The organism is Pseudoalteromonas sp. SR44-8 (assembly GCF_014163635.1).
GTDB classification, from domain to species: Bacteria; Pseudomonadota; Gammaproteobacteria; order Enterobacterales; family Alteromonadaceae; genus Pseudoalteromonas; species Pseudoalteromonas rhizosphaerae.
Genome location: NZ_JACJDS010000038.1, coordinates 1 through 50,132 on the forward strand (window position 1 = coordinate 1; position 50,132 = coordinate 50,132).

Here is a 50,132-nt window from a genome sequence, read left to right on the forward strand (position 1 = left end):
AAAAAAATTTAACCACAGAGTTCAGCAAGAAGTAAATAAAAGTCCAAAAATTTTTACTCTGTGCAGCGCGAAGCGTCTTTGTGTTCTCTGTGGTGAATAAATAGATAAGTTGTTCCTGTAAGCTCGCAGATAAATAATTCATTTAATCTTACATTTAATTGTAACTTGATAAGCAAAGGGGCAAAACAACTTGCCCCCTGATGACTAAAATTATACGTCAACACCACCTAGCACCTTGTCTAGTTGCATTTCTGTCAAAACACGATCTTGGATAGGTTGTTTAGCTGCGTTTATTTCATCTACACCCCAAACTAAACCAACTGCTGTGCGTGTTGGGCGTTTACCTTTAGGCATGTCTGCTAGCGCTAAATAGGCATCTACCACCATTTGTGGATTAGGCGCTTGATCGCTCTGCATAAATTTACCGAATTCCTCGAACATTGCAGTAGGAATGTTTGCCAATTCACCGTAGCTGTCCAGTATGTCTGTGCGTGATGGTTGTTGTCCTGATGCACTTAGACCTGTAGGGAATGGCCCTGGTTGTACGATGGCGACATCGATGCCGAATGGTGCTACTTCGTAGCGTAAACCTTGGAGGTAGCCTTCTAAAGCATGTTTTGTCGCTGCGTAAGTAGAGAAATACGGCGCTGAAATTTGGCCAACCATTGATGAGGTGTTGATGATCAGGCCAGACTTAGCTTCACGCATCGCAGGCAAAACTGCCAGAATAGTACGCATAGCGCCATAGTAGTTGGTTTCCATCTGCTCGCGAGCTTGATCAATGCTAAATGCTTCTGTAATGCCAAGATACATTACGCCAGCATTGTTTAGTAACACATCAATTTTTCCCGCTTTATCTAGCACACTCGCAATGGCGGTTTTGACAGAATCGTCGTTAGTAACATCCATATCAACAACTTGAATAGAATCGCTATACGCTTCTAATTCGGCTTTAACTGCAGCGTTTTTGCCTTCAGGGCCGCGCATAGTAGCGAACACTAGATAGCCTTTATCAGCAAAATCTTTTACTGACTTTTGACCAAATCCACTGCTGCTACCTGTGATAACGATGCTTTTTTGTGTTTCGTTCATTATTCTTTCCTATTTGCTTTGCCTAATTAAATACCAGCCGGTACAATAAACCGTAAAGAACAGCCTGTCAAATTAAAATACCGAGTGGTACAAAATGATTTCAAATACAGTTAAGCCCGTTAGAGGGCGTCCAAAGACCTTAGACCGCGATCATGTTTTAGATGTGGCAATGGATTCTTACTGGAAAGACAATATAGGTAATTTATCCCTTAATGAAATTTGCAGAAGATCGGGTGTATCTAAACCTGGTCTTTACCGTGAATTTTCTAATGAAGATGGCTTGATGAAAGCTGTCCTGATTAGGTATCAGGAGCAAGTGTTAGAGCCTGTGCAGCAGATGCTAAATAGTGACGTTCCATTTAAAGAGGCTCTTGATAACCTTATATCGTTTGCCACTTCAGTTAGTTGTCATAATGAATCTCCAAATGGCTGTCTTTTTATAAAAATGCGCGAATCACGAGTACATTTGGGAAAAGAAACACAAGCGCAAATAGATTTTCTTGAAAAGCAGGGATTAGTTTTCTTCAGGAAATGGGTAGAGCGTTCAAAGACTAAAGGAGAGTTTTCTGTGAACATGTCATCGGAATTTGCTGCTACTTATATTGACGCGCAGCTAAGCAATGCATCGACACAGCTAGCTCGAGGTGTGGCCCCTGAAACGGTGAAAAAGATATTATTAGTCGCTTTTTCTGTGCTGGAATGACTACGCCAGCTTGTTCAGTTTTAAGACATTTTTTCAACAAAGGTTGAAAAGAGAACTTTATGACTCAAATCAGCACAATAATTCGCATCAGTATGTATATTTATTTTGGTTAGTGTCGAATTTGATATTCAGAGCAAAGCTCGGTTGAACTCATAGTGCTCTAACGAAGTTCGACTGTGAGCAATAATTGGCTATTGATAATAGCTAATTAAGTAGTCAAACGTTGTTTGCTAACATATTCAAGGATATGAGCGACGCGCGTATATTGTTCCACTTAGCTCTACTTAAAGATTTTAGAAAACTTAATGATAGTAATACCTTAGCTAATTTGTTAAAACTGTGTAAAGTATACATATGAGTGTGGTCTGAGCAGAAATATCCGCCCTTCGCGCACAATAAAATGTTATGTGCTTCGGAGCACTGGCATCTTTAATTGACGAATGACGAAAGGGATTTAAATGTTAGAAAGAATACATAGAATAAAAGGTATAGGGCTTTTACATGATGCTGATGCAAGAGCTCATGGACTAAAGAAAGCCAGCTTTATCTATGCAGATAATGGACGAGGTAAATCAACACTAGCTTCATTATTCCGTTCTTGTTCGACGAATAAACCTGAACTCCTCGTAAACCGCCGAACTATTGATGGTAATAACGAACCAGAAGCAATTCTTCAATTTTCTAATGGGCAGCGTTCTACCTTTCAAAATGGTAGTTGGGATGTTGAGCGCCCAGAGCTTTTAGTATTTGATGCCGATTTCGTTGAACAAAATGTATATGCAGGAGGACAAGTTACAGCCGACCAACGGAAAAACTTATTGCAATTTGCACTTGGCGAAAATGCTGTTGTGGCGCAACAAGAATATGATCTCGCAGATAATAATGCGAGAACAGCAGCCAATTCTATACGAGAAACAAGTAATCAATTAGAAGTGCTGCATAGAGGTTTGACGCAAACTCAATTTCAAAGAATCGCCGAAGTTGTAGATGCAGATGATCAAATATCCGCTCTTAACGGCAAAATCGTTGAAGCCCAAAATATAGGACTTATTCAAGCTAAGGCATTGCCTCAGCAGTTAGCATTGCCGACACTTAATGTGGATGATATTTTTGATATTTTGGGTATATCCCTCGAAAATATTGATCTAGCAGCAGAGCAGCAAGTTAAAGAACACTTAAATTCTCACAACAAAAATCGTTTAGAGAAATGGATAAGTGATGGGCATGCATACGGTGAAGAAGGTAATTGCTTGTATTGCAACCAACCTCTCGATGGTGTCGAATTAATACAAGCATATCGCAGTTATTTTAATCAAGATTATAATCAGCTTAAGTCGGATGTTTCTCGGTTGACAGCCCTCATTAACGCGAGCTGCTCTAATGAGATCATTGCCAGATTAAAGTCACGGTTTGAAACTGCCAGTGCAGTCATTGATGGTTGGCAGGAGCATGTTGAAGTAATACCTCCAACATTCGATGAAAATTCCGCAAGAGATGCTCTTTCTAATATTGAAACTCTGTTAAACGCTTTGAGAGAGAGCAAAGAAGTTAATTTGCTCGACGCTGTTGGCTCTGAAGAGAATAAAAACGAAGTTGCTAGAAACTGGCAGGAGGTTATAGAGGTTGTTGTTGCATGTAACAATTCAATTTCAAATGCTACAGCTGTTATAACAAACTACAAAAACAGTTTGGCAGCTCTAAGTATTGAGAATTTGCAAAACCAAATTCGTGATTTAGAGTGGGCTAAAATACGTTACAGGCAAGATGTTGTAGATTTATTTTCACAGCTCGCCTTGGAAAAAATTCAGGACGAAACTGCAAAATCTGAAAAACAAACAAAAAAAGATGCTTTGAATCAAATCATGCAGGCAACTCTAGAAAGCTATAAAGATCGTATTAATGAGCTTTTGCGCGGTTTTGGTGCTCAATTTCTGATTCCGAATATTGATTTTAATTATCGGGGTGGATTGAGAAGTGATTATGTATTGCAAATGCGCGGTGCGAACATTGCTTTAAGTGGTGGTGTGCCAGATTTTAAGAGTTCTCTGAGTGAGGGTGATAAACGCACATTAGCTTTTGCTTTCTTTATAGCCTCTGCTGAATCTGATCCTGATTTAGCCAACAAGGTTATTGTAATAGATGACCCAATGTGTAGCTTAGATCTTAATAGAAAGCAGCAAACACGTACTGTTTTGAAGAGGTTGCATGACAGCTGCAAGCAAATAATTGTTCTTGCACATGATGTTCATTTTCTTCGTAATCTTCGTGATGATGTATTGCGAACAGGAAACCCTAACGAAATTAAATGTTTAAAGTTAAAATCAGTCATTAATCGCTATAGCGACTTTGATGTAATAAACCTTGATCAAGAATGTGAAAGTGCATATTTCAAATGCCACCGCATGCTTGATGAATATTTAGTTGGGAATGCTCAAAGCAGTATGGAAATAGCTAGATCAATTCGGCCTATGCTTGAAGGGTATCTACATAGACGTTTTCCCAACTTGATAAATGGCGGCCTTTTGTTTGGGCAAGTTATTGACTTGATAAGTAATGCGCAACCACCAAGTCCTTTAGTTAATGCTCAAAACATTACTAACGAACTAAATGAGATAAATCGTTACGCCGGACAGTTTCATCACGATACTAATCCAGCGGCAGACCAAGTTCAAATTACAAATGGTGAGCTTTTAAGCTTTGTAGAAAGGTCGCTAGCTGTTATTTATGCTGGATAATCACATTAGTCATCAGCACATAATCGAGTAGCCGGAGGCCTCTTACCTCCAGCCCCTACACCACCCATCATGCGCTTTTTATTAGCTGGAAGTGCAATGGGCGGTCCATATCCAGCAATGAATATTGATCCAAATATCTCTCAATGACACTCAACCTTGTGAAGCTAAGTAGTCATTGCCTAGTGCAATGGTAATCCCCAGCCGCGTAAATACTTCGTGGGTCTAGAATCTGTATTCCTCTAAAGCGCAGCGTCTCTTAACCTCTTTGTGAATAATTCAATTAAAGATCTTTTGCACAAAGAGCAGAGAAAGAGAAGTAAATGAGGATTAACTTGAAGGCTAATATTAGCATACGTGAAACACGATGCACATTAAGAAGAGTAAACCCTTCCCCCTCAAATCAGCCACTCAAACACCTGTAATACCTTCCAAAATGCCAATTAGAATAGTACCAAATCCTCTTTTTATATTTTACGTGAAATAGAAGTAACTGATTGAACCAAAAGAGGAACTCAGTTATGGTTAAACAATCAATAAATTAAAAACGAGTTATGCTACAAAGCTCGTTAGCTGGCAAAAGGAAATTGATAGTTTTGTGGATAGAAAAAAGCTTAATTGAAGGGAAATATGTAGCTCTAGAGCCCCTTGCTTTAGAGCACGTTTCATCACTGATTGAAGCAGTCAAGGATGGCGAGCACTGGAAATTATGGTTCGCTAACGTACCAACCCCTGACACAATGCACCAATATGTTAATGATGCAATTAAACAGATGCTTCTAGGCAATATAGCTTATGCTGTACGCGTTAAAGCTACTAATCAGATAGTTGGTACAACTCGCTTTTATAATGTTGATGAGCCGAATAGACGGGCTTTAATTGGTTATACTTGGTACTCAAATACAGCTAGGGGGACTAAGAACAAAGGGGTCAAATCTTGTCTTCAGACATCAAAACAACCAGTAAATATCTGTAAAGCTAAAGTTTAGCTTTTTAAATAATCTTGATGTGATTTGTCCAATAACATTGTTACGTCGTTTTACGGAACTTACGAGCCATAATGCCCGTTAGTTTAATTAACTGTTTACAAAAGTAGTTATTGCTGGAATTATCACGATTTAAAATAATTAGTGTGTTGCCAATTACCCGAATAGGAAGGTTGAGCCGCTAGACTATCTAAGGAATGGTGTTAAATTTAATTATGATATTACCTCGAAATCGAGATTATTTTCAGATATTTTTAGCCTCTCTATCACCAATGATTTTCGTGGTACTTTTACTTGCAGAGCTTGGGTTGGAATGGGTGTATTCATTATCAATTATTACTCTTTGCTACTTAGCTTCATTCACCTTTTGGTTTAAGAATGGAACAAAGCCGGCAGCATGGATTAGCAAAGGGAAACTACATATTCGAGATGGTGTGTTCGGTACTGATGTTATTTATAAAGACCGACTAGAATCCATGCGTTATGAAATTGGCCATAAGCGTGCTGTCGCAGGTAGTAATGCAGAGGAAGCTGAGATGCACATATTGGTTATTAAAATGAAAGGTTTTGATGAATGGACTTTACCTATTAAAGATTTAATAGAACATGGGCCAAATTTAAGGCTTTATAAGTTTATCAGAGATAATTTTTATAATTTGAAGCTGGTGAAAAAGTAGTTATAACAAGCTTTTAAACACAACACAGAATAAATATAACGCTTATTAATTAATGCAGTTTATTAGTTCAGGTTTACAGAGGATTTTTCGTTGGGTTTCGCTGCACTCTACCCAACCTACGCAGTCAAGTTTAACTCCGGACATACAACTTAAAGCCTACCGACCCTTGCAAGTTTATACATTTTTTACAAAGCAAAGCGCGAGATAAACTCGCGCTTTCTGTAAACGCCCTAGTACCTAATTACCTAGAGCCTAGCACCTAATTACTTATTAAATCGCTGGGTAACCAATGCGATCAGACAAGTAACCAACACTGGTGGCAAAGTAATATGAGCGATTCCAATGCATTAACGCTTTGTAATTATCATAAGCTAAATACATACGGCCATTCATATCATCAGGCATAACCAATGCCGCCGTTACATCTACGGCTGGTAAATCAGTACCATCCATTTTACGTACACCTAAAGCTTGCCAATCAGCTAGTGAACGCTCTGAATCAGCCCAAAACTCTAACCATTGAGTACGTGTTTTAGTTCCACGTTGCAATACATAGCTAGGTTCGAAGCTCTGTGGTAACTTAATTTGACGACCCCAAGTAAGATCACTATTCCAGCCAGCTTGCTTTAAATAGTTAGCTATTGATGCAAAGGCATCAACTTGGGTGGTCCAAATATCTTTTCGACCATCTTTATCATAATCTACCGCGTAGGCATTAAATGAGGTTGGCATAAATTGCGTTTGCCCCATTGCACCTGCCCATGAACCATTGAATTTATCTAAAGTAATGTGCCCTTCCTTTAAAATATCAAGCGCGGCCCATAGTTGGTTTTTATACATAGTTTCGCGACGGCCATCAAAAGCCAGCGTAACTACCGATGAAATAACGTTGTGACCACCTTGGATTTTACCAAAATTACTTTCAAGGCCCCATAACGCAACAATAAAGCGTGCCTGCACGCCGTACTCGGCTGCAATTTGTTCTAAAATATCTTTATTTTCAGCGTATAGCTTTCGTGCGCGGTCAATTTTCCATTGTGGCACACGCTTTGGTAAGTAAGTCTCTAAGGTTTCTTTAACTTCAGGCTGATTTTTATCAGCAGAAATTACCTTTTCTTTAAAGTGTGCTGTAGCGAAGGCATCTTCAATTAATTGACTATCGTAGCCTTTTTGTGCTGCTTCTTGTTTTAAACCTGCAACATATTCATCAAATTGTGCTTGGGTCTTGGCCAGTGCCGATGTACTGATACAGGCACTACATAAAATTGCAGCCAATTTAGTCATTATATGTTTAGTCACTATCAACTCCATTTTGTTTTCTATGCTCAGCTAGTAAGTTAGCTTCAGGTGGCGGTAACTGGAGATAAAACCCGACATCAGTTAATGATTTCTCAACCAAACTTAAATCAGCCCCGCCTAAATGCGTTCGTTTTGCTAAATTAATTAACATTACGTAATGAGGTTGACCGAACATAGCCATTAAAGGTTCCGGTACCTTGCTAAAATCATCTCTTTTTTCTACGAAAAGGAAGGTATCCGCTTTTTTCTTACTTTTATATACCGCAGTCAGCATTATGACCCTATAAAATCTTGCTTAACAGTGCTGCACACTATAACATGAGAGTCATAATAAGTTAGAAAAATTAGATTAGAAATTTCACCTTATCCATATAAACACAGGCCTTATTCAGCCTGCGTTTATCTAAAATTGATTTCTGATCACACTATTCAATTGAGCGTGTATGTCGGACCAAACTTTTGAGCTAAAAGGGAATCTTTTTACGTTATCAGTTTTACATCTTTATAGTACTGATATAAACCTGTTAGCTGAGCAACTGTATATAAAAATTGCCCAAGCCCCTCGTTTTTTTGAGGGTGCTCCTATTGTTGTTAATTTAATTGAGATAAAAAATAATCTTGTTGATTTTGTTCATCTAAAGTCTTTATTAGAACGAATGAACTTTAATGCTGTTGGAGTCTGTAATGGCTCTGATGAGCAACATACGCAAGCCAAAGCCGCTGGGCTCTCAGTTTTAAATTATTCACAAGACGTTAAGAGTGAACCTGTTACAAAGCAGAGTAATACTTCAATTGTTGAGAAAACAGTTTACTTACCTGCCCAAGTTATCAATGGCACAGTGCGCTCTGGTCAACAAGTGTATGCTAAAGACCGTGACCTAATCGTTATTGGTGCGGTAAGCCATGGTGCAGAAGTGATTGCTGATGGCAATGTACATATTTATGGCACATTACGTGGTCGCGCAATAGCAGGCGCACAAGGTTACAACGAAGCACGTATTTTTTGCCAAAAATTAGAAGCAGAACTTGTTTCTATCAATGGCAACTACTGGATCAGCGATTCTCTGCAAGGTGAGTTCTGGGGCAACGCTGCACAAATCCAACAAAAAAATGAATCATTAGAAATTTCAGCTTTGGTTAAAGGATAAATCTTATGGCAAAAGTCATTGTCGTTACGTCAGGTAAAGGTGGTGTAGGTAAAACTACATCAAGTGCTGCAATTGGCACAGGTTTAGCACTTAAGGGCTATAAAACAGTCATTATAGATTTTGATATCGGTTTACGTAACCTTGATTTGATCATGGGCTGTGAACGTCGCGTTGTCTATGATTTTGTTAACGTTATAAACGGTGAAGCAAATTTAAATCAAGCACTTATCAAAGATAAACGGGTAGATAAATTATTTTTATTACCTGCTTCACAAACCCGTGATAAAGATGCTTTAACTCGCGAAGGTGTTGAACGCGTATTAAACGAGCTGAAAAAAGACTTTGATTATATCGTCTGTGATTCGCCAGCAGGGATTGAAGCCGGCGCTATGATGGCAATGTACTTTGCTGATGAAGCAATTGTAACAACGAACCCTGAAGTATCATCAGTTCGCGATTCAGACCGTATTTTAGGTATTTTGCATAGTAAATCTAAACGTGCTGAAGAAGGGCTTGAAAACATAAAAGAACATTTATTACTGACTCGTTATAACCCAGAGCGAGTAGCTAAAGGTGAAATGCTGTCAGTTGAAGATGTGCAAGATATTCTTTCTATCGAATTGTTAGGTGTAATACCTGAATCACAAGCGGTATTAAGTGCATCAAACTCAGGCCAGCCAGTTATATTAGATACAGAGTCTGATGCTGGGCAAGCTTATGCCGATGCAATTAATCGCTTATTAGGTGAAACAGTCGAATTTCGCTTCTTAGATGTAGAAAAGAAAGGTTTGTTCAAACGGATATTTGGAGGTTAACGTGTCACTACTTGACTACTTCCGCTCAGAAAAGAAAAATACAGCGTCACTAGCAAAAGAGCGATTGCAGATCATTGTTGCGCATGAGCGCTCACAGCGTGGTACACCTGATTACTTACCACAATTAAAACAGGATATTCTTGATGTTATCCGTAAATACGTCAACATCAGTAATGACGCGGTTCAAGTCCAATTCGATCAAAACGAAGATGACTTAGCGGTATTAGAGCTCAACGTCACTTTACCTGACGAAGAGAAAGAAAAGAAATAACTAAAAGGGCGCTATTACAGCGCCCTTTTCACATTTTATTACTTTATTTAATGTTCAAATTACTCCTGTTCAACATCATTGCCTGTTACAAAAAGCTCAGTCGTTGATTGTTAGTCTAGCTATAGGTATCAATCAAAGGACATTATGATAAATAAAGTTCTATAGTTTGCTGCACATATTTAAAAAAATACCACGCATTATTTAAACTCTTTAATTCGGCACTTAAAGAATACTCGCCGAATCAAGTAATTTACTTCCTGCCTTTGAGGTAACTGCATAATTAAAACCAGGTTGAATACAATAAGAGCCATATTCACCAGATTTACTCAAGGCTAAAAAACCGACTTGAAACTGTTTATAATCACCCAGCTTATGGGCAATTCGCTCAACTGCGGCCTTACACGCTTGAGTAGGTGTCATACCTTGGCGCATCATTTCAACTACTAAATGGCAGCCTACCGTTTTTATCATTAACTCGCCCATGCCCGTTGCCGTTGCAGCACCGACTTCATTATCAACGTACAAACCGGCACCTATAATGGGCGAATCACCTACTCTGCCTGACATTTTAAAGGCCGCGCCACTAGTGGTACACGCCCCAGATAAATCGCCATTACTATCAAGCGCTAACATGCCGATTGTGTCGTGGTTTTCAATATTGATCACGGGCGCATATTTTGATTCCACCAGCCAATCTTGCCAGGCCTTTTTGGCTTGCGGAGTTAATAAGTTTTCTTCTATAAACCCTTGTGATTTAGCAAATTGCAGCGCCCCCTCACCTACTAACATCACATGCGGGGTGTTATCCATCACTAACCGGGCAACCGAGATGGGATGCTTAATGTGTTGTAAAAATGCAACTGCGCCACAGTTTTGATTTTCATCCATAATGCAGGCATCGAGAGTAACGTTGCCTTCTCTGTCAGGGTAACCACCATATCCTACTGTCATCACATTTGGGTCTGCTTCAGGAATTCGCACACCGGCTTCCACAGCATCAATGGCTTTACCATGCTCAGCAAGTACCTGCCACGCGGCTTTATTAGCCGCTATACCATGTTGCCACGTTGAGACCACTATGGGTTTAAGTTGCGAATTTAAGCTTTTAATTGATTTATTAACGACCTGTTTTTGAGCCAATACTTTTGCCGTCAGTGTACTCGCTCCTACGGCTAGTACAGCGGTTATCGATTGTCTTAAAAATTGTCTTTTACTATTCATGACTAAATCCTAGTTATTCATTTTAGTAATATCGTTGCAGCTTTATTTAAAGTCCCACTCAGAATCATTAAAAATAAGGCCAGAGGGATAGCCCTCTGACCTGTAAGTAATTAAAATTATTTTTCTAATCCGAGTAACTCGATTTCGGCAATTTGTAGTAATCCGTCATTATTTGCATTTTTGCTAATGCTAAGACGATAGCTTAAAAAAGCAAAACCATTATTGAATTCAAATGAACGACGTTGTAAACGCTCATCCCAGCTTTCGCCTAACCATGATGAAACAACAGTCCAGGTTTGGCCTCCATCATTTGAACCTAATAAACTAAAGTTCTCAGGGTCTCGTTCAGGTGCATCATTGGCGCTGGTTATTGCAAGACCGCTGACCGTTTGCGGATCACTAAAATCAACTTGGATCCATGCTGGATTTTCTTCTGTTGGCGCTCCTTGCCAATCATTATGATCCAGCCATTTGGTCTGTATATCACCATCAAATGCTTTATCTGCACTTTCTGCATCACCAATACTAAAGCGGGCACTAAATACACTACCGGTAAGTGAAGTTAGATCTTTAAAAGCATAGTCAGGACCAATTAAACCAACTTCGGCAATTTGAACTAAACCATCATTATTGGCATTTTTAGTTACAGCAAGTCGGTAGTGGCTATACGCGAGTGTATTTGCCACAGGAAACGTTCTTTTTTCTAGGCGCTGATCAAAACTTTCGCCGACCCATGCACCGATATCCAACCAGTTTTCACCATCCATCGATGCCATTAAAGTAAATGATTCAGGATCGCGCTCAGGGGCATCGCTTGCACTTGTGAGTGTCAGTGTATTAACTGCTTTTGCTTGCGGTAAAATAACTTGCAACCAAGCTGGATCAGCATTAGTTGGTGGTCCCTGCCAATCGTTATGATCAAGCCATTTGGTATTTACATTATTATCAAATGCTTGCGCTGCACCTTCACTATCACTGATACTATTACGTGCGCTGTAGCTTGCTCCTGCAACTTTACTATGATCTTCTCCTGGCAATTCAGGGCCAATTAAATCGATATCAGCTATTTGTAATAAACCATCATTATTCTTATTTTTGGTCACTTCTAAACGATAACTACTAAATGCTAGTTGATTAGAAAAAGAAAACGCTCTGCGCTGTGCTCTAGAGTCGAATGATTCTCCTACCCAAGTTGCAAGTTTTTGCCACGTGGTGCCATCATCGTTAGAAGCTAGTAAAGCAAAGTTTTCTGGGTCACGTTCAGGCGCATCATTAGCACTGACAATTACTAACTGATCCACGGCTACAGGACTTACAAAGTCCATCTGTATCCATGATGGCTTGTCTTCAGTTGGAGCCCCCTGCCAATCATTGTGATCTAACCACTTTGTTGTAGGGTCATTATCAAATGCTTTATCTGCATTTTCTGCATCCCCAATACTATTACTAGCACTGGTAGTACCGCTGGTAATATCAGTATGATCAACACTTGTAAAAACAGGGCCTACCATCTGAATGTCCGAAACTTGCACTAACCCATCATTGTTTTTATTTTTTGTAATATTAACTCGATAACTAAGGTACTTTTGTCCATTAACGAAGCTAAATTCTTGGCGAGAAAGCCGATCCTCGAATGATGCACCAATAATATTTGCAAGCTCAAACCAACTTTTTCCACCATCATTAGACCCCAATATGGTAAAATTCTCTGGGTCTCGCTCTGGCGCATCGTTAGCACTGGTAATGAATACACTATTTACAGCCTGTGGCTTTGCAAAATCAACTTGTATCCATGAAGGTGATGCTTCACTTGGTGCCCCCAACCAATCATTATGATCAAGCCATTTAGTATCTAGGTTATTATCAAAGGCTTTAGCTGCACTTTCAGCATCACTAATTGCGTTTCTAGCTGTAAATACTGCACCAGTTAAGTTCTCTTGTGTGGTGATTTCTTGAAGTGGGCCTGTTGATAATGCTTCATCAAAAAGCGGTAATGACAGATCAACTATCGAATCTGCAGTTAAGCCTAGTTCAGTGGTTAGAGGATGACTGCTAATGGCATCATAAATACGCTGACGAAAGGCAGCTAGCGCATCTGCGTCATCGTTTAGTGCAGCCCTAATATTCTGCTGCGCATTATCCATCACTGATTTTAAATTATCAGATTCACTAAACTGTGCAAAAGAAGCATTTAACAACGATAGTTTAATTATTGCCTCATCTGCATATTGCGTTGAGCATACTTGTTCTGCGCTATCATTTTCTTCACAACTTTCACCTAGTATGAAGTTGTCGAGCTTGTCAGCACTTATCACTGCCATGTTAAAAACATTAGTATTGCCCGTTTGCCAACCCATAGTTCGCAACAACAACGCAGACATTTGCGCCTGTGCTAATGCCATTAACTCTGCAGTTGATACATTTCGACCATCAGCAATTTGTTGCTCTACAAGTTGAGTCGCCAAAGTTGTTAATGCGTTGGCTTGCAAAGTTGTGTCTGCAACACCATCGGCATCATTGCCATAAGGTACCGTTAATTGCCCTAACGTTGAAAATACACTCCCAGCAATTGCTGCACCACTGGTTAATTGTGTAAATTCAGCATCACCACAGCGCAGCGCATCACATTGCATTGTAGAACTATCCGTGGTTGAAATATTAAGTTTTACGGTGGAATTGATCCCAAAACCTGCCTCACTGCTTAATTCAATAAAAAAGCGGCCCTCTTGATCGGTATTGCTGGCACTGTTTATTGTTAAATTACTACCATTGAGCGCAGTAACGGCGATATCTGCATTTGATAAAACACCTTTGATTATTGTCCCTGCAATTTCAGCATGTGTAACATCAGGTGTTACTGGTACATTATCTACTTTTGGGTCATTACTTGATCCACCACATGCGCTAAGTAAACTTGCAGTTAAAAGTGAGGTCCCTACAAGTTTAAATATATTTAGTGTATTCATAATTTTGCCTTTTAAAATCAGCTGTTGATAACACGCTAACTAACCGTATTCATTTTGTTTTATTAAACGGTTATAACTTGTCACTGAGTACGTAAAAACTCTTTTTAACAAGTGCTTAGTTAGCCTGTTGATAAAACGTTTTAGCCAAACCTTAACAATTAAAACCGATAGGTTAGTCCAGCATAATACCGGCGACCGCTATAGCTGCTACTGCGAAGTCGCGCTTTACTATCATCACCATAGAATGTTCGTGACTCTTCTTTTGTTAAATTAATAACCGATGCCGAGAGCACTAAATTTTCCATCACGCTGTATGACGCATTTAAATCAACTTGTTGATAAGGTTCTTGGGATACAGTTAAGCCATCAGCTAATCCTAAGGCCATTTTCCCACGGCGGTTATAAGATGCCCGAACACTGTAGTTATCGTCTTCAAAGTAAGCTGAAAAGTTGAATTGATCATCGGCACTGCCCACTAAGGCTGATTCACCTACTTTTTCACCATCAACACTGACATCAGCTTGATTAGTATCATTGAGGGTATAGTTAGCATTGATACCAAAACCATTATCAAAAGCATGTTGAGCAAATAATTCGATTCCGCGAGAAGTGGCATTAGTACCATTTGCAGTGGTGGTAAATGGTGTTACTGTGATGTCTCCAGCTGGAACAATTTCAACGCCAGTAAAAGGATTTGTAAAACCATCGAATGGACGTTCTGAAGTAATGATCAAAGGCACTATGAAATTATCAACGTCCTTATTAAATAATGCGATGCCAACCGCTGAACCAGTTCCATAATAATATTCAGCTGATAAATCGAGTTGCACAGATTCAAATGGCTGTAATGCTTTATTACCACCCGATCCACTCCAACCTTGATCAACTGGGTTACCTCTAAATTCGAGTCGGTCGTCAGCCCACTCTTGTGATATGAAGGTTAATTGTTCCGGTGCACCTAAATCATTAAAAGGTGCGCGTGACATAGTTTTGGCAGCTGCGGCTCTGATAACCAGAGAATCACTCGCTTCCCAGACTAAATTTAAGCTAGGTAGGAATCTGTCATCTTTGACAGTGCGTAATGTGGTAGTTTCAACATCAACCAAACGCTCATCACCAAGAATATCTTCACCGGTCGCATCATTTATATCATCTAAAAAGTAGTTTATTTTGTCTGAAGACATAATTTGTGTTTGCGTTTCTACATAACGAACGCCGACATTGCCGCGAAAATCACCAAACGAAAAATCAGCTTGAAGATAAGCAGCTGTTATTTTTTCTTCAATATCAAAAACAAAATCGGGTTCACGGCGTGTATATTTAACATATTCATTAGTAACAATATCCCGATATTGCTGCCAATTAATACTCGGCATAGTATTAACTTCAAACCCACCCGCAATATTTTGTTCCGATTCTTTATTTAATACATCCTCAAGGTTTGGCATGCCACCAATCCACTGATAGGCAACTTCATCTATTGCACCTTGACTGAATGGATCAAGTTCCCCACTAGCAATGCGATCGGCACCATCTTGAGTAATAAAAAATGTATTATTGGTTTCCCGATGCAGACTTGCTTTTCGATGCTTAACTCCCACACGCAATGTATCAACTATGCCATAAGCAACATGGTAATCTAAATCAAGTTGACCATAGTCTTCTTTTAAGTCACTGACAATGAAACTTGAGCCTGTTGAACCTGGATCAGGATCACCTGCAATACCTGCTTGTAAATTCGCAAGTAATGCTGGATCTGCATATAAAGAAACACGTTCACCTAAGCGCCAACCTGCAAACGATGCCGCATTTTCATTTTTTCCTGAATCACTACGACTGCCAGGCTGACCGCTTTTATACGCTGCATTAAATGACTCCGATGGCCCACCGCTTGCCTTCGTACGACCAAATTTGCCTTTAAGGTCAAAGACATCACCTGCATATTCAAATGCAAAGTCATACGTATCTGAAGTATCTTTTTCTTTTGTATAACTACCTATGATCCAAGGAAACTCTAAATTGCCTTCACTACCGCCTGCACCACTGGTGAAATCCATTCCAGTAACAATAGAGCCCGTTTCATCAAGTATTACACCGGTTAAATAGTCAGGGTTATATTTCCATTCAGGGATCATCAGTTGTGAAGTAGTTCTATCTTGACCTAATTCAAAGTGAAAGTGATTAAATGTCAGCTCTAAATTATCTGTTGGTCGCCATTGCATTGTCGCTTGCACACCAACACGTTCGCGCTTTTCCTCAGTAATGCCCACACCGGCAACTTGCGGTGCCCATACACCATCATAGGAATTACCATACGCATCTTCTAACGCCCCAAAACGCCGAGTACTGTCAGTAATTTCATTGCCATTTACATCAGTTGCTGGCTGCTCGCTCCCCGTTGCCCATCGCCAACCACCTCCGCCTGACATATCTCCAGTCAGAGAGCGGTTAGTACGATCTTGCTTAGTATAACCGAGTAAAAAGCCAACGTTTTCATCTTCATTTTTCCAAGAATACACACCGCTAAAATTAGGCTCATACTCTTTTGTTACATCAGCATAAGTGTATTCAACATTAAATGCACCAGAGTTTGCATCCATATCCAATGGCGTACGACTATTTAGAATAACCGTACCACCTACACCGCCTTCATCTAAGCGAGCTTCTGATGATTTAAAAACTTCAACCGATTGCACCATAGTCGAAGGCAGTAAAGAATAGCTAAAAGAACGAGATGGAGAACCCGGTGATGAAGCAATAAAATTACCGTTAAGTTGAGTGAGGGTTAAATCAGATGACAACCCACGAATACTAACATTCTCGCCTTCACCACCACTGCGAGATATCACAACACCAGGTACTCGTTGTAAAGAATCGGCCACATTCTTATCTGGAAATTTACCTATATCTTCTGCGGTGATTGCATCAACAATCGAATTGGACAGTCGCTTAATCGCTAAATTTTCTGCCATCGAGGCGCGAATCCCCCTGACTTCTATTACTTCTAGATCGCTTTCTTGTTCATTTTGTTGATCTTGTGCGTATGCGCCATTACAGCTTGCCATCACCGCTAGAAGCAATGCAGATTTCTTAAATCGCCGAGCAAGACCCGCCGATTCACGACTGTTATTATTATTGGTCATGTTTATCTCCAGTATTATTGTGTGCTATTGATTGTATTTAGTAACTTAAAACCCACGATAATCCGTGCCAATAAACTTTAAGGCGTTTCATATCTGAGTTAATAGCTTGTTAAACTGCTTTTCAAGAATAGGGTTCTGTCGAAGAAAGTGATAATAGAAATTCGGTTGCCTCTAGAACAAAATCGGCGTTAAGGTTAAAAAAAGATCCAATTAGTGCTGAGCTAGTTTATAGTCGTCAACTTAAATTAATGGCATATAAAAACACTTCCCATATTCATGAAAAGTAAAAAAACAAAAATAAGAACATGATTTACAAATGAATTTTATTTATTCTATTATAATCTAATATAATTAAATATTTTATTGTTAACAACATCGCTGGTATTTTGGAACGAAACAATGCGTAAAAATTTAGAAGTCTGTTTAAACGCAGATGATCATATTCAGTTAGCTGATAATGTAAAAACCGCATTTACAGCTGGCGCCTCTAGAATTGAACTTTGCAGCACAATGCAACTTGAAGGTCTCACTCCTAGTGCAACAGCAATGACTATTGCAGCTCATGCAATGCCTTCAGAAGGCGAGTTGCTTATCATGATACGACCTGTTGCGAATCAATTTATTGTTGATGCAACAATACTGAAGCTAATGCTTACACAAATAGCACACGCGGCGCACGCAGGTGCTACCGGTGTTGTTTTTGGTGCGCTAAACGCCAATGACGTTGATATCGCAGCTACCACAGCGCTTATTGCCTGCGCACATAAATATAATTTAGCAACGACATTTCATCGCGCTTTTGATTGTATAGCAGACAGCGAAAAGGCAATTGGCCTATTAACTGAACTGGGCATTGACCGTATCCTCACAAATGGCACTAAATGGACTGATGATAAAGGCGTTATGCAAGGTCTTAATCATTTACAAACAATCATTAGCCACGCCAATGATCATATAGAAATTGTTATTGGTGGTGGCGTAACCACTGATAATGCAAGTACACTTTGGCAACTTGCCAACAATAATTTAGTGTCACTACATGCCTACTCCGGCGTACACAACAAGGATGGCTGGGTGGATCCGTTATTAATTAACGCAATTTTAAATCAACGAACTAACGAGCAGGCTAAAAATGACTAACCACTCTCAACCTCCCCTGTATTTAGGTATTGATGGCGGCGGTACAAAATGCCGAGTCAGGCTTGAAAACGCACAAGGCACCCTACTTGCTGAGGCAGTAAGCGGTGCAGCAAATATTGCAACCTCTATTGAAGTGGCGCAGCAATCCATTATTGATGCAACAACACACGCATTACAACAGGCTGGTTTAGGGCTATCAACACTCGGGGCAATTTATGCCTATGCCGGACTCGCTGGCGCTGGCATTGCCGGTGCAAATAAAAAGATGGCACAGTGGCAGCATCCATTTGCACAATTTAACTTTTCAACTGACTTACACATAGCCTGCCAAGGTGCCCATGGTGATAACAGTGGTGCGATTATTATTTTAGGCACTGGCTTTTGTGCTGGAGCAATAAAAAACGGTAACGTTATTGAATTAGGAGGCCATGGATTATTATTAAGTGATGGCGCAAGCGGAGGCTGGATTGGTTTAACTTTATTTCGTTATGCATTAGAGGTTTTAGATGGCTTATCCCCCTCAAGCCCATTAATAAATACCTTATTGGCACAGCTTAGTTGTGATACAAGTAACCAGCTGACAGAATTAGCACTCAATGCCAAACCCGCTTTTTTTGCCGGTTTTGCGCCTTTAGTTTTCGCAATGCAAGATGATCCTTGGGCAATTATTATTTTAGAGCAAGCAGCGCGCTATATTACCCGTTATATCGATCATTTAGTTAGCCACGGCTATTACAACATTACATTAATGGGAGGCACAGCCGAGAAAATTACTCCTTGGTTATCTACCAAAGCACAAGGTTATCTATGTGATGCGCATTACCTGCCCGAGCAAGGCGCTATTCAATTAGCTAAACGGCTGGCTTAGGGCTCAATTTGGTCGCGCATTTGCGAAGGGATCTCACCAAATAAGCGTCTGAATTGTTTACTGAAATAGCTAGGCTCAGAAAAACCGCATTGATAGGCTATTTGTGAAATAGGTAAACGAGTTTCAACAAGTAGCTTACGTGCGTTTTCTAAACGTATTTCATTAATAAATTGATTAGGTGTTTTTGCTAAATGTTTTTTAAAACGCCGCTCTAACGCACTTACCGATAAATGAGCAAGCTCGGCAAGTTCTTCAATACAGATATTACGATGATAGTGTTCACGTATATAATTTACTGGCCCTTCAATCGCTCTTACATGCGACAAAGCCTTTGATGTTTTTTGTAAATGCCGTGTAACGCCATAGGTGCCCAGTATCTGACCATCGTCAGTTAAAATCGCTTTTTTGGACGTTGAAAACCAGGCCAATTCACCATTTGAGGTTTGGTTTAGCTCCAAACGATCAATAACCACATAGCCATTCATTACGCGTTTATCGTCATTGACATATTGAAATGCTAAGTGCTTGGATGAAAAGTCAAAATCAGTTTTAAGTAAAATCTGCTCTAATGACTTATACCCTTGATGCTCAATAAAGTGTTGATTTGCGTATAAAATTCGGCTATCAGAATCCTTAACCCAAAACAAAATATCAGGTAATAAATCAAATGCCGCGATCAGTTGATTTACGCCCGCTTTATTTATAATCCCTTGTACTTCCATAATAATATATTCTATAAATATCAATTCGCAATAATATATAAAACGCCGATTTTGTTGCATTGTCAACCGAATTTTTATTATCCCTTACGCTGTTCATTCCTTATTATCAATAACATGATATTAACTAAACTCAGTAGACGATTACTGACATGGAGCTTTTTCATGAATAATGCCAAAATCCGCATGGGGATGGTCGGTGGTGCACAAGGTGCATTTATCGGTGCAATCCATCGCATTGCTGCACGCTTAGATGGCTTAATTGAGTTAGTCGCAGGCTCCTTTAGTTCAGATCCATCACGCAGCCAAGCTACAGCTGCAATGCTAGGAATAAATCCAGATCGTTGCTATGACAGCTACCAACAAATGTTTAGCGAAGAAGCTAAGTTACCTGCCGATCAACGAATTGATTTTGTGGCAATAGTGACGCCAAATCATTTGCATTTCCCAATTGCAAAGTGTGCAATTGAAGCAGGTTTTCACGTTTTATCAGATAAGCCAGCCACCCTAAATTTAGAACAAGCGCTGTTATTAGAAAAAACTCTGCAAGCCAGTGATTGTTTATATGGATTAACTCATACCTACACTGGTTACCCGATGATTAAAGAAGCGCGCCAACGTATTACTGATGGCGAGCTGGGCGCTATTCGTAAAATTATTGTTGAGTACAGCCAAGGTTGGCTTGCCACCAGCGAAGATGAAAATGCCAAACAAGCCAAATGGCGTTTAGATGCTGATAAGGCCGGTATTAGTTGTTGTATAGCTGATATAGGAGTGCATGCTGCAAATCTAGCTGAATACGTGAGCGGCCTAGAAATCACCGCACTATGCGCTGACTTAAATCATGTTGTTGCAGGCAGAACACTCGATGATGATGGCACCGTTTTACTGCGCTTTAACAACGACTCTAAGGGAGTTCTTCTTGCTAGCCAAGTTGCATTAGGAGAAGAAAACAATCTTAATTTGCGTATTTATGGCGATCAAGCAAGTCTTGAGTGGTCACAAATGGAACCAAATAGTTTGTGGCTCAAAAGTCATAACGCGCCAACCACCCTATTACGTGCAGGTGTTGGCCTAAAAAGTACTGCGGCACAAAATTCACTGCGAACACCTGCAGGCCATCCAGAAGGATACCTTGAAGCATTTGCCAATATCTATGTCAATTTTGCAAAACAAATTCACGCAAAAAAAGCCGGATACTCAGCATCTAACAGTGACTTCGACGTGCCTGGTATTAAAGAAGCAATTCGCGGAATGGCATTTATAGAAAATGCTGTAGCAGCGTCGAGCAAAGACACTAAGTGGCAACCATTTAAAATTGGATAAAAAATGAAACAAATTAAAGGTCCAGCGATCTTCTTAGCACAATTCATCAGCGATGAAGCTCCTTTCAACAGCTTTGCCACTATTTGTCAGTGGGCAGCAAATTTAGGCTACAAAGCAATTCAGCTACCGACTGCAAATTCTCGTATTTTCGATTTAGAAAAAGCAGCCCAAAGCCAAGATTATTGCGATGAAGTGACTAGTATTGCTGCACAGGCAGGGCTTACAATTTCAGAGTTATCAACTCATTTACAAGGGCAGCTCGTAGCCGTTCATCCGGCTTATGATGAAATGTTTGACAATTTTGCCCCTCAAGCACTACGCGGTGACCCTATAGCCAGAACGAAATGGGCCATCAATCAGTTAATGATGGCCGCTAAAGCCAGTAAAAATTTGGGCTTGAAAAGCCATGTGACTTTTTCAGGAGCACTACTTTGGCATACTTTTTATCCTTGGCCGCAGCGTCCAAAAGGACTGGTAGAGCAAGGATTCCAAGAACTTGCGAAACGCTGGCTACCAATCCTCAACTACTTTGATGAAATGGATGTGGATGTTTGCTATGAACTTCACCCAGGGGAAGATTTACATGATGGCGTAACGTTTGAGCGCTTTTTAGCTGCGACAAATAATCATCCTCGGGTAAATATTCTTTATGATCCCAGCCATTTCATCTTACAACAACTTGATTACTTATCATTTATTGATATTTATCACCATCGTATTAAAGCATTTCACGTCAAAGATGCAGAGTTTAATCCAAATGGTCGCAGCGGTATTTATGGTGGCTATCAAGATTGGCAAGACCGCCCTGGTCGGTTTCGCTCCTTAGGTGATGGCCAAATTGATTTCAAAAGTATCTTCAGCAAATTAACGCAATATGGTTTTGATGGCTGGGCAGTTCTAGAGTGGGAGTGTTGCATTAAACATCCTGAAGATGGGGCGAAAGAAGGCGCACAATTTATAAAAGAGCATTTGATCCGCCCTACGGCTAAAGCATTTGATGACTTTAGCGCAATGGACACAAATGATCAGCGAAATAAGCGGATATTAGGTATTTAATAAACAGGGTCACACACAATGAATAACAACAATAATCGTATTATTTTTCGGCTTTGCTGCATTGCATTAATTGTCACATCAATGACTTTCGCAATAAGGGCTGGCGTTTTAGGACAACTAGGCGAGCAGTTCGGCCTCACTGGTACACAGCTAGGCTGGGTAAATGCCATGGCATTTTTAGGGTTTCCGGTTGCAACCATGCTCGGGGGCATCATTTATAACGCGATTGGTGCTAAAAAGTTGGTTGCATTAGCGTTTATTTGCCACCTAGGCGGACTTATTTTAACTATCACTGCAGATGGTTTTTGGGGATTATTGATCTCTACCTTTTTAATTGGCTTTGCCAATGGATCGGTTGAAGCCGGTTGTAATCCACTGATCGCCCAAATGTATCCTAAAAACACCACCACTATGTTAAACCGCTTTCATGTTTGGTTTCCTGGCGGGATCGTAATTGGTGCATTAGCTTCAAATGCAATGACATCCGCTGGCTTCAGCTGGCAATGGCAAGTTTCGCTGATCCTTGTGCCCACCATTATTTATGGTGTGATGATGCTTAAAGCGAAATTTCCACAGTTTGATACACAGCAAAATTCAACCACCAGCAACTTAAAACACTTACTCTCGCCGCTGTATTTGTTTCTCATTATTTGCATGACACTGACAGCAGTCACCGAATTTGGCACACAGCAATGGATTGAGCAAATCCTTGGCTCGTCAGGCGCTTCGCCTATGGTTATTTTAGCTTTGATCACCGGATTGATGGCATTAGGTCGGTTTTTTGCGGGCCCGATTGTGCACCGCTTTAGTCCATCGGGTGTCCTACTGGGCTCAGCCATTTTTTCAACACTAGGGATATTTTTAATGAGCCAAGCGCAAGGTAATACCATCTACCTTGCCGCAGCACTATTTGCCGTTGGCGTTACTTATTTTTGGCCAACCATGATCGGTTGTGTCGCTGAGTATGCCCCAAAAACAGGTGCACTTGGCATGTCGTTAATTGGTGGAGCTGGCATGTTTGCAATGAGTATCTGGAACCCCGTCATAGGCCATTGGATTGATAATGCGCGAACACAAGCACAAACAACTAGTGTCAGTGTAGAACAAGTTGAAGTGCTCGCAGGACAAGCTGTATTACAAAATCTACTGGTTTTTCCGATTGTACTGATCATTGTATTTATTGGTCTTCATCTGTTTATAACAAAAAATAAAAACGTTGAGAAATACGTTTAGTCATAACAAGTAACACACAAAAAATAAGGGGTATTATATGCTTAAATCAATCTCGATGTTGTCAATTGCACTGGCTTTTAGTAGCAGTGCTTTTGCTAAGACACCCGATAACCAACTTTCTAAAGAAGAACAATCAGCTGGCTGGCAATTACTGTTCGATGGCAAAGATATGTCGCACTGGCGCAATTTTAAAAGTGAGACACTCAGCCCAAAATGGACCATAGACAATGGCGCAATGTTACTCACTAAAGGCGGCGGCGACATACTCACGAAAAAAGTCTATCGCAATTTTGATTTACAAATAGATTGGAAAATTTCAACTAAAGGGAATAGCGGTATTTTTGTGCTGGCAGATGAAACTGGCAGTATGATTTATTCTCACGCCCCTGAAATTCAAATAATTGATAACGAAGAGCACCCAGATAACAAAATAGACTCACACTTGGCTGGCTCTCTTTACGATCTGTTTGCAGCCCCGACAACAGCGCATAAACCAGCCAATAATTGGAATAGTGTTCGTATTCGTATGCAAGATAAACACTTGCAGGTTTGGCAAAATGGCATAAGTACATTAAGCATAGTAATCGGCAGCACAACATGGAATACCCTTGTCGCAAATAGCAAATTTGCTACTTGGAGTAACTTTGCTGCGGCAGAGCAAGGACATATAGGTCTTCAAGACCATGGTGACAAAGTGTGGTTTAAAAATATAAAAATTAAGGAACTATAAGCATGTCTACATTTGATCATAAAGTACTGGTTGTTGGCTCCGGCGCAGGTGGCGCAATGGCCGCTTATACCTTAACTAAACTAGGCCATAAAGTATTATTACTTGAAGCGGGGCGTGATTACGATCCAAAAAAAGAAAGCCCAATGTTTCGCCGTAACAGTGAAGCTCCTTTAATGGGCGCAGGAAATAAAGACAAAAACTTTGGCTTTTACGATGCAACCGTCGATGGTGGCTGGCAAGTTCCTGATGAGCCTTACACTAACGCCAAAGGCACTGATTTTTACTGGTGGCGTGCGCGCATGCTAGGTGGAAGAACTAATCACTGGGGACGTTACTCATTACGCTTTAGTGAACATGATTTTAAAGGTAAGAGCCAAGATGGCAACGGCGCAGATTGGCCTTTCACTTATGATGATATCGCACCATGGTACGACATCACGGAAGAACTAGTGGGTATTTGCGGCACCAATACCGGCCTTGATGATATGCCGCCATCTGCACCTGGGGTATTACAGCCACCACCAACGCCGCGAATTCCTGAGTTACTTATTGCTGCCAGTGCGAAAAAACTGGGTATCGCAGCCGTGCCTATGCACAGAGCAGTATTAACTCGGCCAAAAGATGATCGTATGGCATGCTTTTATGCAACACCTTGTGGCCATGGTTGCTCAATCGGCGCGGCGTTTCAAACTACAACCTCATTATTACCTATGGCAAAAGCAACTGGGAATTTAGAAATAATTACTGATGCAATGGTTAAATCAGTGGCTGTTAATGATGACGGTAAAGTAACGGGTGTTACTTATATAGATAAGCAAACCGTAGCTGAAAAAACACTAACAGCAGATATCGTGATCCTTGCCGCTAGTGCCTGCGAATCCGCACGTATTTTGCTAAATTCAAAACACGCCAAGCATCCCAAAGGTTTAGCTAACTCAAGTGGCCAAGTAGGTCGTAACTTAATGGATTCAACCGGTGCTTGGCTTGGTGCGCAAGTTCCAGCATTAAAAGGTCGCCCACGTTATAACGAAGATGGCCACACTGGGAACCATTTATTTATTCCTTGGTGGGGACACAAAGCACATGCCAAAGGTGAGCTTGATTTTCCTCGTGGTTATCACTTTGAGATCAGTAGCGGTTTTAATCAACCTGGCTCTGGAGTCTCTGGCGATAAACGTGGTTATGGTATTGAACTAAAACAACAAGTTCGTGATGCCTATGGATCTTATGTTGGCTTTGCGCTGCGCGGAGAAATGCTCCCCAACGATGATACCTACATGGAAATTGATGAAAATGTTAAAGATAAATGGGGCATTCCGGTTTCGAAATTTCATTTCAAATGGTCAGATCGTGAGCTAAAACAAATTGAGCACGGCTTAAAAACAGCGAAACAGATCCTTGAAAATCTAGGAGCTACTGTGGGCAAATTACCTGCTGCTGAAAAAGCAATTTCAAAAGGTGGCGAGATCATTCATGAAGTAGGCACCACTCGCATGGGTAGCTCAGCAAAGGATTCAGTGACCAATCAATGGGGCCAAACATGGGATTGCGACAACTTATTTGTGATGGATGCAGGGGTATTTGCCTCTAATCCACATAAAAATTGCACATTAACCATCATGACATTGGCAATGCGTAATTCAACCTGGATAGCCAAACAAATAGAACAAGGAGCGCTGTAACATGCATAATGAAGATCGTGTTGACTCATACAAATATATTTCCGGCATGACACGTCGTGAATCGTTAAAGTGGCTTGGTTTATTAGCCGCAGGTTCCGCCGTATCACTTTCAGCAGGGTGTAGTAAAGCGTTAGAAGAGAAAATTAGTGATAAAGGACATTGGCCTGACTTAGATTTACAACCTATAACAGCTAAAGGTTATGGCACTGATCCCAATATGGTTATGCCACCACAATCACCTTGGCCATTGACATTAACTCAAGCACAATTAAATTTAGTTGCGGTGTTAGCCGATTATATCGTGCCTAGCGAAGGTAACAACCCAAGTGCAACTGAGGTAAATGTACCGAGTGTGATTGATGAGTGGGTAAGCTCACCTTATAACGGTCAACAAAAAGACCGCGTTACTATTTTACACGGATTAGCATGGATCGATGATGAGGCTGTGCTGCGTTATAAAGCACCATTTGTCGCATTGAAAAAAGAGCAACAAACAGCCATCTTAAATGATATTGCTTATTTTGATGATGAAACCCCTGCGCAGTTTCAACGCATTGGTAATGCTTTTTTACGCTTTAAAAACCTTGTACTTGGTGCCTACTTTTGTACACCGCAAGGTTGTAAAGATATTGGCTATTTAGGCAATGTGCCTATTGCAGGCGATTACCCAGGACCTACTGATGAAGCAAAAGCCCATTTAGATAGCGTTTTAGCTGAACTGGGTTTGACCGAGTATGCTTATCAAGATTCAGTTGCCAGTTAACGCTAAGTTATTTTTTAGCTAGCCCAGCCCTAAGCAGGGAGCAATTCCCTGCTTTTCCTCCTAGGTGTTTTTTATGTTCAAAATCAAATCATTATTTAATTATGTTATTTCAATTCTGTTTATTTTTTGTGTTTTAAACTCGCTGTCTATCTATGCAAAAACAAGCAAACAACTACTCCCCGTTAGTGTTCAGCTTTGGTCTGTTAAAGATGCCTTAAAAGCGGATTTTGATGGCACCCTTTCATCTATTGCTGATATGGGCTTTCAAGGTGTGGAATTTGCAGGTGACTTTGGGCCTTATAAGAACAATCCAAGTGCACTGAAGGACAAACTCGCGAAGCTAAATTTAGTCGCTAGTAGCGCACATATCGGCTTTGATTCCTTAACGGATGACACCTTAGCAGACACATTATTGTTTTATAAAACCCTTGGTGTTTCGATTTTATTTGTACCTTGGGATGAAAGAGCTTGGCAGCCACAAGGAATCACCTCTCTGACCGAACAACTCACTCAGGTTAATGAAATCGCTCAGCGCTATGCTATGCACATCGGTTTTCACAACCATAATAAGGAGTTTAATCAATTCCAAAACGCGACATACTGGGACGCTATTGCCAGTAATACGCCATATACCCTGCCACTGCAGCTTGATATAGGTTGGGTACATTATGCAGGAAAAGATCCTGAATATTTCATTAAAAAATACCCAGGACGAACCCTGGCAACCCACTTAAAAGTTCGCACCCATCCTAACGATGGCTTAAGTCCTATATTAGGTGAAAATGATTATCCATGGCAAAAAATAATAGAAACATTGATTGTTGATGGCGCCACTCAGTGGCTAGTCGTAGAGCAAGAAGAATACCCGAATGGGTTAACACCAATGCAAAGCGTGGCTAAATCTAAAGTTAATTTAGATAAGATCCTCGCTAAAATGGGCGAATAAAGTAACTTTCTCCCTCCTCTGACACAAACAGTAGGGACTAACAATAGTACATTAACTATCTTAGTCCCTATGAACTCTTAATAATTATACATCCCACTCTTTCAGTGTGTCTTTTAAGTATTCATAACGCCATGAGTTAAGTAAATCGGGCTTTGGAGTCTGTTCACGCTCAGCGCTGGTTAACTTCCAATTCCAACTGATCAACTGGTTGATTTGCTTTTTAGATGCAAATACATCTTCTGGAATGCCCTGTTTTTTAGCAACTGCAGTGATTTTTTGTTTAATTTCTTTGGCTACTTTTTTATAACTTGGAAAGTCAATAAGTCGTCTTAGTGGCTCAGGAAAATCTGCAACAGGGATCACTTTAGCTTTTTCAATACACTTTAAGATTTCAACGCCCGAGCGGTTAACTTCGATGCTATCGACTTCTGGCACATTACGCATTGCAGTTAAACTCGTTGGTTTGCGTTTTGCCAATTCAACCAAGCAATGCTCTTTTAATACAAAGTTAAGCGCTAAATTTTTGCGTATCGCTTTGCTACGACGCCAAGCCGCAAGCTCTCTTAATACAGCAAGATCCGCAGGTTTTAATTGCCAAGCATTTTTAATGTCTCGATACAGATGTTCATCCGGTGTTTGATAAGCCCGTTTTTGTGCAATCAACTCACTTTCATTGATCACAATATCAAAGAAACCAGCGTCGTTGATTTGTTCAATAATAATTTTAAAGCACGGTAATAAATGAAATACATCAGCTGCAGCGTAATCGAGTTGTTTAATTGTTAGCGGACGCTGTAACCAATTGGTCCGTGATTCGCTTTTGTCGATTTCAATATCGAGTAAATTTTTTACCATATGAGCAAAGCCCATGCAGTTGCCATTGCCTAATAATTGCAAGGCAAACTGGCTATCAAATAAGGGAGCTGGTACGAAGCCGGCGTATTTTTGAAATACTTCAATATCTTCCGACGGTGAATGCAAGACTTTTAACACCGCAGGATCACGTAAAATCTGCCAAAAATCAAACAATGATAGCTCGGCTAGCGGATCGATTAATGCTAAATGTTCGCCGTCATAAACTTGAATAAGGGCAACTTCAGGATACAAAGTACGACGACGCATAAATTCTGTATCAATTGCTAAGATGGGTTTGTTACGGATCTGCTCTACAAACTCATTTAATTGATTTTGGGTTTGGATCAATTGATATTGCACTTAATCTCCTACAATAAAAAAGCCGACATATGTCGGCTTTTTTAGCTTGCTAATCTTTCAAGGCTCGTCTGAGTATTTTGCCAACGTTTGTTTTTGGCAATTCATCCCTAAACTCAACCAGTTTAGGGACCTTGTAATTAGTTAAATTATCACGACAGTGTTTTATTATATCTTTTTCAGTCAAAGATGGGTCTTTTTTAACAATAAAAACTTTAACTTGTTCGCCGCTAACATCATGAGGGATACCAATTGCTGCTGCTTCTAAAACACCTTCATGCATTGCAATCACTTCTTCGATCTCATTTGGGAACACATTAAAGCCAGATACGATGATCATATCTTTTTTACGGTCAACAATATAAAAGAATCCTTCATCGTCATAAGTGGCTATATCCCCTGTGGCAAACCAACCATCTTGCAAACACTCAGCCGTTGCATCAGGACGATTATAATAACCAACCATCACTTGTGGACCTTTAACCCATAATTCGCCCGGCTCACCTTTGGCTGCTTCTTCACCATTATCTAACATCAACTTGATCTCAGTATTAGGTGCAGGTAAACCAATCGAACCATTGTATGAATCTAGATCATAAGGACTGACAGTAACTAATGGCGAACACTCAGTTAAACCATACCCTTCCATTAATTTGCTACTGGTGATCTTTTGCCATTTTTCAGCAACAGGTCGCTGTACAGCCATACCACCACCAAGGGACATTTTCAAACTTGAAAAATCAAGCTCGGCAAAACCCGGTGTGTTCAACAAACCATTAAATAATGTATTTACACCCGTGATCGCGGTGAATTTATGTTGGCCTAATTCTTTCACAAAGCCTTTCATATCACGCGGATTAGTGATCAATAAATTTAATCCGCCATACTTCATAAACGTTAAGCAGTTCGCTGTTAGTGCAAAGATATGATAAAGCGGTAAAGCAGTGACAACAACTTCTTTGCCACGTTCTAACACTTGATCTAAGCAACCAGAAACCTGCTCTAAGTTACCTACCATATTGCCATGGGTCAGCATCGCACCTTTAGAGACACCCGTTGTGCCACCGGTATATTGTAAAAAAGCAATATCAGATAAACACACTTCAGGTTTAATGTAATCTTTTTCGTTCGCTGCAAGTAAGGCTTCAAACTTAATGGGGTTAGGCAATGAATAGCTTGGCACCATTTTTTTAATATGCTTAACAACAAAGTTAACCAAGTGCTTTTTAAAGCCACCCACCATATCACCCACTTGGGTAACTACGATGTGTTTTACTTTAGTGTGCGGCAATGCTTTTTCAAGCGTGTCTGCAAAGTTAGCCAGTATAAAAATCGCTGATGTTTCTGAATCATTTAATTGATGTTCAAGCTCACGTACAGTGTAAAGCGGATTAACGTTAACTACGACACAACCGGCACGTAAAATACCGAGTATTGAAACAGGTGTTTGTAATAAATTTGGCATCATTACAGCCACTTTATCGCCTTTTTTCAATCCCAGCTCTTTTTGAATATACACAGCAACACGTTTTGTTGCTTGGTCTATTTCATCATAGCTCAATGTTTTACCCATATTGGTAAAAGCAGGCAAGTCTTTGTAGTCAGTGAAGCTTTTTTCAAACACTTCTAACAACGAGTTGTAGTGCTCAGGATCGATTGTTTCAGGCATACCCTCTGGGTAGCGCTTCAGCCAAATTTTGTCCACTCTTAGCTCCTGTTCTATTTATAATTTATTTTTATTAAACCTTAAACTAAGTAAGGCAATTTCACAATTGAGCAATCACTCTAATTCACAAATATTCCCACATTTTGTGCAAATATACAATTAACATGCACCAGTTTGCAGCATAAAGGCATGAATCTGCTGTAAACACTGCTCAGGGCTTTGCATATGACAGTGGTGGCCACCTTCAACTTCATTTACTATTAAGCTTTTGTAATAATTAGCATATTTATCTAAATTATCACTAATAAATTGATACCCTTCACTGCCTAGAATTAATTGGCACGGCACATTTATTTCGCTTATTACCGCTATGCATTGTTGCTCATCAAATCTAAAACCTGAATGATTTTTAAGCTTTGGATCAGTTCTTAGCAGCCATCCTTGTTCAGTTTCTCGTATATTTCTGTCCATCAAAAGTGCTATTAAATCCAAAGGTAAGTCACTTTGTACCGCCCGTGCTTGGTGTATTATTTGTTTTGACTCGTACTGTCGGGGTGCTTTTTTATTTACACGACGTCGATTCAAAATTGCATTTCTAAGCTGCTCGACCACTTTTTTACTGGGTGTTGTGACAACTCCCAGTCCTTCTATCATAGTGACCGTATTTACTTTATCAGGAAAACAGCTGGCAAAAAGACCAGCGGCCATTGCGCCCATAGAATGACCAACCAAGTGTACTTTATTAACCCCAAGTTGCTCGATTAAGTTATAAATATCATCAATGTAATCAATGAAATAATAGTGTGCATCGCTTCCACGCCAATCTGATAAACCATGTCCAGGAAAGTCCACACAATACCAAGTTGCAGTTAAGGTGTTATGTTCTAACATGGGTAAAAAACTATGACAATTATCAAGCCAACCATGTAATGCAATGACAACCTCTTTTCCTTGCCCAAATGTTAGGCCATGAAGTGTTAATGCGCCACTTTGAACTGAAAATGGATGCACTGCGTAATTCCCCTTTGTTTTTAGTTTGTTTAACGTAAAAGACATTTATTTATACTACATTGCGTATACAATGGCACTACATAATAAACAGGGTACAAAGATGAAGAAACAAATAAGCCTCTTGGCATTATTATGCTCAGCAAGTGCATACGCAGAGCAAGCACCAAAAAACATAATTTATATGATTGGTGATGGCATGGGCCCCGCTTATACTACAGCATATCGCTACTTTAAAGATGATCCGTCTACCGAAGAAATAGAAGGCACGGTGTTTGATACAATCCTTAAAGGCATGGCACATACTTACCCTGACGACCATACTTATGTAACTGACAGTGCTGCTGGCGCAACTGCTTTGAGCTCAGGCCATAAAAGCTATAATGGTGCAATTGCAGTTGATACCGATAAAAAACCGGTAAAAACAATGCTCGAAATTGCTAAACAAAAAGGCATGATCACCGCATTAGTTGCAACCTCACAAATCAATCATGCCACGCCTGCAAGCTTCGCTGCACATAATGAATCTCGTCGTAATTACGATGAAATTGCCAATGATTATATTGATAATAAAATTGCCGGAAAACTTCCCGTTGATTTAATGCTCGGTGGCGGTACTAAATATTACATCCGCGAAGACCGTAATTTAGTTGCAGAATTTAAGCAAGCGGGCTATCAATACAGTGATGACTTTAGTGCGTTAAAAGATATTAAGCAAATTCCTGCGCTGGGATTATTTGCTCCAGTTGGGCTTGACTTTGCGTTAGATAATAACCCAACACGCTTAGCACAAATGACCAATAAAGCGCTTGAGTTACTTGATGAAAATAACAAAAATGGCTTTTTTGTGATGATCGAAGGTAGCCAAATTGATTGGTGTGGCCATGCCAATGATATTGCCTGTGCAATGGCGGAAATGGATGATTTTGCTAAATCAATCGAGCAAGCAAAAGCGTACGTTGATAAAAACCCGGATACCTTATTGGTGATCACCGCAGATCACTCAACAGGTGGTTTAACATTAGGTGCGCATGGGCAATATAAATGGGAAACCGAGGTAGTAAAAGGCGTGAAAGCCACAGCCGTTAAATTAACTAAATTAATGTCTGAGTCTAATGATTTAAAAGCCATTTGGACTGCTAACACGAATATAGAATACACTCCCGAAAACCAGATCAAGCTTGAACAAGCAAAAAAACTAGGCGATAAACCACTTAATCTTGCCATTAAAGATATTATCAGTAGAGCCAGCTTCACCGGTTGGACTACCGGCGGTCACACTGCTATTGATGTACAAGTATTTGCCTATGGTAAAGGTGCTGATAAATTTATCGGCTCACAAAACAATACTGATATTGCAGATAAACTGATCGGCTTTATTGAACAGCAGTAACGTTTAACTGGCATGTTGCTTTTCCTGAGGGTAGAGGCTAACTGCAACATTAAAGGTTAATTATAAAAAGCCCAGTCATAATGTATCTGGGCTTTTTTAATCACAGCTGGAGGTAAACTTTTGCCAAATACTGGCACATCAACACAGAGTTAAATTACTGTCTAATTGTTAAGCGTAGATGTCCACACCAATTAAGTTTTGTACTTCAGCTCGGCGTTCTAAATTAGCAAACTCGGTGTAGGTTGAAATAGCACGACTTACTTTGGCTGTCGGCTGGTCATAAATCGTTTGTCGGTAACTAGGTTGGGCAGTGTCACTTTGTAACTTATCAGCCAGCGCAATACCTGCTTGGCTTGATTTAACAAACTCCGCAGACTGTTTATTATCAGCAGCAGATTGCTCCAATAACCCCTGAGGTTTATTAGTGTTGATCTGTCTTGAGGTAATTTTACCGGGTATGTCTCCCGAGTAAAACCCAGAGCCAATAGGTAGATTCAAAGTTGCGTCTCGTTACTTAGGTTATTAAATTATGTGCCAAATTTAATAACCTTGCAAGTTGCTTTATTAATCAGTTTATTCGCGTCCAGGTAATTTTTTCCAGGTTACTGTATCACGTACATATTTAGGTTGAGCTTGCGCAGCACTGACCGTACGTTGCGCACTGAAATCATCGCTAATTGTAGCCAACATAAAACCGGCATCAGGTAATATGATGTCGTTATTGATAGCAATTTGTGGGTTATCTGCCAGTGCCTCAGGGTATGTTTGCCAGCCAGTGCCCACTGCAATCCCTGGTTCGTCTGCAAGAGATAATAATGCTGGTTTTAATACTTGTTCGTCACCTTGTAAGGTCATCACACCATTATCACTGATTCTGTAATGGGCAAAATATATTTCTCCCATACGCGCATCAATAGCACTAAATACACTTTTTTCACCGGTTTGTTGATAAGCTTGCTGCGCCATCATTTGCAGCGTTGACACACCAACTAGTGGCAGTTTACATGCATAAGCTAAGCCTTGCGCAATGGCGACACTAATACGCACGCCAGTGAAACTACCTGGGCCTTGGCCAAAACCAATAACATCTAAATCAGTTAAACGGCAATTTGCCTTAGCTAACAACTGATCAACCAACGGTAAGATTTTTTGACTATGCTGTTGCGGGCATACTTCAAAATGGTGAAATAACTGACCATTATAATTGAGCACTAAAGACAATGCTTCGGTAGAAGCGTCAAATGCTAATAGATTAATATCACTAGTACTGATTGCGTTATTCATGGTAATTATTTCTCTAGTTAATGTGTTCTAAAAATTTACTGGCCACTTGAAGGCTACGTGTGCGGCGCATCGGCGGCAAGCTTTTTAAAAAGACTTGGCCGTATTGGCGTGTCACTAAACGGTTATCGCAAATCACCAACACCCCTTTATCCTTACTATCGCGGATCAGTCGTCCAACGCCTTGTTTTAGTGCAATCACCGCTTGTGGCAATTGAATATAAGCAAAAGGATCATGTCCTTGTAATTGCGCATCTTGCATTTTAGCTTGGAGCAGTGGATCATCGGGTGCTGCAAAGGGTAACTTATCAATAATAACACAACTGAGTGTGCTACCTCTGACATCAACTCCTTCCCAAAACGACGCAGTACCTAATAATACGGCATTACCATGGCGGGTAAATTTTTCTAAAATAATACGTTTAGACATTTGCCCTTGCATATAAATAGGATAATCAATCTGCGTACTCAGCCCTTCGGCGACTAAATGCATCATCCGATAGCTGGTAAACAATACAAAGCAGCGCCCTTTTGCTGCTTTAATTAAATCGAGGGTAAGCTTAACAATCGCATGAGGCATATTCGCTGCATGTGTTTCAGGCAAATAACGCGGTAAACATAATAAGGCTTGCTGATAATAATCAAACGGACTATCAACCATCATACTTTTGGCAGGCTTAAGGCCTAGGCTTGCGTTAAAATGATCAAGTGCATTATCGACAGATAGAGTCGCTGAGGTGAATACAAAGCCAGCCCCCGTGTCTGCCATCATTTGCGCAAATTTAACTGATACGTTAAGCGGAGTTATATGTACGGTTAAATAGCGGCGTGTTGTTTCATACCAATAACTGTTACCTGTTTGGCTTATATCAAACACCCGCTCTAATTGCCCTTTAAAAGCTAAGGTACGCTCAAATGGGTGTTCTATTTTATCGCTACGGTCTAAACAATGTTTGAGTACTTGATACAAAAAGTCTAAATCGCTGATCACCCTATGTAACGCGGCGCAAATTTCTTTACTTGCCAGCATTTGTCGCCAATCACCTCGGCTACCATCTAAGCCAAATTGTAAGCGCAAGTCTGCAACACTGGTTTCAAGCTTATTTAAGGTTTTACCAAGTTGCAACATATCCGGAATGTCAGAGCGATAAATTGCTCGTAAATCATTAATTAAGTCCACCAGCTTTTTAGTGCTGATACTCTCACCAAAGTAATCACTGGCAATTTCACTTAATTGGTGTGCTTCATCAAATATATAGGCATCAGCTGTGGGAATGAGTTCAGCAAAGCCGGTATCTTTTACCGCCATGTCTGCAAAAAACAAATGATGGTTAACCACTACTATATCGGCATCCATCGCTTTTAAGCGGGCTTTGCGAATATAGCAATCTTGAAAATCAGGACACTCTTTACCTAAGCAGTTATCCGCAGTGGAGCTTACATAAGGTAATACTTTGGCATCTTCTTCGATACCAATACAATCAGCCAGATCACCGGTGTGCGTTTCACTGGCAAATTTAGCCACCATGGCCAATTGATGCATCACATCAGAATCATCGGTCGGTACATGGGCAACATGCTGATTAAGCCGATAAGTACATAGATAGTTACTGCGCCCTTTTAGCAGCGCGGTTTTTTTACTCGCACTAAGCGCTTTGACTAATTGTGGTAAATCACGGTGATATAATTGTTCTTGCAGCGCTTTCGTGCCGGTTGAAATTATTGTTTTACCTTTAGACTTTAGCGCGGGGGCTAAATAAGCGTAGGTTTTACCTGTACCAGTGCCCGCTTCAACCACTAATTGCGAGCGGTTTTTTAATGCATCACTCACCGCAACCGCCATATCGATCTGCGGTTGGCGAGGCGTATAACCATCTAGAGATTGCGCTAACGGGCCTGCTGCACTAAAAAGCTGTTTGATAATAACGATCGCTTTGCTAAAAATAATAGCGGGATTTTACGTAAGCATAGCCCCAAGGGCAAGTGAATACGCAAAGCAAATAGCAAAGGAGCAATGCCCCTTTGCTATTGTTATTATTGTGCGTTGATCGTTAAAGTAATACCACTTGCCGCAGTGTAACCTTGTAAATCAATATACCAAGCACCAGCTTGGGGATTGCTAATAGTACAGCTTTCATTATTACCATTTTTATAAGGTCGACATTGATATGTTGACGTTGATGACGGCGAACCAAAATTCACATACAGATCAGCATCCCCGCTACCACCTAAAATAGAAATATTTAACGACGCGTAACCCGCACTGATATTTTGACTAAAGCGAGTCCAACCTCCTGTTGCCACACTGACATTCGTCTCGGTACGATTAATCGGTGTCGGTACATTATTGTCACCATCATAACTACCCGTTAAGGAAACACCGGTAATAGCGCTCCATGCTTCAACCATGACATGATATGTACCTGATTGTATATTACTAATAGCGCATGCTTCATTACTGTTTGAATTAGTGCTGTTACAGTCAAAGTCTTGTAAAGTAGGCGGTGCGCCAAACTTAACGTATAGATCAGCATCGCCACTGCCACCTGCTGTAGTAAAGTTTAAATTACTACTTCCTGCAGGGACTGCTAAGGTATAAAAAACTTGCTCTTTAGCAAGCGCATTAATTCCAGACACTGTGACACCATTTTCCAGTTCATTGTCAGTGGGTGGTACTTCATAGCCGGCATTTTTAGCCATTTCAGCTAAGTAGCTCACCGCAAGTTTGGCAAATTTACTCGCATGATCAGCATCAAAATTACTGTCGTTTGCAGTATGGATTAGCGGGTTAATATCAGCCATGCGCGACTCAAATGGCATTGAGGCGGCAAAGCCCTGCTGATACCACGAAGCATGATCTGAACAGCCATAACCACACTGATCAAAACCATAACTTAGGATGGGTAAATAAGTATCGATCAATTGTCCCAAAAACTGATTTTGGCCGCTGTTAGTATAATCTGTCATCATCACAATATCATCGCTACTGCCATGATTACCGGTCATATCAAATTGCACCATACCTACCACATTTTTGCCCTGTGATTTATACGCCGTTGCAATCGCTTTTGAACCTCGCAGCCCTACTTCTTCAGCTGCAAAGCCCATAATTTGGATTGTTCTTTGTGGTTGATAGTTATTATCTACGATTGCCCGAAGCACTTCCGACAAGACCGCAATACCGGAGGCATTATCATCCGCACCGGGCGCTCTGCCATTACTAGGATTTGATTGATTAATTGAATCTAAATGACCGCCAACAATTACTATTTCATCCGCTTTTTCGCTGCCTTGAATAGTCACAATTACAGATGATTGCGACCAACTATGGCTAAAGTAATCAACACTAATATCAGCGCGGTTGCTCGCTAACTGTTGCCAATAATCTTTTAACCATTGAGATGCATCAACTCCACTTTGTACTGAGTAATAGCGATTATTAAAAGCACTCAACGAATTAACGGTATTGGTTAGATCATTAGGACTAATGTTATTGATCAGTGTCTGTACCGTTTGCGCATTATCTATTGTGTAGTTAATAGCCAAACTGTTGATTGACTGATTCTGTACTTTAGCTAATTGCTCAGTATAAAGCTGCGCCTCAAGCAATGATTCATGTGCTACAAAGCCACCGCAGCGATGGTAATTGTCGTGCATAAATTCACTTAAATTAGCCACTTCAGTCTGTTTAATACGCATAAAATTAATAGAAGATAAGCTGGATGCTTGTGGAGCGAGGAGCTCGGTACTGTGTTTATGAGCTGTTTGGTTTAATTTGTAATGTTTAGCTGCTACAGGGTCAATACTTACCCAAATACTGTCAGGCTCTTGTGCTATTACCAGCTGACTTACCAATAATGACACAGTGCCAAGCAGGACGCTTGGTGCAAAGATATTCATAACAGTTTCCTTTTTTTCTGTGTTTACCCAAATTCAGACTCTGAAAATATAAGGGTAAAAAAGGGAGAGAATGCTCCCTTAGGTGAGGGATTAGTTAGCCGTTATTGTTAACGTTACGCCACTTGCCGCGCTGTAGCCTTGTAAATCAATATACCAAGTGCCCGCTTGTGGAGCAGTAATTTCGCAACTTTCGTTGTTACCATTTTTATATGGTCGACATTGATAAGACGATGTTGATGATGGCGAGCCAAAATTAACATACAAGTCTGCATCACCAGAACCACCCGCTATAGCAACATTCAATGTTGAATAACCTGCGCTTAGTTCTTGACTAAAACGAGTCCAACCACCTGAGCTAACACTTACATTAGTTTCAGTACGGTTTATTGGTGTAGTACCCGTATCACCGCCATCAAAACTCCCCGTGAGTGAAACGCCCGATATTTGGTTCCAGGCTTCAACCATTACATAGTAAGTACCTGCTTGAACATTGCTGATAGCACAGCTTTCAGTGCTGGTTGAAGTCGTGCTGTTACAGTCAAAACTATTTAGTGTTGGTCTTTGCGCAAATTTTACATACAAGTCCGCATCACCACTGCCACCTACCGTATTAAACTGCAAATTAGTGGCATTAGCTGGTACTTCTAAGGTAAAGAACAGCTGCTGTTTTTCTGTACCACTGATCCCAGTGCGTGGCACGCCATTGCTAAGTGGCTCGTCAATTGGTGGCTCTACTCCTCCACAACTACTGCCAGGGCTTAAATTTGACGTTACACCCACTGCCGCAAGTGCGCTTTGTACATCACCTGGGCTGTAATCTAAATCACATGCCGCATCCATTACGCCATTCCCTGCCAAGTCCCAATTGGTACTAGCGGTCCAATATAATTGGTTTGCACGCGCCATAACCTCAAAAGCTTTTCTAGTATCCCAACTAGCTTTAGTTGCTAAGTTATAGAATGCTTTATTAAATACACCGGAGCTGTAATGTACATCCATCCCAGAATAATAACTCGATTGGTTATCAATTGAACTACCATCTTGGGTCGGGTTATTCATGTAACGCAATGCACCATTGCCTTTGAAAATTTCTTGGCCAACTAACCAATCATTAGTGCCTAGCATATAAAACTCGGCAGCTTCACCAGCCATATCAGAAAACGCTTCATTCAAGCCGCCCGATTTCCCACTGTATACAAGCCCTGAATTTTGCTCAGTAAAACCATGGCTAACTTCATGAGCAGAAACATCTAAACTAACTAATGGATAAAAGGTATTTTGACCATCACCAAAAGTCATTGCTGATCCGTCCCAAAAAGCATTTTCATAATTACTGCCGTAATGAACACGCATTTGCAATTGAAAAGACAGCGGAGGAGAACCAATCCAGTCGTTATACATATTAAAAATGACATTACCAAAGTAGTGCGCGTCATTTAATGGCGAATAAGCGCCATTTATTTCCTTAAAGGTGTTTTCGGGGCAAGTAAAGGAATACGCTGAAGAGCCACTGGTGCCACCATTTAAATTAATGGTTTTAACATTTGCGTTATTCATGGTGCAAGTGTTGCCTGATTGCGACACATCTAAACTACTAAAATCAGTTCCGTAAATGTACTTTCCTGTTTTTAAATTTCCACCAGGGCCTGTAGCATTGGCATGTTGAAGGTTATCAAAGCTATGCAAAACCTCACCAGAATTCGCATCAATGATCTGATAAGGTCGAGAAGGATTAGCACCATAAGTAACATACGATACTTCATACACTAAATGTGCGACATGTTGCGCATCAAGCCAAATCGCTAAACGCGATTGTTCATTGTGTTTTTTAAGGCTTACTGATTTAGCCGCTGCGGGGGAGTTTTTTAACCCCTGTGTAATAGCCATTTTTTTACTGAGTTTTGGCATCACTGAGCTTATATCGCTACTAATATCATATACAGCAGCACCATGAGCGCGTTTTAATTGGCCATTATTATCAAACGTTAAACTCACAGTATCACCAATGACTGGTAATCCTTGATACTGTTGTTGATAACGCCGAGTCGTATCACCATTATTACTTTTTACTTCTTTTAATACGACTAACTCATTACCTGCATCCAAACCAACTAACTGGATTGGGCTTGCCATAAGTACCGATGACGCACTATTTTGCAAAGCTGTAGTTAGGGCTGCTTGCTCATTCAGATATTGTTTATTTGCAGCTACTGCACTTGATACTTGCGTTACCGCAAAAGCAGCAAGAGTTGCTAATGTGATTTTAGATAAATTCACGTTTACGCTCCATTTAAATTGTTATTTATTTAATATTTTTGTATTAAACCGGCACTACCCGTTCCCGATTCAGATTCAGCCTAGACTGTTTTTACTGAAATTGAAAATTAAACAAAAAATTAACAAATGCGAAAGCTAAAACACTCTAAAACAATGACTTAACCTTAAATTGTTAATTAAAAAACAAAAGAAACCCAGCAAATGTAAATATATGGATACATAAAATTAACATTTACTTGCATTTCATTTGTCTTTATTATTGGTAATGTATTAAATGTCATTTCTGCTCAGACCTATAACTGCAGTGATTATGTTGATTGACAACAGAGCTATATATGTAGATAGCAAACTGCAAATATTGACGATTAGCAAAGAAGCTATTGCGGTTTAAAAGCAGTAATGTCGATAAAGTCTCAAACAAAACCATCAATTAATTTCGTTGTTGCTACGTGAGTAGCAAAAACGCCTCTTAAAAGTGTAATTATCAGCATTGTCGCGGTGACATTTCAAAGTCTCAGGAGTAACATACCCGCGCGAAAGTACATTCCCTTTTGCTCATTCCAATATATTATTTAAGGTCAAACAATGAATGCTTGGTACCTCATTTGTTTTTTATCTGCATTAGCGATTTTTATCGCATTTGCTAACCAGTATATCCTCAAAATGCAAACCACTATTGCCATAACAACTGGCTCAGTAGTGATTTCATTGTTATTAATACTCGCGGTAAAATTATTGGGCGATTCAACCGCACTGGAGATTACACAAATAGTCTCAAGTATCGATTTTAATCAATTATTACTCAAAGGCATGCTCGGCTTTTTACTGTTTGCAGGCGCACTAGAAATTAACCTTGCGGCACTCAAAAAACAACGTTTTGAAATTACCGTACTGGTGTTATTTTCGACCTTAGCCTCCACCTTTATCATTGGCTTTTTAAGCTTTTACTTATTTGCCGCGTTAGGCTTTGCGGTGCCTTTTATCTATTGTTTATTGTTTGGTGCATTAATAAGTCCAACCGATCCAATTGCAGTGCTTGCAATTATTAAACAAATGCGTGCCCCTGAAGGCATTTCTGTGCAAGTTGAAGGTGAATCATTATTTAATGACGGTATTGGTTTAGTTATTTTTACCACTATTTTTGCCGTGGCTTTTCTCGACACTGAAGCCAGTGCAGCAGGCATTGCAGAGCTATTCTTTGTCGACGCACTGGGAGGGATTGCATTTGGTTTAGTGATTGCGTTAGTGGGTCATTATCTGATCATCAACAGTCGTGATGTAAATATTCGCTTGTTACTAACCTTAACTATACCGACAGCAGGATTCGCCGCTGCCAATATATGGGAAATATCTGGCGCACTGGCGATGGTAACTAGCGGTATATTGTTAGGTAATATAACCCGTACTAAAGCGACAGAGCGCACCGGGCCTGAAGACACTCGCTACGTAAAAGACTTTTGGCACGCCACCGATAGCTTTTTAAATGCGTTGTTGTTTTTGATTATCGGTATGCTAATTGTCACTATGCCCATCAGCCTAGCTGAAATTGGTTTAGGACTACTAATGGTGCCTGTAGTATTACTTGCTCGCTTTATCAGTGTTGGCGCACCGTTTGTGGTATTTAAGAAATTTAGAAAATACGACAAACACTCAGTTAAAATTTTAACCTGGGGCGGCCTGCGCGGTGGCCTTGCTTTAGCAATGGCTGCGGCAATTCCTCGTGATCAAGTATTTGTGGGCGGCTCTGATTTACATAACCTGCTTGTTATTGTTACCTACGTTGTGGTGATATTTTCGATTATTGTGCAAGGGCTCACTATTTCGCCGTTAATTCACAGTAGCATTAGTGCCAAACAACAAAACTAACATTTAAACTTACTTCTGGCGCCGCGAGCTAATGCTTACGGTGCTAGAATTAGTTATGCATTTCCTATGCATAAGATCCTATAAATATTACGCCCATGTGTCTAAATGGGTTTCGTCTTCCTCGTCTGTTTTGCGCTCTTTCTTAGCTGTTTCAAGCTTTTCTTTAGGCAGTAGTTCTTTGCGCTCCAACTGACGTTTTTGCCGCTTTTCACGTTCAATTCGCTGCGCGTTCGAATCTTTTAGCCCCGCAATATGAAAAGCGCCTTTCGACTCAAGTTGCAAACGAGTGATCTGCCCTAAATAAGGGATCATAATATCCATACGTTCCTCCTTTGGTTACTCTTATCATCGGCCGTTATAGCTTATTCTTTAATTTATGCAAAAAAAACTTGCCAGCTTCCCCACAAATGTGTTTTTCTATATGTGAAATTTACTTAAACAGATTAAACACTTTTGTTTACATGAAGCAATGATAAAACGAAAGTTATTTAGGATATATTATAATGCGCTTAAACCTGACAACAGTACATCATCACCACCATTCACCGGAATAACCTGTCAGGTCTTTCGCTGAGAGGTTATTCCTAAAAGGAACCTCTGGCGAGTCAACATACAATGATTCATTTTTCGCCCTGAGGTTCCCTCGGGGTTTTTAGTTTTTAAATTAAAGGAAAAATGAATAATGAGTAATAGCAACCGTCTACGTATCGCCATCCAAAAAGGTGGCCGCCTTTCTAAAGATTGCCAAGACTTACTAAAACAGCTAGGTGTTAAACTTAACTTGCGTGAGCAACGTTTGATTGCCCACTCAACCAATATGCCGATTGACGTACTACGTGTGCGCGATGACGATATACCCGGTCTGGTAATGGACGGCGTGTGTGATTTAGGCATAGTAGGCGAAAACGTACTCGTTGAAGTACAAGCTGAGCGCCAGCGCCAAGGCGTACCAAGTGAAGTAACTAAATTGTCTAAACTTGATTTTGGCTACTGTCGCCTTGCACTTGCATGGCCGTCAGAACTTGGCAAGCAAGATAAAAGCTGGTTTGAAGGCAAACGCATTGCTACCACCTACCCTGAAATCTTAACTCAATACTTAAAGCGTGAAGGCATAAACGCCAGCACAGTAATGTTGACTGGCTCTGTAGAAGTCGCACCACGTGCAGGACTTGCTGATGCAATTTGTGATTTAGTATCTACCGGTGCCACACTTGAAGCCAACGGCCTTATGCAAGGCGATACTATTTTAGAATCAAACGCCTGCCTTATCCAAAATAAAGACTTACAAGATGCTGACAAACTAGCACTTATCAACAAACTTATGCCACGCTTACGCGGCGTGAGACAAGCCAAAGAAAGCAAATACATCATGCTGCACGCGCCAAAAGATAAACTGGATGAAATTTGCGATATTTTACCAGGCTCTGGCCAACCAACGGTATTAGCTCTTGCTGGCTCTGATGAGTACGTAGCCCTGCACATGGTGAGCAGTGAAACATTATTTTGGGAAACAATGGAGCAATTAAAAGCGCTAGGCGCCAACTCTATCCTCGTTATGCCAATTGAAAAAATGATGGAGTAAGTCAATGTTGCGCTGGAATGAGGTTTCCAAAGATGCACAAGCAGCGGCGCTAATGCGCCCTGCTGTTAGTGCAAGTGTGGAAGTAGAAGCTATTTGCCAAGCTATTATGGCAAGCGTAAAAGAGCAAGGCGACACAGCCTTACTCGACATGGCTAAGCAATATGATAACCGCGAAAATCCGCGCTTATTAGTGCCGCAAAGTGAGATCAATGTCGCTGAGCAGCAGTTAAGCGCTGAGCTTAAATACGCGATAGACACAGCCTACGCTAATGTAAAACGTTTTCACCAAGCACAGCTACCCAAAGATATTAAATTGTCGACTCAGCCCGGTGTGTTATGTGAACTAAAATACCAAGCCATTGAAGCCGTTGGAATATATGTGCCAGGTGGCAGTGCGCCATTGCCTTCATCAGTGATCATGCAAGGTGTACTGGCGCAGCTAAGTGGAGCGACAACCGTAGTGTTAGCAACACCGGTGCAAGGTGATTTACCAATAAACCCAGCAATTTTATATGCGGCTAAACTATGCGGTATCAAAACAATCGTAGAAAGTGGCGGCGCAGGTGCAATCGCCGCAATGGCTTATGGTACAGACTCAGTGCCCAAGGTGAATAAAATTTTTGGCCCTGGTAACAGCTTTGTGACTATGGCTAAACAACTAGTAGCTCAGACCATACCAGGCATGGCGATCGATATGCCTGCGGGCCCGTCTGAGGTGTTAGTGATTGCCGATGAGCGCGCAAACCCTGAATTTATTGCCGCTGATTTATTATCTCAAGCTGAGCACGGCGCTGATTCGCAAGTAATTTTACTGTGTAACAGTGAACGTATGATTGCCCGCACCGAGCAAGCTATTGAACGCCAATTAGCCAAACTATCGCGTCAAGATATTGCCGCAAAAGCATTGGCTAATTCATCGCTTATTTTGGTTGATTCAATCGAGCAAGCATTTGCTGTATCAGCACAATACGGCCCTGAACACTTAATACTGCAACTGGCTGATGCCAACCCATATTTAAACAAAGTTAAAAATGCAGGATCTGTGTTTGTGGGTGACTACACGCCAGAATCTGCTGGTGATTATGCCTCTGGTACTAATCACGTATTACCAACCTATGGCTACAGTGCCACTTATTCAAGCTTAAACTTACTTGATTTTTTTCGCACTTATACCGTACAAACCATTACTCAAAATGGTTTAAAAAACTTATCAAAAGCAATTTTACCATTGGCTGATGCAGAAGGACTTGATGCCCACGCAAATGCCGTTAAGGTGCGTTTAGAGGCGATGAACAATGAGCAATAATCCTTTATTACCGGCCAATATTGATGCATTAGCAGCATATAGCTCGGCAAAAAGTGAGAAACTAACCGGCACAACGTGGCTTAATGCAAATGAAAGCCCGTATGTTAAAAGTATCGATATCAGCATTAATGATTTAAATCGCTACCCTGATCCGCAACCTATGAATGTTATTAACCGCTATGCTGATTACGCCGGACTCACTGTTGAACAAGTACTTATGACCCGTGGTGCGGATGAAGGTATTGAGCTACTGGTACGCACCTATTGCCAACCAGAGCAAGATTCGGTTGCTTTATTTTTACCTACGTACGGCATGTACAAAGTCACCGCCGACACTCACAACGTAGCAATAAATGGCTTAAGCCAAGCATTATTATTCGATGGTACTGTTGATCAAATAATCAACGCTGTTGGTAATAGCAAATTAGTGTTTATTTGTAATCCAAATAACCCAACAGGCAGCTTAACACCGCTTGAAAAAATAAAGGCTATTGCAACAGCACTTGCCGATAAAGCACTGGTCGTTGTGGATGAAGCTTATATTGAATTTTGCCCAGAGCAAAGTGCAAGCAAACTCATCAACGAATTTGCCAACATAGTAGTACTGAGAACGCTCTCTAAAGCATTTGCGTTAGCAGGCCTGCGTACAGGCTTTACTCTTGCCCAATCGTCAGTACTAGCGCCAATCCGTAAAGTGATTGCACCGTATCCGGTATCAACGGTAGTGGCAAGCATTGCTGCAAATGCACTCAGCCCAGATGCCATTACTTCAATGCGTCGCCAAGTAAGTATTTTAAATGCACTAAGGGCAAAGCTAAAGCTGTGGCTCGAAGCCTCCCCTGCCGTATTACAAGTGCTCAGTGGCGAAGGAAACTTTGTCACTCTAAAGCTCGCCGATAAAAACAGCTTTAATATCGCACTTGAGCAAGGCTTAGTTATGCGTGCTTTTACTTTATACGGCGAAAACGATTGGCTACGTATTTCAATCGGCAGTGAGCAAGAACTAGAACAAGTAAAAATATGGTTAGATGGCCTAAGCCAATCAGCCACTTTTAAAGAGCAGGAAGTATCATGAGCAACCCGTATTTATTTATCGACCGTGATGGCACTATTATTGAAGAGCCAATCACCGACAAGCAAGTAGACAGTCTTGAAAAGTTAGCGTTTTTACCAAACGTGATCCCTGCTCTTTTGCAATTACAAGGCGCAGGCTATCGTTTAGTGATGGTGTCAAACCAAGATGGCTTAGGCACTGACAGCTTTCCAACGGCTGATTTTGATATTGCCCAAGATAAGATGATGGCTATTTTATCAAGCCAAGGCATTAAATTTGACGACGTATTAATTTGCCCACACTTTAATGAGCAAAATTGTGATTGTCGTAAGCCAAAAACAGGGTTGCTTACCGAGTTAATGCGCTCAGGTAAAGTCGACTTAGCACGCTCATTTGTGATTGGCGATCGCCAAACAGATATTGGCCTTGCACAAAACTTGTGTTGTGAAGGTATTTTGTATGACGGTGATTGGAATGCAATTGTCACTAAACTTACCACCGCTGATCGACAAGGCCGCGTGACTCGCAACACTAAAGAAACGCAAATTGATGTAAAACTCAATTTAGATCAAAGTAAAAATGGCGAGATCAGCACTGGCCTAGGCTTTTTTGATCACATGCTTGATCAAATTCGCACCCATGCCAATATTGGCCTTGATATTCAAGCCAGCGGCGACTTGCACATTGACGAGCACCACCTTGTTGAAGATATCGGCATTGCCCTTGGTTTAGCGCTTAAACAAGCCCTTGGTACTAAATCACAAATTGCTCGCTATGGTTTTGCCCTACCGATGGATGAATGCAAAGCAGAGGCACAAATTGACTTGTCAGGTCGTGCTTCGTTTGTATTAAACGCTAACTTTAGCCGTGAAAAAGCCGGTGATTTAGACGTACAAATGGTTGAACACTTTTTCAAAAGCTTAAGCGACAATGCAGCGATCAGCTTAATATTGTCGGTTAGCGACGGTAACTGTCATCACCAAGTTGAAGGTTTATTTAAAGCGTTTTCTCGCGCTTTACGTATGGCCATTGCCGCTGACGCCAGCCAACAAACAGCAAGCTCTAAGGGGTGTTTATGATTGCCATAATTAACACCGGTTGTGCCAACATAAACTCTGTACGCTTTGCTTTTGAGCGCTTAGGGCAAACGCCAGAAGTGCTCACCTCGCCAGAGCAACTTAAAAACTTTGAACGCGCCATTTTACCAGGTGTTGGCCATGCATCTGTTGCTATGAAGCGCTTGGTAGAAGGCGGTTGGCAACAGGCAATCAATGAATACCAACGCCCTCTGATGGGAATTTGTTTAGGCATGCAGTTACTGTGCGAAAGCACTGAAGAAGGTAATGTGCAATGCCTTGGCAAAATACCTGGGCACGTTAAAGCACTTGATGTGGGTAGTTTAACGTCTCCGCACATGGGTTGGAATAACCTCACCGTTAATCGTGAACATGCTTTAACCAAAGGCCTTGATGCAAACAAGCAAGTATATTTTGTGCATAGTTTTGCTCATACCGTGAATGATGCAACATTGGTTAGTGGCGAATACGGGCAAACCTTCTCAGCGATTGTTGCCAACGATAACTACGCGGGTATGCAATTTCACCCTGAACGTAGCGCTAAAATCGGCACTCAGTTATTGCAGAACTTTTTAGACTGGCAGCTATAAATAAAGCGTATCAACACAAATTAATAAAGAGAATTCAAGTGATTATTCCAGCATTAGATGTATTACAAAATCAAATTGTGCGCTTATATCAAGGTAAATACGATACCGCACAGTTTTACCCGTTTGAGCTTGGTGCGCGCTTACAAGAGTACGCACAAAGCGGCGCAGGTAAATTACACCTTGTTGATTTAGAAGGCGCACGCGATCCTAATAAAAAACAATGGCAACACATTCAAGCAGCCACCAAAGTACTTAACGTACCGTATCAAGTTGGTGGCGGTATTCGGACAGAACAAGACGTAAGCGACTGGCTTAAAGCCGGTGCTAACCAAGTAGTAATTGGCTCTATGGCGGTTGAAAAACGTGATGAAGTAAAAAGCTGGATTGAAAAATTCGGTGCCAAGCACTTTGTTATCGCCCTCGACGTTAATAAAACCGACAATGGCTGGGCACCTGCCACCCACGGTTGGTTAAGTGAATCAGAATTCGGCTTATTTGAATTAGTCGATTTTTATGTAGCACTGGGTGTAATTGATTTTCTATGCACGGACATCAGTAAAGACGGCACCATGACTGGTCCTTCATTTGCATTATATGAAGACTTAATAAAACACAACAGCAATATTAAAGTACAAGCCTCTGGGGGTGTAAGCTCGCTTGATGACATTAAAAAGCTCAAAGAGCTTGGCGTAGGCGGTGTTATATTAGGTAAGTCACTGCTTGATGGCGCATTTAATGTAGAGGAGGCGTTGGCATGTTATCAAAACGCATAATCCCGTGTTTAGACGTTAAAGACGGCCAAGTAGTCAAAGGCGTTAAATTTAAAGGCCACGAAGTGGTTGGCGACATATTAACAATGGCTAAAGCGTATAGCGAAGCTGGTGCTGACGAACTGGTATTTTATGAAATTAGCGCCAGTGTTGAAAAACGCCTTCTCGATGTAAACTGGGTAGAGAGCATAGCACGTCATATTGATATTCCATTTTGTGTTGCAGGTGGTATTAAATCAGTGGCTGATGCAGCACGCGTATTAGAACGCGGCGCTGATAAAATCAGTATAAACAGCCCTGCTATTGCCCGCCCTGAGCTTATCAAAGAACTACATGATGAGTTTGGTAAACAATGTGTCGTTGTCGGCATTGATAGCTTTTACGATGAAGTAACTGGCGAATATTTAGTGTATCAGCTTACTGGCGATCCTAATGCGTCAAGCCGCACCCGTTATAAAACCGAAGAATGGGTAAAACGCGTGCAAGACTTAGGCGCAGGCGAAATCGTACTCAACTGCATGAACCAAGATGGCGTACGCAATGGCTACGATAACCAGCAGCTGTCTAAAATGCGTGCTTTGTGTGATATTCCACTTATCGCCTCAGGTGGTGCTGGCACCATGCAAGATTTTGTCGATGTATTTAAACAAAGCCACGTTGATGGCGCACTGGCAGCCAGCGTATTTCACAAAAATGTGATCAACATCGGCGAATTAAAACAATATTTAATAGATAACCAAGTGGCGGCGCGACTATGCAACTAACCAAACAAAACCTTACCCAAGTTGATTTTGCTAAAAGCGAATTGATCCCTGCCATCGTGCAAGATGCCCGTACTGGGGTTATTTTAATGCAAGGCTTTATGAATCAAGAATCGCTGGAAGTCACCTTTGAAAAGCAAAAAGTGACGTTTTACTCGCGTTCAAAAAATCGTTTATGGACCAAAGGCGAAACCTCTGAGAATTACTTAGAAGTAGTGTCTGTCCATACTGATTGCGACTATGACTCTATTTTAGTGCTGGCTAACCCGCTTGGGCCAACTTGTCACTTAGGCACACAAAGTTGTTTTGGTGATGCTGCAAAACCAAGCCTAAGCTTCTTAGCGCAGCTTGAGCAAGTAATTGTATCGCGTAAAAACGACGACCCTGAAAAAAGCTACACCGCCTCTTTGTTTGCTAAAGATTTAAGCCGCAGTTGTCAAAAAGTGGGTGAAGAAGGCGTTGAGGTCGCTTTAGCTGCAATGAAACATGATAACGAAGAGCTAACCAACGAATCAGCTGATTTGTTATATCACTTAATCGTATTGCTACAGCGCCAAGGCCTAGAGCTACAAGACGTAGTAGCGTGTTTGCAAGGAAGACATAAGTAACTATTAAAATACTAATTAAGCGCTGAGTTATACTTAGCGCTTTTTAAATATACTTAAGGAATGAATTCAAAAACATTGCTTAGTGCCATGTCCAGTTTTAGTGCAGAGGATCATCCGCCTCACGCCCGTTACTTACATTCAAGTCATAGGTAAGATCTTAAGAAATTGAGTTGAAGCTCAATTCATGATCAAATGGTTGTTACCACACAAACCACAGAATCAAGAAAAGAGCTTCAAATGAATGCTAACATTTTTATTAATAAGTT

At 40.7% G+C, this 50,132-nt stretch carries 42 protein-coding genes; 26 read left to right on the forward strand and 16 right to left on the reverse strand.

The annotated features are described in order from the left end of the window. Nucleotides 1–210: 210 nt before the first annotated feature. On the reverse strand, nt 211–1,092 hold the full coding sequence (locus H5183_RS17020; RefSeq protein ID WP_145235631.1) for an SDR family oxidoreductase: 882 nt from the start codon (nt 1,090–1,092) through the stop codon (nt 211–213). A gap of 94 nt (nt 1,093–1,186) precedes the next feature. Between H5183_RS17020 and H5183_RS17025 the strand changes: the two genes are divergently transcribed. The 4 genes from H5183_RS17025 (at nt 1,187) to H5183_RS17040 (ending at nt 6,190) form a co-directional block, all read left to right on the forward strand. Next, a complete protein-coding gene (locus H5183_RS17025) occupies nt 1,187–1,795 on the forward strand; it encodes a TetR/AcrR family transcriptional regulator (RefSeq protein ID WP_182732272.1) in 609 nt (202 codons plus the stop codon). Between the two features lie 458 nt (nt 1,796–2,253). Further along, entirely contained in the window at nt 2,254–4,530 is a 2,277-nt protein-coding gene (locus tag H5183_RS17030) for an AAA family ATPase (protein ID WP_182732273.1), read from the forward strand. Nucleotides 4,531–5,123: 593 nt separating this feature from the next. Continuing rightward, entirely contained in the window at nt 5,124–5,516 is a 393-nt protein-coding gene (locus H5183_RS17035; RefSeq protein ID WP_182732274.1) for a GNAT family N-acetyltransferase, read from the forward strand. 212 nt (nt 5,517–5,728) lie between these two features. Beyond that, a complete protein-coding gene (locus H5183_RS17040; protein ID WP_257326615.1) occupies nt 5,729–6,190 on the forward strand; it encodes a hypothetical protein in 462 nt (153 codons plus the stop codon). A gap of 270 nt (nt 6,191–6,460) precedes the next feature. On the opposite strand, the gene H5183_RS17045 is transcribed toward H5183_RS17040, so the two are convergent. Together H5183_RS17045 and H5183_RS17050 are read right to left on the reverse strand one after the other, a co-directional pair. Continuing rightward, nucleotides 6,461–7,477 carry a lytic transglycosylase domain-containing protein gene (locus H5183_RS17045; protein WP_149980391.1) on the reverse strand — a complete coding sequence of 339 codons (1,017 nt, stop codon included), beginning with the start codon at nt 7,475–7,477 and terminating at the stop codon, nt 6,461–6,463. A gap of 4 nt (nt 7,478–7,481) precedes the next feature. Beyond that, complete coding sequence (locus H5183_RS17050) at nt 7,482–7,763, reverse strand: YcgL domain-containing protein (protein WP_145235637.1); 282 nt, start codon at nt 7,761–7,763, stop codon at nt 7,482–7,484. A 169-nt stretch (nt 7,764–7,932) separates the two neighbouring features. On the opposite strand from H5183_RS17050, the gene minC reads away from it, so the two are divergent. The 3 genes from minC to minE are packed head-to-tail and all read left to right on the forward strand — an operon-like array spanning nt 7,933 to nt 9,723. Then, a complete protein-coding gene (gene minC, locus H5183_RS17055) occupies nt 7,933–8,637 on the forward strand; it encodes a septum site-determining protein MinC (RefSeq protein ID WP_145235640.1) in 705 nt (234 codons plus the stop codon). Between the two features lie 5 nt (nt 8,638–8,642). After that, nucleotides 8,643–9,452, forward strand: coding sequence for a septum site-determining protein MinD (gene minD / locus H5183_RS17060; RefSeq protein WP_145235643.1), 810 nt, complete (start codon nt 8,643–8,645; stop codon nt 9,450–9,452). Between the two features lies 1 nt (nt 9,453). Continuing rightward, nucleotides 9,454–9,723 carry a cell division topological specificity factor MinE gene (minE, locus tag H5183_RS17065; protein ID WP_145235646.1) on the forward strand — a complete coding sequence of 90 codons (270 nt, stop codon included), beginning with the start codon at nt 9,454–9,456 and terminating at the stop codon, nt 9,721–9,723. 222 nt (nt 9,724–9,945) lie between these two features. Here minE and H5183_RS17070 read toward each other — a convergent pair whose 3' ends face one another. From H5183_RS17070 to H5183_RS17080, 3 genes are all read right to left on the reverse strand, one after another. Beyond that, on the reverse strand, nt 9,946–10,944 hold the full coding sequence (locus H5183_RS17070) for an isoaspartyl peptidase/L-asparaginase family protein (RefSeq protein ID WP_145235649.1): 999 nt from the start codon (nt 10,942–10,944) through the stop codon (nt 9,946–9,948). 116 nt (nt 10,945–11,060) lie between these two features. Continuing rightward, the gene (locus H5183_RS17075) at nt 11,061–13,910 is read right to left on the reverse strand and encodes a discoidin domain-containing protein (RefSeq protein WP_182732275.1); all 2,850 of its coding nucleotides are present in this window, start codon (nt 13,908–13,910) and stop codon (nt 11,061–11,063) included. A gap of 158 nt (nt 13,911–14,068) precedes the next feature. After that, nucleotides 14,069–17,053, reverse strand: a complete 2,985-nt coding sequence (locus tag H5183_RS17080) for a TonB-dependent receptor (RefSeq protein WP_145235654.1) — start codon at nt 17,051–17,053, stop codon at nt 14,069–14,071. Between the two features lie 399 nt (nt 17,054–17,452). Here H5183_RS17080 and H5183_RS17085 point away from each other — a divergent pair, with 399 nt between their 5' ends. Both H5183_RS17085 and H5183_RS17090 read left to right on the forward strand, forming a co-directional pair. Next, nucleotides 17,453–18,193: a copper homeostasis protein CutC gene (locus H5183_RS17085; RefSeq protein WP_149980224.1), complete on the forward strand. Its 741-nt coding sequence runs from the start codon at nt 17,453–17,455 to the stop codon at nt 18,191–18,193. Then, nucleotides 18,186–19,061 carry a BadF/BadG/BcrA/BcrD ATPase family protein gene (locus H5183_RS17090; protein WP_182732276.1) on the forward strand — a complete coding sequence of 292 codons (876 nt, stop codon included), beginning with the start codon at nt 18,186–18,188 and terminating at the stop codon, nt 19,059–19,061. The genes H5183_RS17085 and H5183_RS17090 overlap by 8 nt, the downstream gene beginning before the upstream one ends. Here the strand turns inward: H5183_RS17090 and H5183_RS17095 are convergent. Next, nucleotides 19,058–19,783, reverse strand: coding sequence for an AraC family transcriptional regulator (locus tag H5183_RS17095; protein ID WP_145236298.1), 726 nt, complete (start codon nt 19,781–19,783; stop codon nt 19,058–19,060). The genes H5183_RS17090 and H5183_RS17095 overlap by 4 nt on opposite strands. 162 nt (nt 19,784–19,945) lie before the next feature. On the opposite strand from H5183_RS17095, the gene H5183_RS17100 reads away from it, so the two are divergent. The 7 genes from H5183_RS17100 (at nt 19,946) to H5183_RS17130 (ending at nt 27,516) form a co-directional block, all read left to right on the forward strand. Beyond that, nucleotides 19,946–21,106 carry a Gfo/Idh/MocA family protein gene (locus H5183_RS17100; RefSeq protein WP_182732277.1) on the forward strand — a complete coding sequence of 387 codons (1,161 nt, stop codon included), beginning with the start codon at nt 19,946–19,948 and terminating at the stop codon, nt 21,104–21,106. A gap of 3 nt (nt 21,107–21,109) precedes the next feature. After that, nucleotides 21,110–22,162 carry a sugar phosphate isomerase/epimerase gene (locus tag H5183_RS17105; protein ID WP_182732278.1) on the forward strand — a complete coding sequence of 351 codons (1,053 nt, stop codon included), beginning with the start codon at nt 21,110–21,112 and terminating at the stop codon, nt 22,160–22,162. Between the two features lie 18 nt (nt 22,163–22,180). After that, a complete protein-coding gene (locus H5183_RS17110) occupies nt 22,181–23,395 on the forward strand; it encodes a sugar MFS transporter (RefSeq protein ID WP_145235670.1) in 1,215 nt (404 codons plus the stop codon). Nucleotides 23,396–23,432: 37 nt separating this feature from the next. Then, nucleotides 23,433–24,125, forward strand: coding sequence for a DUF1080 domain-containing protein (locus tag H5183_RS17115; protein ID WP_145235673.1), 693 nt, complete (start codon nt 23,433–23,435; stop codon nt 24,123–24,125). 2 nt (nt 24,126–24,127) lie between these two features. Then, nucleotides 24,128–25,807, forward strand: coding sequence for a GMC family oxidoreductase (locus H5183_RS17120; RefSeq protein ID WP_182718783.1), 1,680 nt, complete (start codon nt 24,128–24,130; stop codon nt 25,805–25,807). Nucleotide 25,808: 1 nt separating this feature from the next. Beyond that, the gene (locus H5183_RS17125; protein WP_145235681.1) at nt 25,809–26,570 is read left to right on the forward strand and encodes a gluconate 2-dehydrogenase subunit 3 family protein; all 762 of its coding nucleotides are present in this window, start codon (nt 25,809–25,811) and stop codon (nt 26,568–26,570) included. A 73-nt stretch (nt 26,571–26,643) separates the two neighbouring features. Next, complete coding sequence (locus H5183_RS17130) at nt 26,644–27,516, forward strand: sugar phosphate isomerase/epimerase (RefSeq protein WP_145235683.1); 873 nt, start codon at nt 26,644–26,646, stop codon at nt 27,514–27,516. Between the two features lie 84 nt (nt 27,517–27,600). Here the strand turns inward: H5183_RS17130 and rnd are convergent, their stop codons facing one another. From rnd to H5183_RS17145, 3 genes are all read right to left on the reverse strand, one after another. Continuing rightward, on the reverse strand, nt 27,601–28,731 hold the full coding sequence (gene rnd, locus H5183_RS17135) for a ribonuclease D (protein WP_182732279.1): 1,131 nt from the start codon (nt 28,729–28,731) through the stop codon (nt 27,601–27,603). 49 nt (nt 28,732–28,780) lie between these two features. Further along, nucleotides 28,781–30,433: a long-chain-fatty-acid--CoA ligase FadD gene (gene fadD / locus H5183_RS17140; RefSeq protein WP_145235691.1), complete on the reverse strand. Its 1,653-nt coding sequence runs from the start codon at nt 30,431–30,433 to the stop codon at nt 28,781–28,783. Nucleotides 30,434–30,553: 120 nt separating this feature from the next. Beyond that, entirely contained in the window at nt 30,554–31,405 is an 852-nt protein-coding gene (locus H5183_RS17145; RefSeq protein WP_182732280.1) for an alpha/beta fold hydrolase, read from the reverse strand. 100 nt (nt 31,406–31,505) lie between these two features. Here H5183_RS17145 and H5183_RS17150 point away from each other — a divergent pair, with 100 nt between their 5' ends. Beyond that, nucleotides 31,506–32,795 (forward strand): alkaline phosphatase, encoded by a 1,290-nt coding sequence (locus H5183_RS17150; protein ID WP_182732281.1) that lies wholly within the window; start codon nt 31,506–31,508, stop codon nt 32,793–32,795. Nucleotides 32,796–32,963: 168 nt separating this feature from the next. On the opposite strand, the gene H5183_RS17155 is transcribed toward H5183_RS17150, so the two are convergent. From H5183_RS17155 to H5183_RS17175, 5 genes are all read right to left on the reverse strand, one after another. Then, nucleotides 32,964–33,293, reverse strand: a complete 330-nt coding sequence (locus H5183_RS17155) for a hypothetical protein (RefSeq protein ID WP_149980212.1) — start codon at nt 33,291–33,293, stop codon at nt 32,964–32,966. A 75-nt stretch (nt 33,294–33,368) separates the two neighbouring features. Then, entirely contained in the window at nt 33,369–34,079 is a 711-nt protein-coding gene (tsaB, locus tag H5183_RS17160) for a tRNA (adenosine(37)-N6)-threonylcarbamoyltransferase complex dimerization subunit type 1 TsaB (RefSeq protein WP_182732282.1), read from the reverse strand. Between the two features lie 13 nt (nt 34,080–34,092). Next, nucleotides 34,093–35,919, reverse strand: coding sequence for an ATP-dependent DNA helicase (locus H5183_RS17165; protein ID WP_220493580.1), 1,827 nt, complete (start codon nt 35,917–35,919; stop codon nt 34,093–34,095). 191 nt (nt 35,920–36,110) lie between these two features. Beyond that, nucleotides 36,111–37,976, reverse strand: coding sequence for a M28 family metallopeptidase (locus H5183_RS17170; RefSeq protein ID WP_182732283.1), 1,866 nt, complete (start codon nt 37,974–37,976; stop codon nt 36,111–36,113). Nucleotides 37,977–38,066: 90 nt separating this feature from the next. Beyond that, complete coding sequence (locus tag H5183_RS17175) at nt 38,067–40,253, reverse strand: pre-peptidase C-terminal domain-containing protein (RefSeq protein WP_182732284.1); 2,187 nt, start codon at nt 40,251–40,253, stop codon at nt 38,067–38,069. A 585-nt stretch (nt 40,254–40,838) separates the two neighbouring features. On the opposite strand from H5183_RS17175, the gene H5183_RS17180 reads away from it, so the two are divergent. Next, nucleotides 40,839–42,119 carry a sodium:proton antiporter gene (locus H5183_RS17180; RefSeq protein WP_145235717.1) on the forward strand — a complete coding sequence of 427 codons (1,281 nt, stop codon included), beginning with the start codon at nt 40,839–40,841 and terminating at the stop codon, nt 42,117–42,119. A gap of 87 nt (nt 42,120–42,206) precedes the next feature. Here H5183_RS17180 and H5183_RS17185 read toward each other — a convergent pair whose 3' ends face one another. Beyond that, on the reverse strand, nt 42,207–42,440 hold the full coding sequence (locus H5183_RS17185; RefSeq protein ID WP_149980207.1) for a hypothetical protein: 234 nt from the start codon (nt 42,438–42,440) through the stop codon (nt 42,207–42,209). Nucleotides 42,441–42,801: 361 nt separating this feature from the next. Here H5183_RS17185 and hisG point away from each other — a divergent pair, with 361 nt between their 5' ends. From hisG to hisIE, 8 genes are read left to right on the forward strand one after another with little or no spacing between them, the layout of a single operon-like run. Further along, nucleotides 42,802–43,701, forward strand: coding sequence for an ATP phosphoribosyltransferase (gene hisG, locus H5183_RS17190; RefSeq protein WP_145235723.1), 900 nt, complete (start codon nt 42,802–42,804; stop codon nt 43,699–43,701). Nucleotides 43,702–43,705: 4 nt separating this feature from the next. Further along, nucleotides 43,706–45,007: a histidinol dehydrogenase gene (hisD, locus tag H5183_RS17195; RefSeq protein ID WP_145235726.1), complete on the forward strand. Its 1,302-nt coding sequence runs from the start codon at nt 43,706–43,708 to the stop codon at nt 45,005–45,007. Further along, nucleotides 44,997–46,082 carry a histidinol-phosphate transaminase gene (hisC, locus tag H5183_RS17200; RefSeq protein ID WP_182732285.1) on the forward strand — a complete coding sequence of 362 codons (1,086 nt, stop codon included), beginning with the start codon at nt 44,997–44,999 and terminating at the stop codon, nt 46,080–46,082. Before hisD ends, hisC begins: the two co-directional genes overlap by 11 nt. Beyond that, nucleotides 46,079–47,140 carry a bifunctional histidinol-phosphatase/imidazoleglycerol-phosphate dehydratase HisB gene (hisB, locus tag H5183_RS17205; protein WP_145235732.1) on the forward strand — a complete coding sequence of 354 codons (1,062 nt, stop codon included), beginning with the start codon at nt 46,079–46,081 and terminating at the stop codon, nt 47,138–47,140. Before hisC ends, hisB begins: the two co-directional genes overlap by 4 nt. Then, nucleotides 47,137–47,727 carry an imidazole glycerol phosphate synthase subunit HisH gene (hisH, locus tag H5183_RS17210; RefSeq protein ID WP_182732286.1) on the forward strand — a complete coding sequence of 197 codons (591 nt, stop codon included), beginning with the start codon at nt 47,137–47,139 and terminating at the stop codon, nt 47,725–47,727. Before hisB ends, hisH begins: the two co-directional genes overlap by 4 nt. 38 nt (nt 47,728–47,765) lie before the next feature. After that, complete coding sequence (locus H5183_RS17215; protein WP_149980202.1) at nt 47,766–48,500, forward strand: 1-(5-phosphoribosyl)-5-[(5-phosphoribosylamino)methylideneamino] imidazole-4-carboxamide isomerase; 735 nt, start codon at nt 47,766–47,768, stop codon at nt 48,498–48,500. Further along, complete coding sequence (gene hisF / locus H5183_RS17220) at nt 48,482–49,261, forward strand: imidazole glycerol phosphate synthase subunit HisF (protein WP_182732287.1); 780 nt, start codon at nt 48,482–48,484, stop codon at nt 49,259–49,261. Before H5183_RS17215 ends, hisF begins: the two co-directional genes overlap by 19 nt. Beyond that, nucleotides 49,252–49,866, forward strand: a complete 615-nt coding sequence (gene hisIE / locus H5183_RS17225; protein ID WP_145235744.1) for a bifunctional phosphoribosyl-AMP cyclohydrolase/phosphoribosyl-ATP diphosphatase HisIE — start codon at nt 49,252–49,254, stop codon at nt 49,864–49,866. Before hisF ends, hisIE begins: the two co-directional genes overlap by 10 nt. Nucleotides 49,867–50,132 lie beyond the last annotated feature (266 nt).

Coding starts and splice junctions, on each gene's coding strand:
- H5183_RS17020 (WP_145235631.1), bottom strand. CDS start 1,092: ATGAACGAAACACAAAAAAGCATCGTTATCACAGGTAGCAGCAGTGGA.
- H5183_RS17025 (WP_182732272.1), top strand. CDS start 1,187: ATGATTTCAAATACAGTTAAGCCCGTTAGAGGGCGTCCAAAGACCTTA.
- H5183_RS17030 (WP_182732273.1), top strand. CDS start 2,254: ATGTTAGAAAGAATACATAGAATAAAAGGTATAGGGCTTTTACATGAT.
- H5183_RS17040 (WP_257326615.1), top strand. CDS start 5,729: ATGATATTACCTCGAAATCGAGATTATTTTCAGATATTTTTAGCCTCT.
- H5183_RS17050 (WP_145235637.1), bottom strand. CDS start 7,763: ATGCTGACTGCGGTATATAAAAGTAAGAAAAAAGCGGATACCTTCCTT.
- minC (WP_145235640.1), top strand. CDS start 7,933: ATGTCGGACCAAACTTTTGAGCTAAAAGGGAATCTTTTTACGTTATCA.
- minD (WP_145235643.1), top strand. CDS start 8,643: ATGGCAAAAGTCATTGTCGTTACGTCAGGTAAAGGTGGTGTAGGTAAA.
- H5183_RS17070 (WP_145235649.1), bottom strand. CDS start 10,944: ATGAATAGTAAAAGACAATTTTTAAGACAATCGATAACCGCTGTACTA.
- H5183_RS17075 (WP_182732275.1), bottom strand. CDS start 13,910: ATGAATACACTAAATATATTTAAACTTGTAGGGACCTCACTTTTAACT.
- H5183_RS17080 (WP_145235654.1), bottom strand. CDS start 17,053: ATGACCAATAATAATAACAGTCGTGAATCGGCGGGTCTTGCTCGGCGA.
- H5183_RS17085 (WP_149980224.1), top strand. CDS start 17,453: ATGCGTAAAAATTTAGAAGTCTGTTTAAACGCAGATGATCATATTCAG.
- H5183_RS17090 (WP_182732276.1), top strand. CDS start 18,186: ATGACTAACCACTCTCAACCTCCCCTGTATTTAGGTATTGATGGCGGC.
- H5183_RS17095 (WP_145236298.1), bottom strand. CDS start 19,783: ATGGAAGTACAAGGGATTATAAATAAAGCGGGCGTAAATCAACTGATC.
- H5183_RS17100 (WP_182732277.1), top strand. CDS start 19,946: ATGAATAATGCCAAAATCCGCATGGGGATGGTCGGTGGTGCACAAGGT.
- H5183_RS17105 (WP_182732278.1), top strand. CDS start 21,110: ATGAAACAAATTAAAGGTCCAGCGATCTTCTTAGCACAATTCATCAGC.
- H5183_RS17110 (WP_145235670.1), top strand. CDS start 22,181: ATGAATAACAACAATAATCGTATTATTTTTCGGCTTTGCTGCATTGCA.
- H5183_RS17115 (WP_145235673.1), top strand. CDS start 23,433: ATGCTTAAATCAATCTCGATGTTGTCAATTGCACTGGCTTTTAGTAGC.
- H5183_RS17120 (WP_182718783.1), top strand. CDS start 24,128: ATGTCTACATTTGATCATAAAGTACTGGTTGTTGGCTCCGGCGCAGGT.
- H5183_RS17125 (WP_145235681.1), top strand. CDS start 25,809: ATGCATAATGAAGATCGTGTTGACTCATACAAATATATTTCCGGCATG.
- H5183_RS17130 (WP_145235683.1), top strand. CDS start 26,644: ATGTTCAAAATCAAATCATTATTTAATTATGTTATTTCAATTCTGTTT.
- H5183_RS17150 (WP_182732281.1), top strand. CDS start 31,506: ATGAAGAAACAAATAAGCCTCTTGGCATTATTATGCTCAGCAAGTGCA.
- tsaB (WP_182732282.1), bottom strand. CDS start 34,079: ATGAATAACGCAATCAGTACTAGTGATATTAATCTATTAGCATTTGAC.
- H5183_RS17165 (WP_220493580.1), bottom strand. CDS start 35,919: ATGGCGGTTGCGGTGAGTGATGCATTAAAAAACCGCTCGCAATTAGTG.
- H5183_RS17170 (WP_182732283.1), bottom strand. CDS start 37,976: ATGAATATCTTTGCACCAAGCGTCCTGCTTGGCACTGTGTCATTATTG.
- H5183_RS17180 (WP_145235717.1), top strand. CDS start 40,839: ATGAATGCTTGGTACCTCATTTGTTTTTTATCTGCATTAGCGATTTTT.
- H5183_RS17185 (WP_149980207.1), bottom strand. CDS start 42,440: ATGGATATTATGATCCCTTATTTAGGGCAGATCACTCGTTTGCAACTT.
- hisG (WP_145235723.1), top strand. CDS start 42,802: ATGAGTAATAGCAACCGTCTACGTATCGCCATCCAAAAAGGTGGCCGC.
- hisD (WP_145235726.1), top strand. CDS start 43,706: ATGTTGCGCTGGAATGAGGTTTCCAAAGATGCACAAGCAGCGGCGCTA.
- hisC (WP_182732285.1), top strand. CDS start 44,997: ATGAGCAATAATCCTTTATTACCGGCCAATATTGATGCATTAGCAGCA.
- hisB (WP_145235732.1), top strand. CDS start 46,079: ATGAGCAACCCGTATTTATTTATCGACCGTGATGGCACTATTATTGAA.
- hisH (WP_182732286.1), top strand. CDS start 47,137: ATGATTGCCATAATTAACACCGGTTGTGCCAACATAAACTCTGTACGC.
- hisF (WP_182732287.1), top strand. CDS start 48,482: ATGTTATCAAAACGCATAATCCCGTGTTTAGACGTTAAAGACGGCCAA.
- hisIE (WP_145235744.1), top strand. CDS start 49,252: ATGCAACTAACCAAACAAAACCTTACCCAAGTTGATTTTGCTAAAAGC.